This window comes from Microbacterium sp. (assembly GCF_035687345.1).
GTDB lineage: Bacteria > Actinomycetota > Actinomycetes > Actinomycetales > Microbacteriaceae > Microbacterium.
Map to the genome: position 1 here is coordinate 1 of NZ_DASRXZ010000124.1, position 57442 is coordinate 57442.

Consider the following 57442-nt stretch of genomic DNA (forward strand, 5'->3'; position numbering starts at 1 on the left):
GCGAGCTCGGCCGGGTACGGCTCGCCCTTCTCCCACCGCAGCTGCGCGGCGAGCGCCTCGTCGCCCCGCTGTGGTCCGGCGGTCCACCCCACGAGCGCGATGTCGCGCAGCGCGGGTCGCGAGAGGCACCACGCCGCCGTCGCGGCATCGAACGGGTCGAGCTCCGAGGCGTCCCACGCGAGCATCCCCTCGAAGAGCGCCGGCAGGTCATCGAGAGCCACGGCGGCCTCGAGCGCTCGCGGATCGACGCGCGTGGACTCGTCGAGCGCCGCGTCCGTGCACAGGACCGCCACCGCCTCGGCGAGCGCCGCGAGCGCGGACGCCACGGCCGAGGCATCCGTCTCATCGACCTCGGGAAGCTCGCTGCCCGACCACTGGTCGCCGTCGGGCTCGGCGAGCCGCTCGGCGCCGGACGGGTCGATCTCGAGCTCGTCGAGTGATCGCGGCGCGGGCTCGGGTCGCACGAACGAGTCCCAACCGTCGTCCGCGACGCACAGCGCGTCGACGATCCCCAGGCCGCACGCGTCGCCCTTCGACACGAGCGCACGTGCGAGCTCGTCACGGGGCGGTGTGCCGTCGGCGTCGAACGACGCGTCGTCGAACACGACGAGTGCGACGGAATCGGCGGATGCCACGCGGCACACCATGCCGATGCACGTCGCCGCGTACGCCTCGATGTCGGCGCCCTCGTCCGGAAGGTCGAGGCGCATCGCGCCGAGCGTCCGCGTGCGTGCGAACGGCACGAGCACGAGACTGCGCCGCGGACGGAAGCCGAGCATGCGGGGGAGCAGGGACAGGAACTCCGCGGCGCTGCCCGCGGTGATGATCGTCGTGGTCATACGGCGACGATCCCCGAGGCGGCGGTCGCGGCATCCGCGATCCCACGGTCGTGGGTGAAAGGCCGTGTCAGGCGCGGGGCTGTGCAGGAGGCGTCGCCGGTATCCTTGATCCGTGGACAACTACTGGCTCGCCGTGATCTGGTCGCTGCTGCCGACCGTCGTGGTCAGCGCCATCTTCTTCTTCGTCCTGCGCAGCGTGGTCCGCGCCGACCGCAACGAGCGACGCGAGTACGCGCGCATCGAGGCCGAGGAGCGCGCCAAGCGCGGACTTCCGCCCGTCGCCGACGCGAAGTGAGCCTCCCCGTCCCGTGACGGTCCCTCCCACTACGCTGGTGATCTCGGCTGGGGGAAGGGGGATCCGTGATCAGCATCACGTTCGACGCGAGCTGGTGGCTGATCATCGTCTTCGTCTTCGACCTCGCGATCCGCATCGCGGCGATCATCGTCGTGCCCCGCAACCGGCGTCCGACGGCGGCGATGGCGTGGCTGCTCGCGATCTACTTCATCCCGCTGATCGGCGTCTTCCTGTTCCTGCTGATCGGCAACCCGCGGCTGCCGCGCAAGCGCCGGCTCAAGCAGGAGCGCATCAACGCGTACATCCGCGACACGAGCGCCTCGCTCGAGCTCGGGTCGCTGCGGCCCGGTCAGCCCGACTGGTTCACGTCGATGGTGACCCTCAACCGCAAGCTCGGCGCGATGCCGATCACGGGTGACAACGCCGCGCACCTCATCTCCGACTACCAGTCGAGCCTCGACGCGATGGCGGAGGAGATCCGCACCGCCGAGAAGTACGTCCACGTCGAGTTCTACATCTTCCAGTCCGACGACTCGACCGACAACCTGTTCCGGGCGATGGAGGAGGCGTGCGCGCGCGGCGTGACCGTGCGGGTGCTGCTCGACCACTGGGCGAACCGCGGCAAGCCGTTCTACAAGGAGACGCTCAAGCGCCTCGACCGCATGGGCGCCCAGTGGCGGCTCATGCTCCCGGTGCAGCCGCTCAAGGGCAAGTACCAGCGCCCCGACCTGCGCAACCACCGCAAGCTCCTCGTGGTCGACGGCGCGGTCGCGTTCATGGGGTCGCAGAACGTCACGGACTCGACCTACAACCTCAAGAAGAACATCCGCCGCGGACTCCACTGGGTCGACCTCATGGTGCGCTTGGAGGGGCCGGTCGTGGCATCCGTCAATGCCGTGTTCCTGTCGGACTGGTACAGCGAGACCGACGAGGTGCTCACCGACGAGATCGACCTGTTCGACGTGAAGTCCGGGCCCGGCGACCTCGATTGCCAGATCGTGCCGTCAGGGCCCGGGTTCGAGTTCGAGAACAACCTGCGCCTGTTCGCGGGCCTCATGTACTACGCGCAGCGCAAGGTCATCATCGTGAGCCCGTACTTCGTCCCTGACGAGGCGCTGCTGCTTGCGATCACCACCGCGTGCCACCGCGGTCTGGACGTGCAGCTCTTCGTGTCGGAAGAGGGCGACCAGGCGATGGTCTACCACGCGCAGCGCAGCTACTACGAGACCCTGCTGCGCGCGGGGGTGCGCATCTGGATGTACCGCAAGCCGTTCATCCTGCACGCGAAGTCCATGACGATCGACGACGAGGTCGCGATCATCGGGTCGAGCAACATGGACATGCGCTCGTTCGGTCTCAACATGGAGATCTCGATGCTCGTGCGCGGCACCGAGTTCATCGACGAGATGCGCGAGGTCGAGCAGCGATACCGCGACCTCAGCCGAGAGCTGACGATCGAGGAGTGGGAGAAGCAGCCGCTGCGCTCGACCGTCCTCGACAACCTCGCGCGGCTCACGTCCGCTCTGCAGTGACGGATGCCGCGGCATCCGCGTTATCGAGCCGTGATCGGACTCCCTGGCGACGTTCGGCCGGCTCCGGGATGATCGAGGCATGTCTCCGACTCGCCGCGTGACCCTCGCCACCGCCGCCCTGATCTTCGCCGCGCTGCTCGGCGGGTGCGCCACGAATCCCGGCGCGGTGACCCCGTCGCCGGCCGATGAGACGGCGGGCGAGTCACCCGCGAACGGATCGGATGCCGACGTCGAGGCGGCGTGGCTCGACGGCGGACGGATGGTCGGCATCGTGACGCAGGGGTCGTCGACGTGTGTGCCGGTGGCCGACGACGTCGAATTGGCGGACGGCGTGCTGAGCGTGACGCTCGTCGTGCCCGGCGACCGCGCCCAGCCGTGCACGCGCGACCTCGTTCCGCGTGTGACGCTCGTCGGCCTGCCGGAGCCCGTCGACCCGTCGGCCGGCCTGCGCATCGTCGTGAAGGGGGACGGCGTCGAGGACGACACGGACCTCGACGGCGTCGACCTGCCGACGCCCGACGGACCGACCGACTACCAGCCGAGCGCCGGATGGACCGACGAGGACGGTCAGTTCGTCATCCTGACGTGGGGCTCGTCGTCGTGCCCACCCGTCATCGAGGACGTGCAGGCGACCGGCGAGGCCGAGATCACCGTCACGTTCCAGGAGCCGCCCGCCGACCAGGTGTGCACGATGGACATCGGGCCGCGCGGCAACGTCGCCCAGGTCGACGGTCTCGACGACGACTCCGACGTCGAGCTCGTGCTCACCGGAGGGGGAGCGGAGTTCGACGGCATCCGCATCCCGATCGTCGGCTGATTCAGCGTGGCTGCGGCGTATCGCCGATCATGACGATGACGGCGTTGGTGCCGCCCCACCAGAAGCCGAGTCGCTGCCCGGGCGTCATCTCCTGGGGCCGCTCGTCGGCCGGGATCCACGCGTAGGGGATGGGTACGACGAGCGCGCTCTCGCTGCGCAGCACGGCCGGCACGCAGCGCCCCCGCGCGCGCTCCTCGCGCGTCACGACGACGCAGTGCTCGCGCTGGAGCGCGCCATCGGCGCCGGCGATCCACAGGTCCCAGCCGTAGTACTCGCCGAGCGGCTCGACCCATTGGATCGTGCCGCTCGTGGGCACCTCGGGCGCATCGGAGTCGGGCAGGTCCACGAAGCTGCCGAACGATCCGTCGAGGGGGATCCGCAGCAGGATCTTCGACGTGAGGTCGCGCGTGAACGAGTACGCCTCGGGGGCTTCCACGTAGTCGACCTCGGTCGCGGGACCCGCGTCGCGAAGCAGGCTCTGCACGATGCTCGACCCGATCACGGCGGCGGCCACGACGGCGACCGCGATTCCGGCCACGATCAGCGTGCGGCGACGGGAGCGCGTCGACGTAGGTGCTTCGGCGGGAGGTTCGGTCGCCGAGCTGGGCGACGCGGGCGAACCGGATCCCCCGCCCCCGCCCTCGCGCGGACCGCTCGGCACCGCGGTTGCAGCCTCCGCGGGCCGCGCGAGCACCTGCACGCCCGCGGGCCCCGCGTCCTCCGAACCCGTGGTCTCACCCGCGGCGCGGACGTCGTACGCCGTGCCTCCGGTCGAGGCATCCGCCGCGGGACCGGCCTCACTCGCGGCGCGAGCGCTCTGCGCGTGCTCGGCGCGCACCCTGTCCTCGAGCTCGATGAGGCGTGCGAGCTCGTCCGCTCCGAGGGTTTCGGCCGCGGGGCCGTACGCCCGGCGCCTCAGCGCGTCGAGCTCGGCCCGCTCCGCGGCATCCATCTCACCGCTCCCCGCTCCGCCCGTTGAGCGGCTTGCGGAGGAAGACCTGCTCGACGCCGTCGTCGCCCGGCACGCGCTGCGACTCGCGGTAGCCCTCGCGAAGGTACAGCCGGAGGTTCGCCTCGCTGAGCGAGCCGGTGAACAGCTCGGCGACGGATGCGCCGGCATCCGCCCCTCTCCGTTCGACCGCGGCGAGCAGCCGCGACCCGATGCCGCGGCCCTGCACGTCGGGCGCGATGACGAGCCGCCCGATGAGCAGCAGCTCGCCGTCGCGCTGCGCCCGCACGGCGCCCACCATCCGCGGGCCGAGATGCGCGACGAACCCGAGGTTCTCCCGAAGCTCGGACTCGAGCGACTGGAGCGTCTGCGTGAGGGCGGGCAGCGACGGCGTGTTGTAGATCCGCGCCTCCTGCACGAAGGCGGCGCGCTGGAGCGTCAGCACCTCGCCCGCGTCATCGGCACTGATCTCGCGGATCGTCACGTCGGCCACCTTCTCACGGTAGACCCGGCGCGGCGCGCGCGGGAGAGCGCGATCGGGTCCACCAGGCTTCGCGCAGGCGCGTCGCCTACCCTGGAATCCATGACTTCGTCGCGCCCGCCTGCCCGTGAGACGCGTCCGGCGACCCCGCGGGTGCGCGAGACGGCCCAGGTTCGCCCGGCCACCGAGGGGTGGACGCAGAAGAAGGACGCCGAAGGCCGCCCGCTCCTGCAGTTCGCGAGCCCGAAGCGCGGCAAGCCTCCCGTGCACCTCGCCGACCTCACGCCCGCCGAGCGGGTCGCGAAGGTGACCGAGCTCGGCATGCCCGGGTTCCGCGCGAAGCAGCTCGAGAAGCACTACTTCACGCACTGGACCCATGACCCCGCGGAGATGACCGATCTTCCCGCGGCGGGCCGCGAGGAGTTCGTGCACGGCATGCTGCCACCGCTGCTCACCGAGGTGCGGCGCCTCGAGACCGACTGCGGCGACACGATCAAGTTCCTCTGGAAGCTGCACGACGGAGCACTCGTCGAGTCGGTGCTCATGCGGTATCCGGGGCGCATCACGCTGTGTGTGTCGTCGCAGGCCGGATGCGGCATGAACTGCCCGTTCTGCGCGACGGGCCAGGCCGGTCTCACGCGCAACATGTCGGCGGCCGAGATCATCGAGCAGGTCGTGCGCGCGAACCGTCTCATCGCCGACGGAGGACTGGGCGACCCGCGCCGCGTCGGCCACGAGGGAGAGCGCGTCACCAACATCGTGTTCATGGGCATGGGCGAGCCGCTCGCGAACTACGCGCGCGTCATGCAGGCCGTGCGGGTCATGGTCGACAAGGAGCACGGACTCGGCATGAGCGCGCGCGGGATAACGGTGTCGACCGTCGGTCTCGTGCCCGCGATCACGAAGCTCGCGAACGAGGACATCCCGGTGACGTTCGCGCTGTCGCTGCACGCGCCCGACGACGAGCTGCGCGACGAGCTCATCCCCGTGAACTCACGGTGGAAGGTCGACGAGGCGCTCGACGCCGCGCGCGCCTACTTCGACAGAACCGGCCGCCGCGTCTCGATCGAGTACGCCCTCATCAAGGACATGAACGACCACCCCTGGCGCGCCGACCTCCTCGCGGAGAAGCTCAACGCGCGCGGTCGCGGGTGGGTGCACGTCAATCCGATCCCGCTCAATCCGACGCCGGGATCGATCTGGACGGCATCCGAGCGCGACGTGCAGGACGAGTTCGTGCGCCGCCTCAACGACGCCGGCATCCCGACCACGCTCCGCGACACGCGCGGCAAGGAGATCGACGGGGCCTGCGGACAGCTCGTCGCCACCGAGGACGACCAACGGGTCGCCGCGGTGACGCCGCTCGAGGTGTGAGGCTGGCGTAACGCGATATATCGTGTTGCCGTGACGACGGATGCCGCGGCCGAGGCATCCGCTGCTGAATCGTTTCGCCCTCGGTGAACGCACCTGATGAATGTCTGTGGTGCGTGCCAGGGTTGAATCCGCATCCCTTCAACTCGTGGCCCCTTCGCGGGCCTCGTCGTCTTTCCCCTCGCCGCCCCCGGGAGTCATCGTGCTGGCCAAGCTCCTCGTCCGCTATCTCAAGCCCTCCGTGTGGCTGCTGCTGGGAGTGCTGCTGTTCCAGTTCGCCTCGGCACTCGCGATGCTGTACCTCCCGAGCCTCAACGCCGACATCATCGACAACGGCCTGTCGCGCGGCGACACCGAGTACATCTGGCGCACCGGCGTCCTCATGCTCACGGTCTCGCTCGGGCAGATCGTCGCGTCGATCATCGCGACCTACCTCGCGGCGAAAGCCGCCATGCGCGCCGGCCGCGACCTGCGAGACGACATCTTCGCGCGCGTCTCCGGCTTCTCCGAGCGCGAGGTGACCGGCTTCGGCGCAGGCTCGCTCATCACGCGCAACACGAACGACGTGCAGCAGGTGCAGATGCTCGCGATGATGGCGGCGACGTTCCTCGTCTCGGCGCCGCTGCTGGCGATCGGCGGCATCATCCTCGCGATCGAGCAGAGCGTGAGCCTCTCGTGGATCATCGCGGTCGCGGTGCCCGTGCTGCTGGTCGTCGCCGCGCTCATCATCAGCCGCATGGTGCCGCTGTTCCGCACCTACCAGCTGAAGCTCGACGCCGTGAACCGTGTGATGCGCGAGCAGCTCACCGGCATCCGCGTCATCCGCGCCTTCGTGCGCGAGCCCATCGAAGAAGAGCGGTTCCGCGAGGCGAACACCGACATCATGGTGGTCGGTCGCAAGGTCGGGTCGCTGTTCGTCGTGCTGTTCCCGGCCATCATGCTGATCCTCAACGTGACCGTCGTGGGCGTCATCTGGTTCGGCGGCATCCAGGTCGACGCGGGCGAGGTGCAGATCGGCACGCTCTTCGCGTTCATGCAGTACGTCATGATCATCCTGTCGGGTGTCATGATGGCGAGCTTCATGACGCTGATGATCCCGCGCGCTTCCGTGTCGGCCGAGCGCATCGGCGAGGTGCTCGAGTCGCAGAGCACGCTCGAGCGACCCGCGCACGGCGTGGTCGAGCAGCCCGAGCCCGGCACGGTCGAGTTCCGCGATGTGACGTTCACCTACCCGGGGGCCGAGCATCCGATCCTGTCGGGTGTGAGCTTCCGGGCCGAGCCCGGCCAGACCGTCGCGATCGTCGGCTCCACCGGCGCCGGCAAGACGACGCTCGTGTCGCTCATCCCGCGGCTGTTCGACGTCACGGGCGGCGCGGTGCTCGTCGGCGGCGTCGACGTGCGGCAAGCCGACCTCGACGCGCTCTGGAGCACGATCGGCCTCGTTCCGCAGCGGCCGTTCCTCTTCTCCGGGACGGTCGCGACGAACCTGCGGTTCGGCCGCGAGGAAGCGACGGATGCCGAGCTGTGGCGCGCGCTCGAGATCGCGCAGGCGAGCGACTTCGTGAGCCAGATGGAGGGCGGCCTCGACGCGCGCATCGCGCAGGGCGGCACCAACGTGTCGGGCGGCCAGCGGCAGCGGCTCGCGATCGCCCGGGCGATCGTGCACAACCCGCGCGTGCTCGTCTTCGACGATTCGTTCTCGGCACTCGACCTCTCGACCGATGCACGGTTGAGGCAGGCGCTGTGGAGGGAGCTGCCCGACGTCACGAAGATCGTCGTCGCGCAGCGCGTCTCGACGATCACCGACGCGGATCGCATCGTCGTGCTCGACGACGGCGGCGTCGTCGGCCTCGGCACGCACGACGAGCTGCTCGAGACGTGCCAGACCTACCAGGAGATCGTCGAATCCCAGCTCGGAGTGGAGGCGGCTCGATGAGCACCGACAAGACAGCCACCCGCCGCGGCCGCCGGGCCGAGCGCGAGCTCACCGAAGAGGAGAAGCTCGAGCTCGAGCTCGCCGAGCAGGCGCGCCTGGCCGCCGACGACTGGAGTGGCGGCGTCGCGCCCGGCAAGGCCGCCCACTTCTGGCCCTCGTTCCGCCGGCTCATCGGCCTGCTCAAGCCGCACGCGTGGGCGTTCGGGTTCGTGTCGCTCCTCGGCGCGATCGGCGTCGTGCTCGCCGTGCTGTCGCCGAAGGTGCTGGGCGAGGCGACGAACATCCTCTTCGAGGGCGTCGTCTCGTCGCTCGCTCCCGCGGGTGCCACGAAGGAGCAGGTCGTCCAGGGCCTCATCGACGCCGGTCAGCAGGACCTCGCGAACATCGTCGAGGCGATGCAGAACTTCGTGCCCGGCGCCGGCGTGAACTTCCTCGCGCTGAGCCGCGTGCTGCTGCTCGTGCTCGTGCTGTACTTCGCGTCGTCGCTCCTGATGTGGCTGCAGGGCTACGTCATCAACGTCATCATGGTGCGCACGATGTGGCGCCTGCGCGAGCAGGTCGAGGCGAAGATCAACAGCCTGCCGCTTCGCTACTTCGACCGTGTGCAGCGCGGCGAGGTCATCTCGCGCGTGACGAACGACATCGACAACATCACGCAGATGATGCAGCAGTCGCTCTCAGGCGCGCTCACGAGCGTGCTCACCGTGGTCGGCGTCCTCATCATGATGCTGTCGATCTCGTGGCAGCTCACGCTCGTGGTGCTCGTGAGCTTCCCGCTCATGGGCATCCTGTTCGGTGTGATCGGTCCGCGCTCGCAGAAGGCGTTCGGCATCCAGTGGCGCAAGGTCGGCCGCCTCAACGCGCGCGTCGAGGAGTCGTTCTCGGGCCACGCGCTCGTCAAGGTGTTCGGTCGCGAGCAGGCCGCCCGCGAGGCGTTCCGCGAAGAGAACGAGGAGCTCTACCAGGCCTCGTTCAAGGCGCAGTTCCTCGCGAACATCATGCAGCCCGCGATGATGTTCATCGGCAACCTCACGTACGTCGGCATCGCGGTGTTCGGTGCGCTCATGGTCGCCGCAGGCCAGCTGCGGCTCGGTGACGTGCAGGCGTTCATCCAGTACTCCCAGCAGTTCACGCAGCCGCTCGCGCAGCTGGGCGGGATGGCGGCGGTCGTCCAGTCCGGCACGGCGTCGGCCGAGCGCGTGTTCCAGTTCCTCGACGAGGATGAGCAGGAGCCGGATGCCGCCGACGCACCCGCGCCGGTGGAGGGCGACGGGACGATCGAGTTCCAGGACGTCGCGTTCTCGTACTCGCCCGAACGCCCGCTCATCCACGACCTGTCGTTCCGCGTCGAGCCGGGGCAGACCGTCGCGATCGTGGGGCCCACGGGTGCCGGCAAGACGACGCTCGTGAACCTCATCATGCGGTTCTACGAGCTCGACGGCGGCCGCATCCTCCTCAACGGGCAGAACATCGCCGAGCTCACCCGACGCGACATCCGCGCCAAGACCGGCATGGTGCTGCAGGACCCGTGGCTGTTCGCCGGCACGATCCGCGAGAACATCCGCTACGGGCGCGCCGACGCCACCGACGAGGAGATCCTCGAGGCTGCGCGCGCGACGTACGTCGACCGGTTCGTGCACTCGCTGCCCGACGGCTACGACACGCTCCTCGACGAGGACGCGTCGAACATCTCGGCGGGCGAGCGTCAGCTCATCACGATCGCGCGCGCGTTCGTCGCGCAGCCGTCCGTGCTGATCCTCGACGAGGCGACCAGCTCGGTCGACACGCGCACCGAGCTCCTGCTGCAGCACGCGATGGCGGCGCTGCGAAAGGGACGCACGTCGTTCGTGATCGCCCACCGTCTCTCCACGATCCGCGATGCCGACCTCATCCTCGTGATGGAGAACGGCGGGATCGTCGAGAAGGGCACGCACGACGAGCTCATCGCCGCCGAGGGCGCGTACTACCGGCTGTACAACTCGCAGTTCGAGCAGGCGGCGATCGACCTCGACGAGGAGTTCCGCGTCGAGGCCGAGGAGGCGACCGCCCGCGCCGAGGGCGAGCCGGCCGACGAGACCGCGCCCGTCAATTGACCCCGTCGGCGGTGGGTCTGCCGTGAGGCCCACCGCCGGCGTCGGCGCTCGACTCGAGGCCGCTCGAGGCCGGCGGTTCAGCGGCGGCGGTTCTCCCACTCCTCGACGAGTTCGGGCATCCGCTCGGCGAGGTACCGCAGGAACGCGGCCATGTCACGTGCGCGCGACACGGATGCCGGGGCATCCGTGTTCTCGTCCGCGATCGTGTCGAGGTACTCGCCGAGCTTCGCATAGAGCGGCGCGTTCGCGATGACCATCGAACGCCACCCGTCGTCCATCAGGTCGTAGCGCGCGAGGCGATCGCCGGGCTTCGAGAGCCTCTGGATGATGCGCATCGACTGCAGGTACCGCACGGCCCCCGAGACCGCGGCGGCCGACACCCCGAGTCGATCGGCGAGCTCCGCGGCGGTGTAGCCCTCGTCCGGGGATCCGACCAGCGCCATCATGACCCGCGCCGGCATCCGCGGCATACCGGCCGCGGCCAGCATGGCCGCGCCCTGCTCGGCGGCGTCGATCCCCGCGTGCTCGTCGCTCATGCTCCCCCCTCCCCGAATCTATCCTCCTGTCGCGAGCTCTCGACGACGCATGAGCCCGAGCGAGGCGACGGCTCCGACCGCGACGGCGCCCACGAGCCACCAGAGCCCGCGCACGTCGATCGTGTCGCCGTCGACGATCGGCGTCACGGCGACCGGTGACACCCTCACGAGCCACTCGGGGAACCCGAACAGCGGACCGAAGAGACCCAGCGTCATGCCGAGGACGACCAGCGACCACCCGAGCGGGATGGTGATGCGCGGCGCGAGCACGAAGGCGAGCGCGGTCGCGACGAGGAAGACGGATGCGCCGATCGCCTGCCCCGCGCCGGTGACGACGACGGTGAGCATGAGGTCCCAGTCGCCGCCGCGCGCGGCGATCCCGAGCGCGGCACCGCCGATGGCGGCCGCGACGACGAGCAGGATTCCGACCGCGGCCACGACGAGGTAGTCGGCGAGCCAGCGCACGCGCGCGACCGGCGCCGAGAGGACGATCTCCGCGGTTCCGTGCGCCTCCTCCTGACGTGCGCGGCACACGACCTGCACCGCGCAGCACGCGGCGAGCACTCCGAGCATCGTGAAGAACGTCGTGATCGTTCCCTGCTCGACGCTTCCGTCGCCGGAGATCTGGCGGACGATCTCCTCGATCGCGGGGTTCGACGCGCCCACCTCCTCGACGATCGATGCGAGCGACGTCGACATGACCCCGGCGATGAGTCCGCCGACGACCCAGCCGATGATGGCCCCCCGCGTGAGCCGCCACACGAGCGCGGTCGGCGATGACAGGGCGACGGATGCCTCGGTCCGCCCGCGCCGCGCGGGGATGAAGCTCTCGCCGAGGTCGCGCGCCGCAGCGAGGGCGATCGTCGACCCGGCGAGCACCAACCCCACGCCGACCCCCAGGAGCACCGGCCACCAGAGGTCCTCGTCGAAGGCGCGGGTGTTCTCTGCCCATCCGAACGGCGACGCCCATGCGAGCCCCGAGCTCTCCACGCGGGAGAGGTCGTCGCTCGGCGTGCCGATCGCGTTGCCGATGCCCGATACGAGGAAAGCCGCGAGCGTGATCCACACCGCGGTCGCGTTCGCGGCGCGCGACGTGCGCAGAAGCTGGGCGCACACGAGTCCGACGCCGAGGAAGCACGCCCCGACGCAGGCTGCGGCGGCGCCCGCGACGACGGCTCCGGCGGTGTCGAGGCCCACCGCGATGTAGGCGAGGGCGACGAGAGCACCCAGCACCACGTTCGCCCCGATGCCGTGGAGGGCGGTCGCGACGACGGGCATCATGCGTCCCGCCGGTGTCGCCGACACGAGCTCGGCCCGCCCGGCCTCCTCGTCGCCGCGCGTGTGCCGCACGGCGAGGAACGTGCTCATGAACGCGGCCAGCAGCGCGAGCCACGGCATGATGAGGAACACCATGAAGGCGCCCTCGTCGGGGCCGGACGGAAGCCCGCGGAAGAGCAGGATCACAGGGTTCGCGACCGCCGCCGCGAGCAGCGACGCGCGCTCCTGCTCCGAGCCGTAGGACTGGGAGACGCCGACGTACGACAGGTACGCGAGAAGGCCCGTGCCGGCCGTCCACATCAGCAGTTGGCGCCAGTCGCGCCGCACGCGCTGCGCCCACAGTATGCCGAGCGCCACGGTCATCGCCCCGCTGCCGCCGACGTCACGCGCTCGTGCTCGCCTTCGCCGTTCCGCTCGGCGGCGACGTCCTCGCCGTAGTGCCGCAGGAACAGCTCCTCGAGCGTGGGCGGCTGCACGCGCAGGCCGGCCACTCGCCTCCGGGCCAATTCGGGCAGCACGGATGCCAAGGCGTCGCTGTCGACCGTGAAGCGGGCGCGGCCGGCCTCGAACGCCGGATCGTGGGCGCCCACGATGCCGTCGAGCGCGGTCGAGTCGGCCGCCTCGAACGACACCTCGGTGCGGGTGAGATGGCGCAGGTCGGCGAGGGTTCCGGACTCGACGATGCGGCCCGCACGGATGATCGAGACCCGATCGCACAGCTGCTCGACCTCCGACAGGATGTGGCTCGAGAGCAGGACCGTCGCTCCCGCGTCCCGCACGCGGGCGACTTCGCGCCGGAAGACGACGTCCATGAGGGGGTCGAGGCCGCTCGTGGGCTCGTCGAGCACATAGAGGTCGGCCGGTACGGCGAGAGCCGCGATGAGGGCGATCTTCTGCCGGTTGCCCTTCGAGTACGCGCGGCCCTTCTTGCGCGGGTCGAACTGGAACGCCTCGAGCAGCCGCTGCTTCTCGGCGCGGTACACGGCATCGCGACGCGAGGCGCCGCGCAGCCGTGCGAGGAAGTCGATCGCCTCTCCGCCGGAGAGGTTCGGCCACACGCTCACGTCGCCCGGTACGTACGCGATGCGACGGTGGAGCGCGACGGCGTCGCGCCACGGATCGCGGTCGAACACGCGCGCCTCGCCGCTCGTCGCGCGTGCGAGGCCGAGGAGCACCCGGATGGTCGTCGACTTGCCGGCGCCGTTCGGTCCGAGGAAGCCGTGAATCTGTCCGGACGAGACCTCGAGGTCGAGTCCGTCGAGCGCGCGCACGCGCCCGTAGTGCTTGTGCAGTCCGCTCGTGCGGATGACTGTCGTCATGTCGGCTCACACTACGCGGATTTCACGAATTTGTGAATAGTGCGAAGCGAGTCCCGCAGAGTGGGCGTCGCACGACGTAAGGCGGCGATTCGGGCATCCGCTTCGCCATTACGTTTGTGCGCATGGTTCAGCATCGGTACCTCGGAAACAGCGGATTCAAGATCTCGGAGATCACGTACGGCAACTGGCTGACGCACGCGTCGCAGGTGGCGAACGAGGCCGCGATCGCGACCGTGCACAAGGCGCTGGACCTCGGCATCACGAGCTTCGACACGTCCGACAACTACGCGAACACCGCTGCCGAGTCCGTGCTCGGCGAGGCGCTCAAGGGGCAGCGGCGCGAGTCGCTCGAGATCTTCACGAAGGTGTACTGGCCGACGGGGCCCATGGGTCCGAACGACCACGGCCTGAGCCGCAAGCACATCCTCGAGTCGATCAACGGCTCGCTCAAGCGTCTCGGCACCGACTACGTCGACGTCTACCAGGCGCACCGCTACGACTACGAGACACCCCTCGAAGAGACGATCCAGGCCTTCGCCGACATCGTCCGTCAGGGCAAGGCGCTGTACATCGGAACGTCCGAGTGGACCGCCGAGCAGCTGCGCGAGGGTCACGCGCTCGCCAAGAGCTACGGCGTGCAGCTCATCTCGAACCAGCCGCAGTACTCGGCGCTGTGGCGCGTGATCGAGGGCAAGGTCATCCCCACGAGCGAGGAGCTCGGCATCTCGCAGATCGTATGGTCGCCGATGGCGCAGGGCGTGCTGAGCGGCAAGTACCTGCCCGGTCAGCCGCTGCCCGAAGGGTCGCGTGCGACCGACGAGTCGGGTGCGAACTTCATCAAGCGGTTCCTCGCCGACGACGTGCTCGAGGCCGTGCAGCGGCTCAAGCCCATCGCCGCCGATGCCGGCCTCACGATGCCGCAGCTCGCGATCGCGTGGGTGCTCGCGAATCCGAACGTGTCAGCGGCGATCGTCGGGGCGTCTCGCCCCGAGCAGCTCGAAGACACCGTCAAAGCGTCGGGCGTCGCGCTCGACCCCGCCGTCAAGGCCGCGATCGACGAGACTCTCGCCGGCGTCGCGATCACCGACCCGCAGAAGACGTACGAGTCCTCCCCGAAGGCGCGACTGACCTGACATCGTAGGAGCCATGGCCGTCACGAGCGCGGGGATCCTGCTGTACCGGCTGAATGACGGTGCCCCCGAGGTGCTCATCGCGCACATGGGCGGCCCGTACTGGGCGTCGAAGGACGAAGGCGCGTGGTCGGTGCCGAAGGGCGAGTACGACGAGGGCTCCGAGTCGGCGCTCGACGCGGCCAAGCGCGAGTTCGGTGAGGAGCTCGGCATCGACCCGCCCGAGGGTCCGTTCGCCGAGCTCGGGACGTTCCCGTACTCCTCGGGCAAGCGCGTCACGGTGTTCATCGCCGACGGGGCGGACTTCGAGCTCGAGGGCCTCGAATACGGCGAGTTCGAGCTGGAGTGGCCGCCGCGGTCGGGGCGCACGCAGACGTTCCCCGAGGTCGACCGCGTCGAATGGGTGGGCTTCGACGAGGCGCGGGAGAGGCTCGTGAAGGGACAGCGCCCGGCGATCGACCGGCTCGAGGAGCACCTCGCAGAGGCTTCATGACAAGGGGGCGGATGCCGCGGCATCCGCCCCCTTCTCCCGTTCACCGGGCGTCGTGTGACGTCACGCAGCGTCACACAGCACCTGCCGCCTGTCAGGCATTCGTACGATCGTCACCGGTTTGCCCGCCGGAGCCCTTCCCCAGGTTCCGCCCCATCCCCGCGGGCACGAACACGGAGAACCATGAGCAACCCCACCGCGTCCGCCGCAGCGGACACCGAATCCGCGTCGAAGCGCTTCTCGCCGCGCAGGCTGCTCGGCAGCTTCGGCTTCCAGATCCTCGTCGCCCTCGTGCTCGGCATCGTGCTGGGCCTGGTCGCCCGTGGAATCGGGCCCGACGCCGAGGGCGCGCCGAACGGCCTGGCCGCGACGCTCGACGTCATCGGCTCGTCGTACGTGACGCTGCTGAAGGCCGCCGTCGTGCCGCTCATCTTCACGGCGATCGTCGCGAGCATCTCGAACCTCCGCCGCGTCCGCAACGCCGCGCGCCTCGCGGGCCAGACGCTGCTGTGGTTCGCGATCACGGCGCTCATCGCCGTGACGATCGGCATCGTGCTGGGTCTGGTGATCCAGCCCGGCTCGCGCGCCGGCGCGGGTCTCGAGCCGAGCGACCCCTACACCGTCGGCTCGTGGTGGAACTTCCTCATCGGCCTCATCCCGCAGAACTTCCTCGGCCTCCAGGTGTCGTCGAGCTTCGACGCCGAGGCCGGAGCGGTCGCCTCGTCGGTCGGCTTCAACGTGCTGCAGGTCATCGTCGTGTCTGCCGTCATCGGTCTCGCGGCCCTGCGCGTCGGCAAGAAGGCCGAGCCGTTCCTGTCGTTCGTCGAGTCGACGCTCAAGGTCATCCAGCGCGTGCTGTGGTGGATCATCCGGATCGCCCCGATCGGCACGCTGGGACTCATCGGCAGCGCCGTCGTGAAGTACGGCTGGGAGAAGCTCGCATCGCTCGGCTGGTTCGCGATCGCGATCTACATCGGCCTCGCGCTCGTCCTGTTCGCGGTGTACCCGATCCTCGTGAAGTCGCACGGCCTCTCGATCCGTCAGTATTTCTCCGGCGCATGGCCGGCGATCCAGCTCGCGTTCGTGAGCCGCTCGTCGATCGGCACGCTTCCCGTGACCGAGCGCGTCACCGAGCGCAACCTCGGTGTGCCGAGCGCGTACGCCTCGTTCGCCGTGCCCTTCGGGGCGACGACCAAGATGGACGGCTGCGCCGCCATCTACCCGGCGATCGCCGCGATCTTCGTCGCGCAGTTCTTCAACATCGAGCTCTCGCCGCTGCACTACGTGCTCATCGCGGTCGTCTCGGTGTTCGGCTCCGCCGCGACCGCCGGCACGACGGGTGCGACCGTCATGCTGACGCTCACGCTGTCGACCCTCGGCCTCCCGCTCGAAGGCGTCGGCCTGCTGCTGGCGATCGACCCGATCCTCGACATGGGCCGCACCGCGGTCAACGTCGCGGGCCAGGCGCTCGTGCCGACGATCGTCGCCAAGCGCGAGGGCATCCTCGACGAGAAGCTCTACAACGCTCCGCGTCAGGGCCTTCCGTTCCTCGACGACTCCGCGGAGGACACCCCCGAGGTGGACCTCGACGCCGAGATCGCGGCGCACGACGACCAGGTGCACGCCGGACGCTGATCCGGCCCCGTCGCGCGGGCGCGGCATCCGTCTTCCACAGAGCGAGACGGATGCCGCGCCCGTCCCGTTTCCGGCAAGACTGAGAGCATGACCGAACTGCCGCATCCCCTCGGAGCGTTCGGCGTCTGGCGCCGCCGCGACGGCCTCACGCCCGAGTTCGCGAGCAACGTCGAACGCCTCGGCTACACGACCCTGTGGATCGGCGGATCGCCGGGCGCCGACCTCGCCGAGGCGGAGGCATGCCTCGACGCGACAGAGAGCCTCGTCGTGGCGACCGGCATCGTGAACATCTGGCGTGCCGCCCCGCGCGAGGCGGCCGCGTCGTTCCATCGGCTGGAGGCGCGGCATCCGGGTCGCTTCGTACTCGGCATCGGGTCGGGCCATTCCGAGGCCGACCCGCGCCGGGCCAAGCCGCTCACCGCGATGCGCGAGTACCTCGACGCGCTCGACGCCGAGGGGGTGCCCGCGGGGCGCCGCGTGCTCGCCGCGCTCGGACCCAAGACCCTGCGGCTCGCGGCCGAGCGCACGCTCGGCGCGCACCCGTACCTCACGCCGCCCCGCCACACGCGGTGGGCCCGCGAGATCCTCGGGCCGAACGCGCTGCTCGCGCCCGAGCAGATGGTGATCGCCGAGACGGATGCCGCAACCGCCCGCGCCGTCGGACGCCGGATCCTGCGCCGCTACCTGGCCCTCGAGAACTACGCCGGCACGCTGCGGAAGTCGGGCTACGGCGACGACGACCTCTCGGGCGACGGCAGCGACCGACTCGTCGACGAGCTGACGCCGTGGGGCGACGCGGCCGCGCTCGCCGCGGCGGTGCGCGCCCACCTCGATGCGGGCGCCGACCATGTGTGCGTGCAGGCGCTGCCCGCCGACGGCGACGTGGTGCCCGCGCTCGCTGAGCTGCGCAGGGCACTCGCGTAGGCTCGCAAGGGGTTGTCGCGCCCGGTTCGAGGCGCGAGACTGTGCGAGTTCCATCCACGAGAGGACGACCATGGCCCACGGCGACATCACTCACGTCGACATCCCCGTCACCGACTTCGCGAAGGCGACGGAGTTCTACTCGCGCCTGTTCGGGTGGCAGATCGCCGATGTCCCCGGCTTCGAGGGATACCCGATGTGGCAGGCGCCCAACAAGATCAGCGGAGGCGCCCTCGCGCAGCGAAGCGAGGGCTTCACGCAGCCCCGGTCGTACGTCGAGGTCGACTCGATCGACGAGGTCATCGCGATGGCCCGCGCCTCCGGCGGTTCGGTCGCGGTCGAGAAGTCCGAGATCACCCCGACGAGCTGGTGGGCCGCGATCGTCGACCCCGACGGCAACGTCATCGGGCTGTTCGAGGGCACGACCGAGGTCGAGGAGTCGTGACGCAGGGGCTCCACGACGGGGTCACCGCAGAGTCGGAGCGGAAGGGCGTGTGGTTCGGCGACATCTCGTCGGTCGACTTCGACGCGATGGCCGAGCAGACGCTCATCCGCAACCTCGGCATCGAGATCGTCGAGATCCGCGATGACGCCCTGGTGGGGCGGATGCCGGTCGACCACCGCACCGTGCAGCCCGCGGGCGTGCTGCACGGCGGGGCATCCGTCGCGCTCGCCGAGACCCTCGCGTCGTGGGCGGGGTTCCTCGCGATCGACCGCGAGCGATTCCACGTCGTCGGGCAGGAGATCAACGCGAACCACATCCGCCCCCTCACGAGCGGATGGGTCGTCGGCACGGCGAAGCCGGTCAACATCGGTCGGCGGGCCCACGTGTGGGAGATCCGCATCGTCGAGGAGGGCACCGGACGACTCGCGTGCATCTCGCGATGCACGCTCGCCGTGATCGAGCAGCGCAGCACGTACGGGCGGCCGGGGGAGCGGGGCGCGTAGCGCCGGGCGCCTGCGTGCACCGGCCCCTCGACGGCGTTCCCGCGCCGCTCTTTCGCCCGGATCAGGACATCTGGTGACCGCAGGACGATTCGCGCGGGATCGGCCTGTTCAGGCCGGATGTCCTGATCCGGTAAAGAGGCGCTGCACCCGCGACGTCCCGTGTCGACTGGTCGTGTATACGTTGCGCCCGCCAATAACCCCCTGATGAGGCATCCGAAGGCCTTTGTGTATACACTGAGGACCGGCCGACGAAGGGGGTGACCGATGCGCGCGAGCGACCGCGCCTACCGCACCCTGCTCGACGAGATCCAGACGGGTGCCCTCCCGCCCGGCGCCGTGCTCGCCGAGGTCGAGCAGGCGACGCGCCTCGGAGTGAGCCGCACGCCCCTGCGCGAAGCGCTCGGACGTCTCGCGGCGGACGGGCTCGTCGTCCAGCAGTCGCCTCGCGTCACGGTGGTCGCCGACGTCGACGCCGACGACATCCGCGCCCTGTTCGAGGTGCGTCGCGCGCTCGAGGAGTCCGCCGCCCGGACGGCCGCGCAGCGCGGCGACGGCGCGGAGTTCGCGACCCTCGCCGAGGAGTTCGCCGCGGCATCCGTCGACGGTCCTGACGCGACCGACGACTACTACGCCCTCATCGCCCGCTTCGACGCGGCCCTCGACGCCGCCGTCGCGAACGACTACCTCACCGCCGCGCTGCGGACCGTGCGCACGCACCTCGTGCGGGTGCGCCGGCTCGCGCGCGACAACCCCGAGCGGCTCGCGGCGTCGGTCGCCGAGCACCGGCTCATCGCGAGTGCGATCGCCGCAGGCGACGCCGAGCTCGCCGCGCACGCGACGCACGTGCACCTGCACAACGCGCTCGCGAGCATCCTCGCTTCGCTCGACCACACCGCTTCGACAGGCTCAGCGACCGGGGCGGGTGCTGGGTCCGGCGACGCTTCGACAGGCTCAGCGACCGGGGTCGGTGCTGGGTCCGGTGACGCTTCGACAGGCTCAGCGACCGGTGGGATGGCGGGCACAGGGCCGGTTCCCGAGCTTGCAACTTCGGTCCCTGAGCTCGTCGAAGGGCCGCGCCTCACGAAAGGAAGAGCATGACCGTCATGCATCACGTCCGTGTCCACCGCAGCGAAGAGAACCTCGCTCGGGAGGACCAGCTCGCGTGGAAGATCGCCGAAGTCGCCGCCGACCCGGTCGAGGTCGAGCCCGACGTCGTCGACATGATCATCAACCGCGTCATCGACAACGCGGCGGTCGCAGCGGCATCCCTCACCCGTGCACCCGTCAGCGCCGCCCGCCAGCAGGCCCTCGACCACGCCGTCTCGATCTCGGGTGACGGCGCGACCGTGTTCGGGTGCCCGCTCGAGCGCCGCACGTCGCCCGAGTGGGCGGCATGGGCGAACGGCGTCGCCGTGCGCGAGCTCGACTACCACGACACGTTCCTCGCGGCGGACTACTCGCACCCCGGCGACAACATCCCCCCGATCGTCGCGGTCGCGCAGCATGTCGGCTCCGACGGGGCGGCGCTCGTGCGCGGCCTCGCGACCGGATACGAGATCCAGATCGACCTCGTCCGCGCGATCAGCCTGCACAAGCACAAGATCGACCACGTCGCTCACCTCGGCCCGTCGGCCGCCGCCGGCATCGGCACGCTCCTCGGGCTGCCCGTCGAGACGATCTACCAGGCGATCGGGCAGGCCCTGCACACGACGACCGCGACCCGCCAGTCGCGCAAGGGCGAGATCTCGACGTGGAAGGCGCACGCCCCGGCGTTCGCGGGCAAGATGGCCGTCGAGGCGGTCGACCGCGCGATGCGCGGCGAGACGTCGCCCTCGCCGATCTACGAAGGCGAAGACGGTGTGATCGCGTGGTTGCTGGACGGGCCGGATGCCTCGTACGAGGTGCCCCTGCCCGCACCGGGCGAGCCCAAGCGCGGCATCCTCGACTCGTACACGAAGGAGCACTCCGCCGAGTACCAGGCGCAGGCGTGGATCGACCTCGCGCGAAAGCTCCACAACGAGCACCCCGAGCACGCGTTCGCGCCCGACAACATCGAGTCGATCGTGCTGCACACGAGCCACCACACGCATTACGTGATCGGGTCGGGCGCCAACGACCCGCAGAAGTACGACCCCACCGCGTCGCGCGAGACGCTCGACCACTCGATCCCGTACATCTTCACCGTCGCGTTGCAGGACGGCACGTGGCACCACGTCGACTCGTACCTTCCCGAGCGCGCCGCGCGGCCCGACACCGTCGCGCTGTGGCAGAAGGTCACGACCGAGGAAGACCCGGAGTGGACCCGCCGCTACCACTCGGAGGACCCGAACGAGAAGGCGTTCGGCGGCCGGGTCGTGATCCGCTTCGCCGACGGCGGCGAGATCGTCGAGGAGATCGCGGTCGCCGACGCGCACCCGCTCGGCGCCCGGCCGTTCGTGCGCGAGGACTACGTCCGCAAGTTCCGCCTGCTCGCCGAGCCCGTGCTCGACCCGGACGAGATCGAGCGGTTCCTCGAACTCGCCCAGCGCCTGCCCGAGCTCACGGCCGACGAGGTGCGTCAGCTCTCGATCGTCGCGAAGCCCGGCGTCCTCGCGAGCGCGCCGGCGCCGAAGGGCCTGTTCTGATGCGACGCTTCGACGAGCTCAGCGACCCGGGGAGGATCTGATGCTGTACTCGACCATCACGCCCGCCGAGAAGCGGCGCGCCTTCCGCGAGCGGCTCGCGACCGGGGAGCTGCTGCGGTTCCCGGGGGCGTTCAACCCGCTGTCCGCGCGCCTCATCGAGCGCAAGGGCTTCGAAGGCGTCTACATCTCGGGCGCCGTGCTGTCGGCCGACCTGGGCCTGCCCGATATCGGCCTCACGACCCTCACCGAGGTCGCGGGCCGCGGGCAGCAGATCGCGCGCATGACCGATCTCCCCGCGATCATCGACGCCGACACGGGCTTCGGCGAGCCCATGAACGTCGCCCGCACGATCCAGACACTCGAGGACGCGGGTCTTGCCGGCACGCACATCGAGGACCAGATCAACCCCAAGCGGTGCGGGCACCTCGACGGCAAGGCCGTCGTCGACGAGGACACCGCGGCCAAGCGCATCCGTGCCGCGGCCGACGCGCGTCGCGATCCGAACTTCCTCATCATGGCCCGCACCGACATCCGCGCCGTCGAGGGCCTCGACGCGGCGATCGACCGCGCGAAGGCGCTCGTCGAGGCGGGCGCCGACGCGATCTTCCCCGAGGCGATGCGCACGCTCGACGAGTTCGCCGCGGTGCGCGCCGCGGTCGACGTGCCGATCCTCGCGAACATGACGGAGTTCGGGAAGAGCGACCTCTTCTCGGTGGACCAGCTGCGCGACGTCGGCGTGAACATCGTGATCTGGCCGGTCTCGCTCCTGCGGATCGCGATGGGCGCGGCATCCGGCGCTCTGGATACGCTCATCGAAGAAGGACACCTCACGAGGAGGCTCGACCAGATGCAGCACCGCGCCGAGCTGTACGACCTCGTCGACTACGAGTCCTACAACCACTTCGACACGAACGTCTTCAACTTCCACGTCGAGCGTTGACCCGCGAAGGAGCACCATGACGACCGAACCGGACATCAAGAAGGGACTCGCGGGCGTCGTCGTCGACTACACCGCGATCTCGAAGGTGAACCCCGACACGAACTCCCTGCTGTACCGCGGCTACCCCGTGCAGGAGCTCGCGGCGACGCAGCCGTTCGAGGCGGTCGCGTACCTGCTGTGGCACGGCGAGCTCCCCGACGATGTGCAGCTCGCGCAGCTGCGCGCCGTCGAGCGCTCGTACCGCGCGCTCCCCGCCGACGTGCGCGCGGTCATCGACCGGGTCCCGATCGACGCCCACCCGATGGACGAGGTCCGCACCGCCGTGAGCCTCATCGGTGCGCGCGACCTCGCCGGTACCGGCTCGGTGCTCGACGCGAGCGGCTCCGCCGAGGAGAACCTGGCGCGCAGCATCCGCCTGTTCGCCGTTCTTCCCGCGATCGTCGCGTACGGTCAGCGCCGCCGGCGCGGACTCGATCCCGTCGAGCCGCGCGACGACCTCGACTACGCCGCCAACTTCCTGTGGATGACGTTCGGTGAGATGCCCGAGGACGTCGTAGTCGACGCGTTCAACCGGTCGATGATCCTGTACGCCGAGCACTCGTTCAACGCCTCGACGTTCACCGCGCGAGTCATCGCGTCGACGCTGAGCGACCTGTACTCCGCGGTCGTCGGCGCGATCGGCGCGCTCAAGGGACCCCTCCACGGAGGGGCGAACGAGGCCGTGCTGCACATCTTCGACGAGATCGGCGACGCGTCGAACGTCGCGCCGTGGCTCGACGAGGCGCTCGCGGAGAAGCGCAAGATCATGGGCTTCGGGCACCGCGTCTACAAGCGCGGCGACTCGCGCGTGCCCACGATGAAGGCCGCTCTCGACACGCTCGTCGAGCACTACGACCGGCCGGAGGTCGCGGAGCTGTACGAGAAGCTCGAGTCGGAGTTCGTGTCGCGCAAGGGCATCTACCCGAACCTCGACTACCCCTCGGGCCCCGCGTACAACCTCATGGGCTTCGACACGCCCACGTTCACGCCGCTGTTCGTCGCGGCGCGCGTGACGGGGTGGACGGCGCACATCATGGAGCAGCTCGCCTCGAACGCGCTCATCCGGCCGCTGTCGGCGTACAACGGCCCCGACGAGCGCCACGTCGACGGCTATGTTCCGGATGAGGCGACGGCGGCGGTCGCGGCGCGCGCCGAGGAGGCCGCCGACTGACGCACGCGTGCGCAACTCCGGAGATCCGGATGCGCCGCGGCCCGCGGCCGCGTGATTCCAGGGCCGCTCAGCGGCACTCCACCCGGATCTCCGGAGTTCCGCACGAAGATGCACGGCAACCGGCGGGCACATAGTCTGGCCGGAGCGCCCGGCGACGGGCGCTCGCCGTCGAAGGACGCCAGTGGGCGGACCTGAAGGGAGCAGTGTGGCTCGGATCGGAATCGTCCGCGAGGTGGGGGACGCGCGCGTCGCCGCGACGCCCGTGACCGTGACGGCACTCGTGTCGCTCGGCTACGAGGTGGTCGTGGAACGCGGGGCAGGTGAGGCGTCGTCATTCCCGGATGCCGCGTACGAGGCATCGGGCGCACGCGTGGTCGACCCGCCGGAGGCATGGGGCAGCGACCTCGTGCTCAAGATCAACCCGCCCACGCGCGACGAGATCGACCGGCTGGCCGACGGGGCGGCGATCGCGGCCCTGCTGTCTCCCGCGCTGCGCCCCGACCTGCTGGAGGCGCTCAGCACGCGCGGCCTCACGGCGATCGCCCTCGACGCGGTGCCTCGCATCTCGCGCGCGCAGTCGATGGATGTGCTGAGCTCGATGGCGAACATCGCCGGCTACCGCGCCGTCGTCGAGGCGGCGCACGAGTTCGGACGCTTCTTCACGGGCCAGGTGACGGCCGCCGGCAAGGTGCCGCCCGCGAAGGTGCTCGTGGCCGGTGCGGGTGTCGCGGGACTCGCCGCGATCGGAGCCGCGAGCAGCCTCGGCGCGATCGTGCGCGCGACCGACCCGCGTCCGGAGGTCGCCGACCAGGTGCGCTCGATCGGCGGCGAGTACCTCGCGGTCGAGGTCGACGAACGCATGGAGTCGACCGACGGCTACGCGAAGGCGACGTCCGAGGACTACGACCGCGCCGCCGCCGCGCTCTACGCCGAGCAGGTGCGCGACGTCGACATCGTCATCACGACCGCGCAGATCCCCGGCCGCCAGGCTCCGCGCCTCATCACCGCCGACATGGTCGCGACGATGAAACCCGGCAGCGTCATCGTCGACATGGCCGCCGCCCAGGGCGGCAACGTCGAGGGATCCGTCAACGGCGAGCGCGTGGTCACCGACAACGGCGTCGTGATCCTCGGGTACTCCGACCTCGCATCGCGACTGCCGGCGCAGGCGTCGCAGCTGTACGGCACGAACCTCGTCAACCTCCTCAAGCTCCTCACGCCGAACAAGGACGGCACGCTCGTCATCGACTTCGACGACGTCGTGCAGCGCGCGGTGACCGTCGTGCGCGACGGGGAGACGACATGGCCGCCGCCCCCGGTCGCGGTCTCGGCGCCGCCCGCTCCCGCGCGGGCTCCCGAGGTCGAGGCGGAACCGGCCGAGGCGAAGCGGATGCCGCTGTGGGGGAGGGCCCTGCTCATCGCGGCGGGCATCGTGGCGCTGTTCGCGGTCGCCGCGATCGCGCCGCCGCCCCTGCCGCAGCATCTCACGGTGCTCGTGCTCTCCGTCGTCGTGGGCTTCTACGTGATCGGCAAGGTGCACCATGCTCTGCACACGCCGCTCATGTCGGTGACGAACGCGATCTCGGGCATCATCGTCGTCGGCGCGATGCTGCAGGTCACGAGCGGTGACCCGGTCGTGCAGGCGCTCGCGTTCGCCGCGATCCTCGTCGCGAGCATCAACGTCTTCGGCGGCTTCGCGGTCACGCGCCGCATGCTCAAGATGTTCTTCCGAGAAGACACGCCCGCCCAGAGCGCGGGGGCCACCCGGTGACGGCCGAGTCCATCGCGGCGGCCGCCTACATCGTCGCCGCGCTGCTGTTCATCATGAGCCTCGCGGGGCTCAGCCGCCACGAGAGCGCCCGCAACGGCGTCGTCTACGGCATCGTCGGCATGACGATCGCGCTCGCCGCCACGATCGTGCTCACCGTGCTCGACGCGTGGACGACCGGCGCCACGTTCGGACTCGTGCTGCTCGTGGTCGCCGTGCTCATCGGTGCCGCGATCGGCCTGTGGCGCGCTCGCGTCGTCGAGATGACCGGCATGCCGCAGCTCATCGCGCTACTGCACAGCTTCGTGGGTCTCGCCGCTGTGCTCGTGGGGTGGAACGGATACCTCGACGAGCCCGAGCTGCCGGCCGAGCTCGTCGGCATCCACCACGCCGAGGTCTTCATCGGCGTGTTCATCGGCGCCGTGACGTTCACGGGCTCGATCGTCGCCTTCCTCAAGCTGTCGGCCCGCATGTCGTCGGCGCCGCTCGTGCTTCCGGGTCGCAACGCGATGAACCTCGGAGCGCTCGTCGTGTTCGTGGCGCTCACCGTGTGGTTCGTGATCGACCCGCAGCTGTGGCTGCTCATCGCCGTGACGGTGCTCGCGCTCGCGCTCGGGTGGCATCTGGTCGCGTCGATCGGCGGGGGCGACATGCCCGTCGTCGTGTCGATGCTCAACAGCTACTCCGGCTGGGCGGCGGCCGCGGCGGGCTTCCTGCTGAACAACGACCTGCTGATCGTGACGGGTGCGCTCGTCGGGTCATCCGGCGCTTACCTGTCGTACATCATGTGCAAAGCGATGAACCGGTCGTTCCTGTCGGTCATCGCGGGCGGTTTCGGCATCGAGGCGCCGACAGCATCGGATGCCGAGCACGGCGAGTACCGGGAGCTCGGGCCGGAGGACGTCGCGCAGCTGCTGCGCGACGCCGACAGCGTCATCATCACGCCCGGCTACGGCATGGCGGTCGCGCAGGCCCAGTACCCGGTCGCGGGGCTGACGAGCCGCCTGCGCGAGCTCGGCGTGAGCGTTCGCTTCGGCATCCACCCCGTCGCCGGGCGCCTGCCCGGGCACATGAACGTGCTGCTCGCCGAGGCCCGCGTGCCGTACGACATCGTGCTGGGGATGGACGAGATCAACGACGACTTCGCGACCACCGACGTCGTGCTCGTGATCGGCGCGAACGACACGGTGAACCCCGCCGCGGCCGAGGACCCCGGCTCGCCGATCGCCGGCATGCCGGTGCTGCGCGTGTGGGAGGCCCAGCAGGTCGTCGTGTTCAAGCGCTCGATGGCGTCGGGATACGCGGGGGTCGCGAACCCGCTGTTCTACCGCGAGAATGCCGCGATGCTGTTCGGCGACGCGAAGCAGCGGGTGGAGGAGATCCTGCGGGAGCTGTAGTCGCACGGAGCCGCTGTTCGGTTCGCCATTTACTTGGATGTCCAAGTATCATGGGAGTCGTGCCAACGACGGCACACGGGCCGCACGCCCCCACGAAGGGCCGGCCCGGGTTGTGAACCGAGGAGACCCCCATGGCGACCACCCTGAGCAACCCCGCGATGACGGCGGAGGAGCGAGCCGCGATCATCGAGGCGGTGCGCGAGTTCGCGCAGACCGAGCTCGAGCCCAACGCGATCGAGTGGGACGAGAAGTCCCATTTCCCGCGAGACGTCCTCCAACGAGCGGGTGAGCTCGGCATCGGCGGCATCACCGTCCGCGAGGAGTCGGGCGGCACCGGTCTCGCCCGGGTCGACGCGGCCGCTGTGTACGAGGAGCTTGCGAAGGGCGACCCCGCGATCGCGTCGTACATCTCGATCCACAACATGGTCGCGTGGATGATCGACACCTACGGCAGCGACGCCCAGCGCGCCGAGTGGCTCCCGACGCTCACGTCGATGCAGGGCTTCGGCGCGTACTGCCTCACCGAGCCGGGAGCGGGATCGGATGCCGCGGCGATCGCGACGTCCGCGATCCGCGACGGCGACGAGTACGTCATCACGGGCGTCAAGCAGTTCATCTCGGGTGGGGGCGAGGCATCCGTCTATGTCGTCATGGCCCGCACCGGTGACCCGGGCGCGCGCGGGATCACCGCGTTCGTCGTGCCCGACGGCACGCCGGGACTGTCGTTCGGCCAGCTCGAGAAGAAGATGGGCTGGCACGCGCAGCCGACCCGCCAGGTGATCCTCGACGAGGTGCGCGTGCCCGCCGACGCCGTGCTCGGCGAGCTCGGCCAGGGCTTCAAGATCGCGATGAACGGCCTCAACGGCGGCCGCATCAACATCGCCGCGTGCTCGATCGGCGGGGCGCAGTGGGCGCTCGACAAGGCGCGCCGCTACATGCACGAGCGCTTCACATTCGGCGAGCCGCTCGCCGAGAAGCAGTCCGTCGTCTTCACGCTCGCCGACATGACGACCGAACTGCACGCGGCGCGCCTCATGGTGCAGGACGCCGCGACGGCGCTCGACCGGAAGGAGCCGGATGCCGCGGTGCGCGCCGCGATGGCGAAGCGCTTCGCGACCGACGTCGGGTTCCGCGTCGCGAACGCGGCGCTTCAGCTTCACGGCGGCTACGGCTACCTGCAGGATTACGGCATCGAGAAGGTCGTGCGCGACCTCCGCGTGCACCAGATCCTGGAAGGGACGAACGAGATCATGCGCGTCATCATCGGCCGTGACCTGCTGGAGCGTGCGTCGTGACCGCCGTCGAGCAGGGCGCTCGCGTCGCGTTCCTCGGCCTCGGGCACATGGGCCTGCCCATGGCCAGGAATCTCAAGGCCGCCGGGTACGACGTCGTCGGCTTCGATGTGTCGCCGGCCGCGATGCAGGCGGCGAACGAAGCGGGCATCGAGACGGCCTCGTCAGGACCGGATGCCGCAGCCGGCGCCCGGGTCGTCATCACGATGTTCCAGACCGGAGCCCAGGTGCTCGCGGCGTACTCGGGCGGCGACGGCGTGGACGGGCTCGTCGACGTCGCCCCGCCCGGGACTCTGTTCATCGACTGCTCGACGATCTCGGTCGACGAGGCGCGCGAGGCGCACCGCCTCGCCGAGGCCGCCGGTCACCGCGCGCTCGACGCCCCCGTGTCGGGCGGAGTCGTCGGCGCCGAGAACGCGACGCTCGCATTCATGGTCGGTGGTGGCGAGGAGGACTTCGAGGCGGCGAAGCCGCTCCTCGAGGCGATGGGCCGCCGTGTCGTGCACTGCGGCGGAGACGGCCTCGGCCAGGCGGCGAAGGTGTGCAACAACATGATCCTCGCGGTGTCGCAGATCGCCGTCGCCGAGGCGTTCGTGCTGGGGGAGCGGCTGGGACTCACGCACCAGGCGCTCTTCGACGTCGCCTCGAACGCGTCGGGCCAGTGCTGGGCGCTCACGACGAACTGCCCCGTGCCGGGACCCGTGCCGACCTCGCCCGCGAACCGCGACTACCAGCCCGGGTTCGCCGGATCGCTCATGGCGAAGGACCTCGGCCTCGCCGAACGCGCGATCGAGTCGACCGGAGTCGACGCGAAGCTCGGGCTCATGGCACGCGAGATCTACAAGGAGTTCGCGGAGGGCCCGGGTGCGAACCAGGACTTCTCGGGAGTCATCAACACCATCCGGGCGCTGTCCGGCGATCGATGACAGGCGCCCGCTCAGTCCTCGAAGTCGCCCGCGTCGCGCCGGAGGCGCGTGATGAGCTCGACGAGCTGCTCGGTGTCCTCCCGCGAGAGGCCGGGCTGCTCGAACACGCTCTCGTTGAGCGCGGCGGTGGCCCGCTCGGACAGCTCGCGCCCGGCGTCGGTGAGCACGACGAGCGTCGCACGGCCGTCGTCGGGGTGCGGCTCGCGGCGCACGAGCCCGACGGCCTCGAGGCGGTCGACCGTGTTCGTGACGCTCGCCGGATGCACCTGCAGGCGCGAGCTCGCCGAGGCCATCGGCATCCGTCCCGACCGCGAGAAGCTCAAGAGTGTCAGCAGCTCGTATCGGGCGAACGTCAGCTGGAAGGGGCGCAGCGTCTCGTCGACGCGCGCGAGCATGAGCTGGTGCGCGCGCATGATCGACGTCACGAGCGACATGCCGGGCGCGGCATCCGTCCACCCGTGCGCGACCCATTGGCGCTGGGCTTCGGCGATCGGGTCGATCGGCAGGCGTCTGTTGCGGGCCACGGGCACCTCCGGCACTCAGACTAGCCAGCAGCACGACACGAGGAGGAAGACGCATGCCACGCATCGGCGAACTCGCCATCTCATCGCCCGACATCCGGCCGCTCGCGCGCATTCCCGATCACCACACCGGACGCGGCGCCGACCGCCCGCCTCGGCTCGAGATCACCGGCGTTCCGGAGGGGACGGTCGAGCTGACCGTCATCATGCACGACCCGGATGCCCCGAGCCCGCACGGCTTCACGCACTGGGTCGTCCACGGGCTGGCGCCCGCCGCGCGCGTCGAGGTCACTCCCGACGCCGAACGCCCCGGGCCGAACTCCACGGGGCGGCCGGGATGGGTCGGGCCGTACCCGCCGGCCGGGCACGGCGTTCACCACTACTACTTCTGGGCGTACGCGCTGAGCCGGCCGGTCGAGGGCGCGCCCTCTCGTGAGGAGTTCCTCGACCGATACGCGGACGCCGTCATCGAGCAGGCGCGGTTCGTGGCGACGTACAGCTCGTGACAGACAATGGACCTCGGCGCACCGCGCCGGAACGTGAGGAGGCTCGATGACCGAGTTCGAGACGATCCTGGTGCGGCAGGAAGGCCGCGTCGGCTGGATCACGATCAACCGACCCGACGCGCTCAACGCGCTCAACACCCAGGTGATGTGGGACATCCTCTCCGCCGCCGAGGCGTTCGACGCCGACGAGGGCGTGGGCTGCATCGTCGTGACCGGCTCCGAGCGTGCGTTCGCCGCCGGCGCCGACATCAAGGAGATGGAGTCGAAGTCCGGCCTCGAGATGCTCATGGGCGACCACTTCGGCGGATGGCCGCGCTTCGCCGCCCTCCGCACGCCGGTCGTCGCCGCCGTCGCCGGCTATGCGCTCGGCGGCGGGTGCGAGCTCGCCATGATGTGCGACATCATCCTCGCCGCCGACACCGCCAAGTTCGGGCAGCCCGAGATCAACCTCGGGGTCATGCCGGGCATGGGCGGCTCGCAGCGCCTCGTGCGCGCGGTCGGGTATTACAAGGCGGCCGAGCTCATCCTCACGGGGCGCATGATCGACGCGACCGAGGCCGAGCGCATCGGGCTGGTCTCACGCGTGGTCCCCGCGGACGATCTGCTCACCGAGGCAGGGCGCGTCGCCGAGACGATCGCATCGAAGTCGCTCCCGTCGCTGTACGCGACGAAGGCGGCGCTCGACGCGGCGATGGAGACACCGCTCGCCGAGGGTCTGCGATTCGAGCGGCACGTGTTCGCGTCGCTGTTCGACACGGCCGACCAGAAGGAAGGCATGGCCGCGTTCCGCGAGAAGCGGGAGCCGCGGTTCGAGCACCGCTGACAGGTCCGGGGCCAGGCGCGGATGCGGCCGCCGCGGCATCCGCAATGTATGCACAAACGGGCTGAACCGCCCACCCGCGCGGGGATACTCCCGCCGATTGGGTACATAAAACGGCCGCCGGTAGACTCGCCGGAGGCGTGAGGAGAGTCGATGAAGATCGTCGTGCTGGTGAAGGAGGTCCCCGACACGTATGGGGACCGCAAGCTGAACCTGGAGACCGGCTTGGCCGACCGCGCGGCGAGTGAGGCCGTCCTCGATGAGATCGGCGAGCGCTCCCTCGAGGTCGCGCTCAGCTATGCCGACAAGAACCCGGGCACCGAGGTCGTCGTGCTGTCGATGACGCCCGAGTCGGCCGCCGCGACGGTGCGCAAGGGCCTCGCGATGGGCGCCGCGTCGGCGGTGCAGGTCGTCGACGAGGCGCTGCTCGGCGCCGACATGGGTCTGACGGCCGAGGTGCTCGCGGCGGCGCTGCAGAAGATCGGCTTCGACCTCGTGATCGCGGGCAACCAGTCCACCGACGGGTCCGGCGGCATGATGGCGTCGATGGTCGCCGAACTGCTCGACGTACCGGCGGCGACGAGCCTCAACTCGGTCGAGATCACGGATGCTGCCGTGTCGGGCGAGCGCGCGACCGACGGCGGCACGGCCGAGGTCACGGCGCAGCTTCCCGCGGTGATCTCCATCACGGAGCGCCTGCCCGATGCGCGCTTCCCCAACTTCAAGGGGATCATGGCGGCGAAGAAGAAGCCGTTCGAGACCATGTCGCTCGCCGATCTCGCGATCGACCCGCACGATGCGGATGCCTCGCGCTCGATCGTGATCGCGATCAGCGAGAAGCCCCCGCGCGCGGCGGGAGTCAAGATCGTCGACGAGGGCGATGCGGGCGAGAAGCTCGCCGACTTCCTCATCGAGAACCGGCTGGTGTGAAGGGCGCATGGTGATGGCTGAGTTCGCAGAAGACTCGATCCTCGTCCTCCTCGACACGACGCCCGACGGGCAGCTCGCGAAGTCGGCGGCGGGGCTCCTCGGCGCCGCGGCGGGCGTCGGCACGCCGGTCGCGCTCCTGGTCGCACCGTCGGCGAACCACGATGCGCTCGCCGCCGCGGCCGCTGAGCTCGGTGCCGCGACGGTGCTCGTGGCCGAGCCGGAGGCGCTCGGCGAGCAGCTCACGGTTCCGGTCGTGGACGCGCTCGTGGCGGCATCCGATCTCGTCCGCCCCGACGCCGTGCTCATCTCGCATTCGATCGAGGGGCGCGATGTCGCGGGCCGGTTCGCGGCGCGCACGCGCTCCGGGGTCGCGGTCGACGCGGTCGGCGTCTCGCGCGACGCCGAAGGTGTGGTCGCGCACCACTCCGTGTACGGCGGCGCCTACAGTGTCGACTCGGCCGTCACGTGGGGTGCCCCCGTCATCACGGTGCGCATCGGCGCGGTCGACGCTCGGGCCGAGGCGAAGCCGCTCGCGACCGAGACGCTCACGGTGCAGGCATCCGGCCGCCGCGCCGCGTCGGTCGGCGAGGTGAAGCAGGCGGAGGCGACGTCGTCGCGTCCGGAGCTGCGCGGTGCCGCGAGGGTCGTCTCCGGCGGACGCGGCCTCGGCTCGGCCGAGAAGTTCGCGCTGGTCGAGCAGCTCGCCGACGCGCTCGGCGCAGCCGTGGGCGCGTCGCGCGCCGCGGTCGACGCGGGCTACGTGCCTCAGTCGTACCAGGTCGGGCAGACGGGTGTCTCGGTGTCGCCGCAGCTGTATGTCGCCCTCGGCATCTCGGGTGCGATCCAGCACAAGGCGGGCATGCAGACGGCGAAGACGATCGTCGCGATCAACAAGGACGCGGATGCCCCGATCTTCGAGATCGCGGACTTCGGCGTCGTGGGCGATGTGTTCCAGGTCGTGCCCCAGCTGATCGCGGCCCTCGAGGCGAAGAAGGCGTAACCGGATGGCAACGTACGGCCGAACGCTGCGTCGCGGGCTCCCGCGCGTGGCCGGGGGAGAACCCTGGCCGCCGAACGGCGAGGTGCCCGAGGGCGTGCTGAGCGCCGCTCCCGCCGCTGAGGCGTCGGTCGTTGCGGAGTCGGTCGTTGCGGTGCCGGCGGTGGCGGAGCCGGCCGTGGCGGAGCCCGCGGAGGCCGCGGAGGCCGCGCAGGCGGGTGCGGATGCCGCACCTGCGGTGCCGGCGGCGCCCGCTCCTGCGGCTGCCGCGGTCGGCGCGCGCCGCGTGCGTCGCGGACTGCCGCGCACGCCGGGCGGAGAGCCGTGGCCGCCGGAGTCGCTCGTGCCGTCGGCTCCCGCGGCGGTCGCCGAGAGCGGACAGGCGACTCCCGCCCCGGCCGCGGGCATCGCGGATGCCCCGACCCCGGCCGCGGACATCGCGGATGCCCCGACCCCGGTCGCCGAGCGAGCGCAGCGAGACGAGGCGCCCGCAGCCGCCGCAGCGCCCGCCGGCACCCGCCCCTTGCGCCGTGGACTCCCGCGCACGCCGGGCGGAGAGCCCTGGCCGCCTGCCGGCTTCGCACCGGATCGCACCACCGCGGAGGCTGCCGCTTCGTCTCGCTCCGCTCGCTCAGCGACCGAGGGCGAAGCACCCGCCGCCACCGCGGAGGCGCCGGCGCCGGCTGCGGCAGCAGCCGAAGCACCCGCGTCCACGCAGGGGCGCGCCGTGCGCACGGGGCTCCCGCGTCCGGGCGCGGCACCGGCCGCGGCAACGGCGCCCGCGGCATCCGCCACCCCCGCCGCCACCGCGACAGCGCCCGCCGCCGCAACAGCGCCCGCCGCCGAAGTGGCGCCCGTCGCCGAAGTGGCGTCCGCCGGCCCGCGCCCGCCGCTGCCGTTCACACAGACGGTGTGGCCCGGGGCCGCGGCATCCGTTCGTCCTGAGCCTCGACCCGAGCCCACGCGCATCGGACCCTTCACGCGCGGGCAGTGGGCCGGCGCCGCGATCGTCGGCGGGCTCGGACTGCTGTTCGCCGCAGGCATGGCCGTCCTGTTCGTGCGCTGGTTCCTGAGCCTCGAGTTCATGCAGGACTTCCTCGCGACGTACCCGGGCGAGTACCACCTGCCCGAGGGAGCGCCCGTAGGCCTTCCGCCGTGGCTCGGGTGGCAGCACTTCTTCAACGTCTTCCTGATCGTGCTGATCATCCGCTCGGGCCTGCGGGTGCGCACCGAGAAGCGGCCGACCGCATTCTGGTCGCCGCGTTGGAACAGCAAGCGCAAGATCAGCCTCGCGCTGTGGTTCCACCAGTCGCTCGACATCCTGTGGTTCGCGAACGGACTGATCTTCGTCGTCCTGCTGTTCGCGACCGGACAGTGGATGCGGATCGTGCCGACGAGCTGGGAGGTCTTCCCGAACGCGATCTCGGCCGCCCTGCAGTACGTGTCGCTCGACTGGCCGACGGAGAACGGCTGGGTGAACTACAACTCGCTCCAGCAGCTCGCGTACTTCACGACCGTGTTCATCGCCGCCCCGCTCGCGGCCGTCACGGGTGTGCGCATGAGCGGCGTGTGGCCCAAGAACGCCGCCGGACTCAACAAGGCGTACCCGGTCGAGTGGGCGCGGGCGATCCACTTCCCCGTGATGATCTACTTCGTGCTGTTCATCTTCGTGCACGTGGTGCTCGTGTTCGCGACCGGCGCCCTGCGCAACCTGAACCACATGTACGCGTCGCAGGACGCCGTGAACTGGGTGGGCTTCTGGATCTTCGTCGCCTCGATGGTCGTCATCGCGGCCGCGTGGGTCGCGGCCCGGCCCATGGTGCTCGCGCCGATCGCGCGCCTGTTCGGCAAGGTCAGCGCCCGGTGATCCGCCCGGTGCTCGCGGCCGAGCGGTGGACGGATCAGGTCACCCGCCTCCTCGCGCCGAACGCCGGGCCGATGACCCTCGACGGCACGAACTCGTTCATCATCCGCGCGCCGGGTCACACCGGTGCGATCGTCGTCGATCCCGGTCCCGACGACGACGAGCACCTCGATCGGCTGCAGGCCGAGGGCCCGGTCGAGCTGATCCTGCTGACGCACCACCACCGCGATCACGTGGAGGGGGCGCCGAGATTCGCCGAGCAGACCGGGGCTCCGGTGCGCGCGTTCGATCCGCGCCTCTGCCACGACGGCGCACCGCTCACCGCGGGCGAGCTCATCGAGGCCGGGGGCGTGCGGCTCGAAGTGGTCGCGACCCCGGGTCACACGGCCGACTCCGTGAGCTTCCACCTCCCCGACGACACCGCCGTCGAGGACGGGAGCCGCGAGGCGCCCGCATGGCGCGGAGACGCCGCGGCGGGCGGGACGATGATCACGGGCGACACGATCCTCGGCCGCGGCTCGACGATCATCGCGCACCCGGGCGGGTCGCTGGGCGCATACCTGCGCAGCCTCGACCGGCTCGCGGAGTTCGGCGCGATCCCCGCGCTTCCCGCACACGGACCGGGGCTTCCCGACCTGGCCGACGTGTGCGCGCGCTACGCCGCGCACCGTGCCTCGCGCCTCGACGAGGTGCGCGCCGCGCTCGAGAAGCTCGGCCGCGAGCCGTCGGGGGATCCGGAGCTCGTGACCACCGTCGTCTACCTCGTGTACGCACGCGTCGACCCGGCCGTGCGCTTCGCGGCGGAGGCATCGACGCGCGCCCAGCTCGAGTACCTCGCGCAGACGGATTGAGGCCGGGGCGGGCCCGACCCGCACGAGATTGCGCGAACTGCGATCGGATGCGGCATCCGCCCGTCATTCGCGCAATCTCGGCGCCCACGACCGGGGGTTAACCCGACAAAAGTTCTCCGGATGCCTCTGGCGCGCGGCGCGACGCCCGCCCCTACCGTGGGGGTATGTCCTCCGAACGTCCTGACACTCTTCGCCGCGTCTCGTCGCCGGCGCGCGTCGCGGGTGCGATCGCACAGCTCGCGGCCCTCGGCGTCATCGGCCCTGCGCTGTTCGCGGTGCTCTTCGCCCTGCTCGGACTGAGCATCGGCCTGCTGCCGGTGCTCGGCATCGGGCTCATCTTCTTCCTCGGCCTCGTGTACGCGCTCTTCGCAGTCGGCTGGCTCGAGACCGCCCGCGTCGACGGGCTCTACGGCTTCGGACTCCCCGTCGGCCGGCCGCGCACGAGCGGCCGCCCCGGGTTCGCCGGGTTCATGCGCACGATCGGGCTGCAGATCATCGACCCGACGACGTGGCGCGCGATCGCGAACTTCGCCATCTCGACGATCCTCGGCTGGATCGTGCTGTTCCTCGTGGGCGTCTTCGCCTCGGGCGTCGTGCTCGCGTTCTCGCCCCTGTTCGCCGACGCGAGCGCCGTGCGGCTCGCCCGCACCGCGATCGACGTGCCGATCGCGTGGGCGGTGCCGATCGGCATCCTCTCCGCCATCGTCGCTCTCGCCGCGATCGTCGGCCTGGCGCTCCTGCATGGGGTGATCGCCCGTGCGATCGTCGTCCCCTCACGAGAGGCCCAGCTCGCCGAGGCAGCGCGCACATCGAGCGTCCAGCACGCGGGGGCCGTCCGCGCCGCCGACGTCGAGCGCACGCGCATCGAGCGCGACCTGCACGACGGCGTCCAGCCGCGGCTCGTCTCGGTCGGCATGACCCTGGGCCTCGCGCAGCAGAAGATCGACAGCGACCCGGATGCTGCGAAGGAGCTCATCTCGGAGGCGCACACCTCGACGAAGGCCGCCATCACCGAGCTGCGCCAGCTCGCGCGCGGCATCCACACCGCCGTGCTCGACGACCGCGGTCTCGACGCGGCGCTCTCCGCCCTGGCGGCGCGGTCCGTCATCCCCGTGCACCTCGACGTGCGACTGGACGGGCGCTGCAGCCGCGACGCCGAGGCCGCCGCGTACTTCGCGATCGCCGAGGCGCTCACGAACGCGACGAAGCACTCCCGCGGCACCGAGGTGCGCGTCGTCGTGCGGCTGCGCGACGGCGCGACCCCCGAAGCAGGGCGCACGCTGTGGGCCCGCGTCGAGGACAACGGCGTGGGCGGTGCCCGTGTCATGCCCGGCGGCGGTCTCGACGGCATCGTCAACCGCGTGGTCGCCGCTCGCGGCGAAGCCCGAATCGACAGCCCGGTCGGCGGGCCGACGAGCGTGGAGGTGAGCATCCCGTGCGCATCCTGATCTGCGAGGACTCCGCCCTCCTGCGCGAAGGTCTCGTGCGCGTCCTCGAAGACGCGGGTCACGACGTGGTCGCCGCCGTCGCCGACGCCACCCACCTCGACGAGACCGTCGACGAGACGAACCCCGACCTCACGATCATCGATGTGCGGCTCCCGCCCACGTGGACCGACGAGGGCGTGCGCGCGGCGATCGCGCTGCGCGCACGGCTCCCGCGGCTCGCTGTGCTCGTGCTGTCGCAGTACGTCGAGGAGCGCTACGCGTCCGACCTCATCGCGTCGAGCGACGGTGCGCTCGGCTACCTCCTCAAGGACCGCGTCGCCGACGTCTCCGACTTCCTCGAGGCGATCGACCGCATCGCCGGCGGCGCGACCGTGCTCGACCCAGAGGTGGTCGCGCAGCTTCTCAACAGGCGCAGGAAGGACGAGCGGATGCAGCGCCTCACCGACCGTGAGGCATCCGTTCTCGCCCTGATCGCCGAGGGCCGGTCGAACCAGGCGATCGCGAAGACGCTGCATGTCACCGAGGGAAGCGTCGAGAAGCACATCACCGCGGTCTTCCAGAAGCTCGGTCTCGAGCCGGACGAGTCCGGCAACCGGCGGGTGCTCGCAGCGCTCGCCCACCTCGAACACGGCGGGTCCCGACCCGCGACGCCAGGCGGCACGACGCCGCAGATGGGAACGAACCGATGAGCACGACGCTGAACCCGCCCCCGCCCGCGACCCCCGCGGGTCCGCCCCCCGTACCGGGTCAGACGCCGCCCGGCGGCTCGCCGCAGCGCCCGCCGTCGAGCGCCGCCCGCGTGGTAACGATCCTCGCGATCGTGTTCGGAAGCCTCGTGATCGTCGGTGCGATCGTCTCGGCGGTCGTCGGCACGATCGTGTCGGCATCCGTGCACACGACGAACCGCTCCGTCGAGGTCGCGGGCGTCGATCGCCTCGACATCGACGCGGCGGCCGGATCGCTGCGCGTGGAGTTCGGATCGGTGCGCGAGGCCGAGCTCGAGGTCACGAGCTCGTGGGGCGCCGACCGCTGGGTGCTCGAGCGCGAGGGCGGAAGCCTTGTCGTGGGCTCTCCCCGCATGTGGGGGCCGTGGTGGATCTTCGGCGGCTGGTTCGGCGGCCCCGGCGACGCCGTGCTGCGCCTGCCCCAGTCGCTCGAGGGCCTCGACGCCGACATCACGTTCTCGGCAGGGACCCTCGACGTCGACGGCGAGTTCGCCGAGCTCGACCTCACGATGAACGCGGGCCGCGCCGACATCTCGGGCTCGGCCGAGTCGTTGACGGCCGACATGAACGCGGGTCGCGCCGATCTCGAGCTCGCGGATGTCGCGACGGCGACGCTCACCGTCAACGCGGGCTCCCTCGACGCGGCCCTCACGGGTTCACAGCCCGATGAGATCGCGGTCGACCTGAGCGCCGGATCCCTCGACCTCTCCGTGCCCGAGGGGGACTACGTGGTGACGTCGGACGTCTCGGCCGGCGGCTTCGACAACCGCATCGGGTCGGACCCGAGCGCGTCCAGCACGATCCACGTGGAGGTGTCGGCCGGTCAGGTCACGCTGCGCTCGCGCTGAGCGGGCGAGGAGGGGTTCGCGGCCGCTCGGCCGGCTGCGAACCCCTCTGCGTACGCCTCGTCGGTGCCGAGGCGGAACATGTCGCGGTCGAGCGACCGCACGATCGAACGGGCGCCGGGCAGATCGAGGTCGCCCACGAGGTCGGCACGGCCGCGCACGACGGCGACCGGCAGTCGGGAGGCCTTGCCCTTCACCAGGTCTGCTGCGGCGGCGAGCTCGTCGGCGACGCACGGCATCGTGACGATGAGGGGGCGGCCCTCGGCATCCGTCCCGCCCCGCAGATCCTCGAACACGCGGACCCCGCCTGCGCCGATCGCGTGGTCGATCTGGCCGTCGCGCCATGCGCGGCCGAGCGTGTCGGACACGATGACCCCGACGCGCACGCCGAGGCGCGTTCGGAGGCCCGCCGCGAGGGCGCGGGCCGACGCATCCGGATCCTCCGGCAGCAGCAGCACGGTGCCGTGAGCCGTGTTCGACGCGTCGACGCCGGCGGCGGCCGACACGATGCCGAGGCGGTTCTGCACGATGCGGGTCACGTGTCCGGTCTCGGACGTTCGCGTGGCGACGACGCGCACCGTCTCGGCCGTGATCGCATCCTCGCGGTCGTCGGCCGTCACGATGCGGCCCTCGGCCTTCGACACGATCTTCGACGTCACGACGAGGATGTCGCCGTCTTCGACGGTGTCGCCCGCGGCATCCGCGATCACGTCGACGAGGTCGGTGCCGGGCGTCACCTCGGGGATGCCCGGCAGTGCCCACACCTGCAGCACGTCAGGCGCTCAGCGGACGAACCGCACCTCGGTCAGCGTCTCACCGAGGAAGGGCTCGGTGTGTGAGGCGCCGTCGAGCGTGAACCCGTTGCGGGTGTAGAAGCGGTGGGCGCGGGGATTGTCTTCGGCGACCCACAGGTAGAGCGGCTCGCCCTCGCGCACGACCGAGTCGAACAGCTTCTGGCCGATGCCGGTGCCGTGCCACGCATCGAGCAGGTAGATGAAGTACAGCTCGCGGTTGCGCGGCGCGTCCTTGTCGCGGGCGGGGCCCGAGCCGGCGAAGCCGACGATCTCGCCGTCGACGAGGGCGGCGCACATGGTGAACTCGGGGCCCTGTACGGCCCAGTGGGTCCACAGTTCGGCGAGGCGCTTCGGCGAGATGCGCTCGAGCGCGGCCTTGCTGATGAGGTGGTCGTAGGTCTCGTGCCAGCAGGTGGCGTGCACGCGGCCGAGGGCCTCGGCGTCGACGTCGCGCACAGGGCGGACGACGATGTCAGTCTGCAGTTCGGCGTTCATGGCCAGACTCTACGCGCGGGCTCGCGCGGAGTGAAATCGGCGGTTCCCGACGGCGTCAGAGCACAGGAAAGCCGGGCATTTCTGTCGGAGAGCGACAACCGAGTCGTCGAAAGACACATCGATCACTACGATCGCTCCCCGTGAATGTGATCTGGCGCACCCTCCTCACGATCTGGCGCGCGCGGCGGATGCTGCGCCGGAACGGCCCCGTCGCCCCCGACTCCGTCGGGCGCGTGCGTCTTCACACGCTGCCCACCGACCTCGACCTGCTCGGCCACATGAACAACGGGCGTTACGCGTCGCTCTTCGATCTCGGACGCTTCGACCTCATGATCCGCACAGGCCTGTGGGACCTCCTCAAGGAGAAGCGCTGGTACGCCGTGGTCGCGAGCGAGACGATCACCTTCCGCAAGTCGCTCGAGCTGTGGCAGGCGTTCACGGTCGAGTCCCGCCTCATCGGGCACGACGACAAGGCGACGTACATGATGCACCGCGCGGTGGTCGACGGAGAGGTCTACGCGCAGATGGTCGTGCGCGCCCGGTTCCTGCGCCGCGGGGGAGGGGTCATCCCGCTAGAGGAGCTCTTCGAGGCTCTGCACCGGCCCGACAACCTCCCCGAGCTCGAGCCCTGGGTCCGTGAATGGGCGGCTTCGGCGGCCCTTCCGTCGACGAAGGCGCCCGCGCCGAGCGTGTGGGCATGACTCCGCGCTAGCGGACCGCCGCGCCCGGCGCAAGGGCGTTGTCGCGTGCGGCGCACTCCGGTTCGGTTGATGCGGAGCGCCGGTTACCCGCGGCGCCAACGGAAGGAGTGAGCCGTGGACACGACCACCCTCATCTGGATCATCGTCGCGATCGTCGTGGTCATCATCGTCGTCGCCGTCGTCATCGCGGTGACGGCGCGCGGACGCCGCGAAGCCCGAGAGCGGGCCCAGCACGAGAAAGCGGAGAAGCTGCGCGCGGAGGCCCGCGAGAAGGAGCTCGCAGCCCGTGAGCGCGAAGCCGAAGTGACCCGCACACGGGCCGACGCGGCCGCTGCCGCCGCGGCGGCCCAGCAGGCGCAGGCGCGTGCGGCCGAGGCATCCGTCGAGGCGGAACGCCGCATGGGGTCGATCGACGACCTGCAGGCGGATGCCGCGAAGGCCCGCGCCGAGCACGAGGAGACGCTGCGCAAGGCCGACGACGTCGACCCGTTCGTGGGCGACGACGGACGCCGTACCGCGGACGCCGGGGCGACCCGGACCGATGCCGACGACACGCGCCGTGCGGATGCCGACGCGATCCGCCGCACGGACGCGGACGACGCGGGTGCAGCGCCGACGGCGGCCGGCTACGCGGCGCCCGCGACCACCACTCCCGCGGCCTCGACGGGCGAGACGTATCCCGGCGAGACGTACTCGGGCGAGACGTCTGCGAGCGACCGGCGCACCGACCTCGAGGGCGAGCAGCCCGCGCAGACGGACGCCGATGCGGCCGCGATGACGGACGAGGACCTCCGTCGCCCGCGCACCGACCGCACGTGAGGACGGCGGGCCTCCTCGCGCACTCGGGGGCCCGCTCCTACGGCGTCCACAGGCGGGAATCCACCCGCGGTGGGCGTCGTAGGCTTGACGCATGGTGACCAACCCCATCCAGGGGGACACCGACCTTGCGGCGCCGGGCGACGATCTCGCCTCGCGGGCCGTGGGACTGGCGCAGAGGTGGATCGCCGAAAGCGCCCAGGTCGACGTGGACCCCTCAGCCGAGCGACTCGCCGGCGTACTCAAAGACCCCAACGGACTGCCCTTCACGATCGGCTTCGTCGACGGCGTGATGCGGCCCGAGAGCCTGTTGGCGGCGGCGTCGAATCTGCAGCGGGTGGCCCCGCTCGCGCCGCGCTTCCTGCCGTGGTACCTGAGGGCCGCGGTGCGCACCGGCGGCGTCGTGGCTCCCGTGCTCCCGTGGCCTACCGTCCCGATCGCACGCCGCGTCCTGCGCCGGATGGTCGGACACCTCGTCGTGGACGCACGGCCCGAGAAGCTCGGCCCCGCGATCGCGAAGATCCGCGAATCCGGTGCGAGGCTCAACCTCAACCTCCTCGGTGAGGCGGTGCTGGGCGAGCAGGAGGCGCTGCGACGGCTCGACGGCATCCACGAGCTCATCCGGCGCCGCGATGTGGACTACGTGTCGGTGAAGGTCTCGGCGATCGCGAGCCACATCTCGATGTGGGCGTTCGACGAGGTGGTCGACAAGGTCGTCGAGCGCCTCATGCCGCTGTACCTCACCGCGGCGACCGACGGCACCTTCATCAATCTCGACATGGAGGAGTACCGCGACCTCGATCTCACGATCGCGGTGTTCACGCGCATCCTCGAAGACCCGCGTCTGCGCGGCCTGGAGGCCGGCATCGTGCTGCAGGCCTACCTCCCCGACGCGCTGCCCGCTCTGACCGAGCTCACCGCGTGGGCGCAGCAGCGTGTCGCGAACGGAGGCTCGCGCGTCAAGATCCGGCTCGTCAAGGGTGCGAACCTCGCGATGGAGCGCGTCGACGCCATCATGCACGGGTGGCCGCTCGCGACCTACGGCAGCAAGCTCGACTCGGACGCGAACTACATCCGGTGCCTCGACTTCGCGCTGCGCGCCGAGAACACGGCCGCCGTGCGCATCGGGGTCGCAGGCCACAACCTCTTCGACATCGCCTACGCGTGGCTGCTCGCGGGTCGACGCGGCGTCCGCCCGCACGTCGAGTTCGAGATGCTCCTCGGCATGGCGCAGGGCCAGGTGGCCGCGGTCTCGCGCGAGGTGGGCCACGTGCTTCTTTATGTGCCCGTCGTGCGTCCCGACGAGTTCGACGTCGCGATCAGCTACCTCGTGCGCCGCCTCGAGGAGAACGCGTCGAGCGAGAACTTCCTCTCCGCCGCGTTCGATCTCGCCGACGATCCGTCGATGTTCGCGCGCGAACGCGACCGGTTCCTCGCGTCGATCCAGCGCGCAGCGGATCCCACGCTGCCGACCGGGCCGAACCGCACGCAGGACCGCACCGCTCCGACGGATGCCGCCCCGGCGGCTCCGGGTCTTCGCGCGCGTGTGCGCCGACCGGCCGACGACGCCGGCCTCACGAAGGCGGTGCTCGACATCGCGCGGCCGGGCGAACCGGGCGACACCGCGCCCATGGAGCCCGACCGCGGATCGCAGCTGTTCGGCGGAGAGTCGTTCGTCGAGACGGCGGTGTACTCCTCGCGCGAGACCGAGGTGCCCGCATCCGGCGCCCCCGGCTTCGAGAACGCGGCCGACACCGATCCCGCGCTCGCGGCGAACCGCTCGTGGAGTCGCTCGATCCTCGGTCGCGTCGAGTACTCGACCGCCGGCGACGCGACGATCCAGGCCGCGCGCATCGAAGACGCCGACGCGCTCGAGGGCGTCGTCGCGCGCGTGCGGGAAGCCGCCGCGGCGTGGGGCGCTCTGCCCGCCGCCGAGCGGTCGGCCGTGCTGCAGGCCGCGGGTCGCGCGCTCGAAGCGCGTCGGGCGGAGCTCATCGAGGTGGCCGCGTCCGAGACGGGCAAGGTGCTCGCCGAGGCCGACGTCGAGGTGAGCGAGGCCGTCGACTTCGCGAACTACTACGCCGCGACCGCCCGCGAGCTCGACCGCGTGAGCGGCGCCGTGTTCATGCCGTCGCGCCTCACAGTCGTGACGCCGCCGTGGAACTTCCCGATCGCGATCCCCGCAGGCGGCGTGCTCGCCGCGCTCGCGGCGGGCTCCGGCGTCGTGTTCAAGCCCGCACCGCAGGCGCGTCGCTGCGCAGCGGTCGTCGCCGAGGCGCTGTGGGAGGCCGGCGTCCCGCGCGACGTGCTCGCCCTGGCCGACATCGACGAAGGGGCGCTCGGCCAGAAGCTCGTGTCGCATCCGGACGTCGACCGCGTCATCCTCACGGGCTCCTGGGAGACCGCGGCGCTCTTCCGCTCGTGGCGCCCCGACCTGCGGCTGCTCGCCGAGACGAGCGGCAAGAACGCGATGATCATCACCCCGTCGGCCGACCTCGACCTCGCGGCATCCGATCTCGTCAAGAGCGCGTTCGGGCACGCGGGCCAGAAGTGCTCGGCCGCGTCGCTCGCGATCCTCATCGGGCCCGTCGGCCACTCGAAGCGCTTCGCCCGCCAGCTGTACGACTCGGCGACCTCTCTTCGCATCGGCCCTCCGACCGACCCGCTGTCGGAGATGGGCCCTGTCATCGAGCAGCCGCACGGCAAGCTCGAGTGGGCGCTCACAACGCTCGACGAAGGCGAGAAGTGGCTCATCGAGCCGACGCTTCACCGGGCTCAAGGACCGGATCAACTGCCGGAGTACGCCGGGAGACTGTGGACGCCGGGCATCCGCACCGGCGTGCAGCCCGGTTCGCGCTTCCACATGGAGGAGTTCTTCGGGCCGGTGCTCGGCATCATGCACGCTCAGTCGCTGTCGCACGCGATCCAGCTGCAGAACGCCGTCTCGTACGGGCTCACGGCGGGCCTCTACACGCAGGACCCGCACGAGCTCGCGTTCTGGCTCGAGCGCGTCGAAGCGGGAAATCTCTACGTCAACCGCGGCATCACGGGCGCCATCGTGCAGCGGCAGCCGTTCGGCGGGTGGAAGCGCTCGTCGGTCGGCGCGGGTGCGAAGGCCGGTGGGCCGAACTACCTCATCGGGCTCGGGAAGTGGCGCGCGTCGGCGGGCGCGACCGTGTCGAAGACCCTCCACTTGCGCGGGCTCGACACCCGCATCGCCGAGGTCATCGAGTCGGCGCAGCCCTCGCTCGGGTTCGAGGAGTTCGAGTGGGTGCGCCGCGCCGCGCTGTCGGACGCCCTCGCGTGGGACCGGGAGTTCGGCCAGGTGAAGGACGTCTCGCGCCTCGGCATCGAGCGGAACCTGTTCCGGTATCGACCCGTTCCGGGCCTCGCGGTGCGGGCGACGGCGGATGCCCCGTGGCACCACACTCTGCGCGTCGCGCTCGCGGGCGTCCGCGCCGGCACGCCGCTCACAGTGAGTGCTCCGGCGGGCTTCCCGCCCGCGGTGCGCCGCGCGCTCAGTGAGCAGGGCGTCGCGGTGTACGTCGAGACGGACGAGCAGTGGATCGAGCGGGTATCCGGTGCGTCGGGCGCGGATCAGGTCGAGGGAGCGGATGCGCTGCAACCCGGCACCCGGCCCGAGCGGCCGCCCCGCGTCCGGCTGGTCGGCTCCGCCGCATCCGTCTCGGCTCTTCACCGGGCCCTCGCGGAGGCGACGGGCGGCGATCCCGATGTCGCGGTCTACGACAACGAGGTGACGACGGCCGGGCGGATCGAGCTGCTTCCGTTCCTGCGCGAGCAATCCATCACGATCACCGCGCACCGCTTCGGCAACCCCGACCCCTGGTCGGAGTCGGTCATTTGAGCTCCACTCTTGCCTGCCGGATCAGGACATCTGGCGGGAGCAGGACACTCCCCGTCGAGTGCTCCTGCTCCCGCCAGATGTCCTGATCCCGGCGGGTGGCGGGGCGGCCGATCCTGCCATCGTGCGGCAGGATGACCCTGTGCACATCGCCCGCCCCGAGACCTTCATCAGCATCGACGTCGAGACGGCGGGCCCGAACCCGGAAGAGTACTCCCTGCTGTCGATCGGCGCCTGCGTCGTCGACGACCCTGACATGGCGTTCTACGTCGAGCTGAAGCCGGTGTCGGAAGCGGTCGACGCCGAGGCGATCGCCGTGAGTGGTCTGTCGATCGAGCGACTGAGCGTCGAGGGCGTCGAGCCGGCCGAGGCGATGCGCCGGTTCGACGAATGGATCGCAGATGCGACGCCCCCGGGGCGCACGCCCGTGTTCACCGCGTTCAACGCGCCGTTCGACTGGATGTTCGTCGACACGTACTTCCGCCGGCACCTCGGGCGCAACCCGTTCGGGCACTCGGCGCTCGACATCAAGGCGTACTACATGGGCCTGGCGGGCAGCTCGTGGGCCGACACGAGCATGCGCGTGCTGTCGCCGCTCTACCTGGACGGGCGTGATCTGTCGCACAATGCCCTTGGGGACGCGCGCGATCAAGCCGAGATGTTTCGGCGGATGCGGGGGACCGCGCGCCGCGGATCCGAGTGACGCCGCCGTCAGAGGAGCACGCCATGGCCGTCGTGGACCACACCGCCGAGCTGCAGAGGATCATCGAGTCCGCGAGGCGCCTCGGCGTCGAGATGGACGAGGAGGAGAGCATCCGGTGGCTCGCGGCGATCGCCGCGGATGCGACGGACAACGCGCTCGAAGTCGACCTTGACAGCGGCACGTACGGCTACCGTCCGACGATGCTCGACTTCAGCCCGAAGGACATCGCGCGCTTCCGCCGCATCGGCGAGATCGTCGAGGTGAGGGGCGAAGGCGCCGAGAGCGCGCTCGCGCTGTCGGGCTCGGCGGCGCAGTCGAAGATCCAGACCTACCCGGGCGATGCCGACTACTTCCAGCGCCTCAACATCAAGGCGGACACGCGCGAAGAGGCGTGCGCGATCATGGCGCGACTGCTCCGCGAGCACGTGGTCGAGCGCCATCAGGGGCCGTCCTTCCAGTTCCTCGAGGCCAAGTTCGGCACGCATCAGGTCGAGGGCACGGTACGCGGCGCGCCCGTTCGCAGGGGCAGCCCGGTCTCGTGGACGTTCGCCGAGGTCGAGGCCGGCGTGCAGGTCGTCGAGCGCGCGGATGCCGAGCCCCTCGAGCTGCGATGGGAGGAGGTCGCCCTCGATCCCGGCTGGTGCAAGCTCGACTGGGTCGTCACCGACCCGGAGCGCGGCGGGCTCTCGAACGCGAGCAACGTCATCGACGTCACGTGGGAGGCGCCGGACGGAAGCATCGTCGCGCTCGACGGCTACCTGGACGCGTACTTCCAGGAGATCTACCTCGACGCGGCATCCGTTCCCACCTTCGCGAAGGTGGCGCAGTTCGTCAGCGCCGATGCGCTCGACGAGTACGTCGCGGCGCTCGAGGGCGAGGTGCGCAAGTACCTCACGTACGACCTGAACTACGGCAAGGCCGCGAAGCGCATGTACAACGTGTTCCGGCTGTCGGGGCGCCACATGGACGCGGCGTTCGTGCGCGAGCTGTTCGACGAGCCCGCGACGACGCTGTATCAGGTGTGGTCGCTCATCCGCACGCTCGACAACGCGACGCAGGAGGGGTCGTCGATTCCGATCGAGCAGGTTCAGGACCAGGCCGACGCCCTCGTGCTGCAGATCGTGGAGACGCTCGAGGGAGATGCCGAATCGGAGCTCGTCGCGGCGATGCTGCGCCTTCGCCGCACCCTCGAGGGGCAGAAGAGCGGCGAGGCGCGGTCTGCGGAGGTCGCTGCCGCCCAGGCGCTCGTCGTGAATCTCGTGAACACGTTCTACCGTGAGCGCCTCATGCTCATGCCGACCATCGCGGAGTACATCGAGCGCATCCAGGCGGAAGCGGCGCCGGGCGACGAGCACTGAGGCCGCTGGTTGCCGCCCTCGCGCATCACTCGGTGCTGACGAACCCCGTCGACTCCCGACGCACGATGCGGAAGTCGGGCTTGATCGTCTCGGGCGGACGCCGATCGCCCTTCTCGTTGATGCGCTCGATGAGCCGGTCGACGGCGATGCGGGCGATCTCATCGCGCCCCGTGTCGACGGTCGACATCGAGGGGATCGAGTACTTGCCTTCGTCGATGTTGTCGAAACCGATCACGGCCACGTCGTCGGGGACGCGCACCTTCTCTTCGACGAGGGCGCGCAGCACACCGAGTCCCAGCGTGTCGTTGAGCGCGAAGACGGCGTCGAAGTCGACGCCCTCTGCGACCAGGCGATGGGTCGCGGCGGCGCCTCCTGCGCGGTTCCACTGCGACATCGACGTCGGTCGCACGAGGGTCGGGTCGAGTTCGATGCCGGCCTGCTCGAGCGCGCGCAGGTAGCCCTTCAGGCGCAGGCTCGCCGAGCTCGCCTCGTCGTCTCCGTCGAGCTCGGCGCCGATGATCGCGATGCGGCGGCGGCCGATCTCGATGAGGTGCTCGACGGCGGCCTGCGCCGACGACATGTTGTGCATCGTGACGTGGTCGGTCGGGCCGTCGAAGATGCGCTCGCCGAGCAGAACGAGCGGCGCATCCGTCACGAGCGCCTCGGCGTCGCCCTGCCCGAGGCTCACCGGGCTGAAGAGGAGCCCGTCGAGGAAGCGCGGGCGGCTGGACGACACGGCGAGCAGCTCGGCGTCGCGGCTGCCGCTGGTCTGTTCGACCATCACGCCGAGGCCCCGCTTCTCGGCGGCGCGGATCACCGCGTCGGCGAGCTCGGCGAAGTAGTTCTCGCGAAGCGAGGGGACCGCGAGTCCGATCACGCCGGTACGGCCGGAGCGGAGGCCGCGCGCGGAGAGGTTCGGTCGGTAGTCGAGCTGTTCGATGGCCGCGTTCACGCGGTCACGGGTGCCCGGGCGCACGTGCGGGTAGTGGTTGATGACGTTCGACACCGTCTTGATAGAGACGCCGGCCACCCGTGCGACGTCGTGCATCGTCGGTCCCATCGATGCTCCCCCGTCTGACTTCCGAACCAATCTACTGCGCTCCGGGCCTCCTCGCGGACGCCCGGACCCTCGGTGCCTCCCATGATTTTCAACGTGAGAAATGCAACGTTGTAAAGTAGTGTAGCCCGCGGTGGTGAACGTCAGGGAGGACGGACCATGCTGAGCGCGACCGACTGGCCGATCGCCGCTGCGATGCTTTCTCTGGGCGATGCCCATCCGAGCGCGGAGGGCCCGTCGTCGGCCGGGGTCGATCGCTGGCTCGAGGATCTGACTGAAGTGAGCGATGCCGGCTTCACCGACGTCGACCTCACGGACTCGTGGGTCCGCTACGGAGACCTCGACCAGCACGGCCTGACCGCGCTCCGGGAATGCCTCGCCTCGTCGGGCCTCCGCGCCGCATCGCTGTCCGCCATCCGTCGCAGCGTGATCGACGAGCGGCACGGCGACGAGCACCTCGCGTACGCGCACCGCACGATCGACGTCGCCGCGGAGCTCGGAGTCTCGGTCGTGTCGGTGGGCCTGCATCGCGCGCTGACACCGCGTCAGCGCGAAGCGCTCTGGTTCTGGACGGTCGAAGGCCATCGCGATCCGCTCCTCGACGAGAGCGCGTGGCAGCTCGCCGTGACGCGTTTCCGCGAGCTCGGGCGTCACGCCGGCGAAGTCGGTCTCCTGCTGTCGCTCGAGCTGTACGAGCACACGTTCCTCGGCACCGCGGCGTCGGCCGTGCACCTCGTGGAGGACATCGGACTCGACGTCGTCGGTCTCAACCCCGACATCGGCAACCTGATCCGCCTGCACCAGGCCGTCGAGGACTGGCGGGCGATCGTCGAAGCGACCATGCCGTACGCGAACTTCTGGCACGTCAAGAACTACACGCGCGACGAGGATCCCGCGGCCGGGCTCTACTCGACCGTGCCGACGTCGCTCGAGCTCGGCCTCATCGACTACCGCACCGCCGTGAAGATCGCGCTCCGCAGCGGCTTCCAGGGCGTCATCTGCGTCGAGCACTACGGCGGCGACGGGCTGTCGGTGAGCGCGACGAATCGCGACTACCTGCGCCAACGGGTTCTTCCGCGCCGCGAGTACACCCTCGGCCGGAGCCGAGTCCGCCAGTCGCACGCAGCAGAGGTGACCGCATGACCCGAATCTTCGCCGACCCGGATGCCTTCGTCGCCGACGCCCTCCGCGGGTTCGCGCGCGCACACCGTGACGAGGTCGCCCTCGTCGACGGGGGAGTCGTGCGGGCGGATCCGCTCGATCGGGGCAAGGTCGCCGTGCTCATCGGCGGCGGCTCCGGGCACTATCCCGCATTCGCCGGATACGTCGGACCGGGGCTCGCGGCAGGCGCGATCTGCGGGAACATCTTCACCTCCCCGTCGACGGCCCAGGCGATGCGCGTCGCCCACGCGGCCGACGCGGGCGGAGGCATCCTCTTCACGTACGGGCGCTACGCCGGCGACATCCTCCACCTCGGCGAGGCCGAGCGGCGACTGCGCGCCGAAGGCGTCGACGCACGGACCGTGCTCATCACCGACGACGTCGCCAGCGCTCCGCCCGAGGGGCTCGATGAACGTCGCGGCATCGCGGGCATCGTATGCGTGTTCCACGTGGCCGGTGCCGCGGCCGAGCGGGGCGACTCGATCGAGGAGGTCGAACGGCTCGCAACGCTGGCGAACAGCCGCACGCGCAGCCACGGCGTGGCGTTCGCGGGCTGCACGCTTCCCGGTGCCGACCACCCGCTGTTCGAGGTGCCCGAGGGGCAGATGTCGATCGGCCTCGGCATCCACGGCGAGCCCGGCGTGCGCGATGTGCCCCTCCAGTCGGCACCCGAGCTCGCGGTGACCCTCGCCGCCCCGCTCCTGGCCGAACGCCCGGCCGAAGCGCGACGCGCAGCCGTGATCCTCAACGGTCTGGGCTCAGTCAAGTACGAGGAGCTGTACGTGCTCTTCGGCTACGTGGTCGACCATCTCGAGGCTCAGGGCATCGAGGTCGTCGATCCCGAGTGCGGCGAGTTCGTCACGAGCCTCGACATGGCCGGAGTCTCGCTCACGATCATGTGGCTCGACGACGAGCTCGAGGAGCTGTGGAAGGCGCCGGCGTCATCACCGGCGTTCCGCAAGGGTCATGTCGCGACCCGATCCGGCGCGCAGCGGACGATCGAGCAGGTGGCAGCAGCAGACGCGGCCCGGGCCGCCGCGGTCGAGGCGACTCCCGCGTCGCGCGCGGCCGCGCAGGTCGCCCGCCGACTGCTCCGCGCGGCCCGCGACACGGTCGCCGCCCACGTCGACCAGCTCGGCGAGCTCGACGCGGTCGCCGGTGACGGCGACCACGGCATCGGGATGCTGCGCGGCCTCACGGCGGCGGTGGAGGCATCCGCCGGAGCCGACGACGCGACAGGCGTGCGTGAGCTGCTCCAAGCCGCCGGCGACGCGTGGTCGGAGGTCGCCGGAGGTACGTCCGGCGCGCTGTGGGGCGCCGCGCTCGCGCAGCTCGGCTCGTCGCTCGGCTCTCCCGACGCGTTCACGGCGAGCGATGTCGCGGATGCCGTCACCGCCGCCCGCGCGCGGATCGCCGAGCTCGGCGGCGCGGACCTCGGCGACAAGACCATGCTCGACGCGGTCGCGCCGTACGCCGACACCCTGACCGAGCGCGTGCGAGCGGGTGCGGACCTGCGGTCGGCGCTGACGGATGCCGCCGCCGCCTCCCGCACCGCCGCGGAGGCGACCGCGCCGATGACGCCCCGCCGCGGGCGCGCGAGACCGCTCGCCGAGCGGAGCATCGGACACCCCGATCCCGGAGCGACGTCGTTCGCGCTCATCGCCGAGGCGCTGGCCGCGGCGGCGGCATCCGAGGATCCCGAAGAAGCGGAGTGACCCATGGGATGGAAGATCGTCGTCGGCGCGGATGACGCCGGCTTCGCGTACAAGGAGGCCCTCCGCGAGCTGCTCGAGGCGGACCCGCGCGTGGACGACGTCGTGGACGTCGGCGTCTCGAGCACCGAGACCACGCCCTATCCGAACGTCGCCGTGAGCGCGGCGACCATCGTCGCGCGGGGTGAGGCCGACCGCGCGCTGCTCGTGTGCGGCACGGGGCTGGGCGTCGCCATCGCGGCGAACAAGGTGCGCGGCATCCGTGCCGTCACGGCCCACGACAGCTACTCGGTCGAGCGCTCGGTCAAGAGCAACAACGCTCAGGTCCTCACGCTCGGCGCACGCGTGATCGGGCTCGAGCTCGCGAAGAAGCTCGTGGGCGAGTGGCTCGAGCACCGATTCGACCCCGCTTCCGCGTCGGCCGCCAAGGTCAGTCTCATCGAGCGCTACGAAGGAGAAGCACAGTGATCCGCAGGGCGGCGGTCGTGGGCTCGGGATACATGGGCGGCGGGATCGCGCAGGTCCTCGCGCTCGCCGGTCGGGACGTCGTCCTCGCCGACGCGAGCGCAGAGCTCGCGGCGACCAATCGCGAGCGCCTCATCCGTGAGGCGGGTGAGTACGCCGAGCGCGGGATCTTCCCCGCCGACGCCGAGGAGCGCATCGCCACGCGACTGACGGCCGCCGCCTCGCTCGAGGAAGCCGTGGCCGACGTCGACTTCGTCGAGGAGGCGGTCCCGGAGATCCTCGAGCTCAAGCACGAGACGCTGCGACGCATCAGCGCCGGATGCCGCCCCGACACACTCATCGGCAGCAACACGTCGACCATCTCGATATCCGCCCTCGCCGAGGCGGTCGAGCGTCCCGAGCGGTTCCTCGGCGTCCACTTCAGCAACCCGGCGACGTTCGTGCCCGGCGTCGAGGTGATACCGCACGCCGGCACCGATCCCGATGCGGTCACCCGCGTCGTCGACCTCCTCGCCGAGTGCGGCAAGGTCGGGGTGCCCATCAAGGACGTGACCGGGTTCGTCCTCAACCGGCTGCAGTACGCGCTGTTCGGCGAGGCAGCCCGCCTGGTGGAGGAGGGCGTCGCGACGCCCGAGGCGATCGACCTCATCGTGCGCACGACGTTCGGGTTCCGGCTGCCGTTCTTCGGCCCGTTCGCGATCGCCGACATCGCGGGTCTCGACGTGTACGAGTTCTGCTATCGCTCGCTGAGCGCCGCGTACCCGGATCGCTTCGCCGAGCCCGAGGTCCTCCGCGAGAAGGTGGAGCGCGGCGACAAGGGAGTCAAGTCCGGTCGCGGGTTCCTCGCGACCTCCGCCGAGAAGGCTCCGGAGCTCGCGGCGTACCGCGACGACGCCTATGCGGCGCTGTCCGCGCTTCTGCGTCGACTCGGGCCGGCCCCCGTCGACTACTGAGAGTTTCGGGCCGCAGCGGGAAATTTGCGACGGCCTCTTGACAGCGTGGAGCGCCGGTGCCATGGTATCTACAACGTTGCTCTACAACGTTGTAGACCAGTCGGAAATCGAGACGTCCACCCGGCGGCTCGGAGTACTCCTCCCACGGTCACGCACCGACGAAGAAGTCCAGCAACCGAAAGGAACTCCAGTGAAGACAAGGCGTGTTTTTGCTGTGGTCACGGCGCTCGCTTTCGCGGGCGCGCTCGTCGCCTGCTCCGGCGGTGGCGGCGGCGGTGACAACAACGGCGGAGGCGGAGGCGACTCCGCATCGAACTGCGAGAACGAGATCAAGAACCCGGATGCCCCGGTGGTCACGCTCTGGGCGTGGTACCCGAACTCCGAGCTCGTGGTCGACAACTTCAACGAGGCGAACGACGACGTCCAGGTCTGCTGGACCAACGTCGGCGCCGGCGGTGAGGCATACGACAAGTTCCAGACGGCGATCTCGGCCGGCAGCGGCGCACCCGACGTCATGATGGTCGAGGCCGACCGCATCGCGACCTTCCAGGCTCAGGGCGCCCTGGTCGACCTGAAGGACCTCGGCTACGAGGACGTGAAGGACAACTTCAGCGAAGGCGCCTGGAAGGACGTGTCGGTCGGCGACGGCATCTACGGCGCTCCGATCGACGGTGGCCCGATGGGCATGATCTACCGCACCGACATCTTCGAGGAGTACGGCATCACGCCGCCCACCACGTGGGAGGAGTTCGAGGCCACGGCGCAGAAGGTGAAGGACGCGGGCGGTCCGTGGTTCGCGAGCTTCGCCGCGAACCAGCCGGCGTACGTGACGGCGCTCTTCTACGGGAACGGCGCGGAGCCGTTCGAGTACGACCCCGCGAACGAGGGCGAGATCGGGATCAACCTGAACAGCCCCGAGATCAAGGAGGTGCTCGAGTACTGGAGCGGCCTCGTCGAGAAGGACCTCGTCGGCACGGAGGACCAGTTCACCCCCGAGTACATCGCGGGTGTGATCAACGGGAACTACGCGACGTACCTGTCCGCCGCATGGGCGCCCGGCTACCTCCAGGGTGCCGGCGTCGGTGAAGGCGCGGATGCGGGCGTCTGGGCGACCGCGCCGATGCCGCAGTGGGATCCGAACAACCCCATCGCGATCAACTGGGGCGGCTCGGCCTTCTCGGTCTCGAGCCAGGCGAGCAACCCTGAGCTCGCAGCCAAGGTCGCGTTCGGCGTGTACGCCGACCAGGCGTCGCTCGATGACGGGTGGCAGAACCAGATCATCTTCCCGCTCAACGTGAACGTGCTGGACTCCGATGAGTTCCTCAACTACGAGGTGCCCTTCTTCAGCGGCCAGCAGGCGAACAAGGAGGTGTACGTGCCCGCGGCCAACGCGTACAAGGGCATGACGTACACGCCGCTCGGGCAGTACTACTACTCCGCGTTGACGAAGCAGATCGCCGCGATCAACGACGGACAGATCACCGGTTCCGAAGCAGCCGACGCACTCCAGGAGGACGTGGTGTCGTACGCGGAGGAGCAAGGGTTCACCGTCAACTGACGCGTCACGTCACGGAGGGCCGGTCCGTGCACGCGGACCGGCCCTCGGTCATCCCTCATACCCGGAGAAATCATGACCGCCTCAACAGCAAGCCCGATGACGAAGAAGGGGCATCGCCGCTCCACCACCGCCAGACAGAACCTGTTCGGGTGGCTCTTCGTCGGACCGTTCGGGATCATCTTCCTCGCCCTGCTCGTGCTGCCGATCGGCTTCGCGCTCTACTTGAGCCTCTTCCAGAAGTCGCTCATCGGCGGCACGCGATTCGTCCTCTTCGGCAACTATGCGAAGGCCTTCACCGACCCGTCGTTCCTCGACGGCGTGTGGTTCGTCATCAGCTTCTCGCTCGTCCTCATCCCGCTCCAGATGGCGGTCTCGCTCGCGATCGCGCTGATCCTCGACATCCTGATCACGCGGTTCGCGCGGTTCTCGCGGCTCATGATCTTCATGCCGTACGCGATCCCGACTGTCATCGGCGCCCTCATGTGGGGGTTCCTGTACAGCGACAACTTCGGTCCGCTCGCGGAGCTCTTCGGAATTTTCGGAGCTCAAGCCCCTGATTTCCTGAGTCGCAGCCTGATCTTCTGGGGTCTGCTCAACATCGTGACCTGGCAGTGGGCCGGCTACTACATGATCATCCTGTACGCCGCTCTGCAGGGCATCGACCCGACGCTGTACGAGGCGGCTCGCATCGACGGTGCGTCGCAGTGGCAGATCGTTCTGCGCATCAAGATCCCGCTCCTCACGCCGGCGCTGCTCCTCATCCTCGTGTTCGCGCTCATCGGGACCCTGCAGTTCTTCAATGAGCCGAAGATCCTGCAGCAACTCGCCGCGGGCGCGATCCCCGACGACTTCACGCCGAACATGTACGCGTACCAGCAGGCCTTCTCCCTGGCGAACCAGAACTACGGCGCGGCGATCTCGTTCGCACTCGGTGCCGTCGTGTTCGTGTGCGTCTACATCTTCCTGTTCGCCACTCGCAAGCGAGGGAGCTTCCTGTCATGACCATCACTCCCACGGAGCTCACCGGCGCACCCGCCGCCGAACCAGGCGCCGTCGAGCGGCGAAAGACTCCTCGAACCCCCGGACGCATCCCGCTGAGCATCGTGCTCGGCGTGCTGATGGTGTACTTCCTCGTTCCGTTCTGGTGGCTGATCGTCAACAGCTCGAAGACCGCGTCGGGCCTGTTCGGCGGTGACAGCGCACTGTGGTTCAGCGACGACATCAACTACATCGGCAACATCGTCGACCTCTTCACCTACAGCGGCGGCATCTACGCGCGCTGGCTCGGGAACTCCGCGCTGTACGCGATCGTCGGCGGAGTCGGCGCGACGGCCCTCGCGGTCCTCGCGGGGTACGGCTTCGCGAAGTACCGGTTCTTCGGCCGGCGCGCCTCGTTCGCGATCCTGCTCGGCGCGGTCATGGTGCCGACCACCGCCCTCGTGATCCCGACGTTCGTGCTCTTCGCGCAGATGGGGTGGACGAACACGATCTGGGCGGTCATCTTCCCGACGCTGCTCAACCCGTTCGGCGTGTACCTCATGCACGTGTACGCCCGTGACGCGGTGCCGGACGAGCTGCTGGATGCGGCGCGCGTCGACGGCGCGGGCGAGTTCCGCACCTTCTTCCAGGTCGCGCTGCCGATGCTGCGCCCTGCGATCGTGACGGTGCTCCTGCTGTCGGTCGTCGCGTCGTGGAACAACTACTTCCTGCCGCTCGTGATGCTCTCCGACAACCGTCTGTTCCCCGTGACCGTCGGCATCGGCCTGTGGCAGTCGACCGCGTCGACGTACGGTGCCGCAGGCGGGCAGACGCTGTGGAGCATCATCATCCTCGGTTCGCTCGTCTCGGTGATCCCGCTGATCATCGCGTTCCTGACGCTCCAGAAGTACTGGCGCGGCGGCCTGTCGATCGGGAGCCTCAAGTGACCCGCCGCCGGGAAGATCGCCGCCACCGCTCCTGCTCGGGAAGAGAAGAATGATCCGCGCACACCTCACCATCGATCCGCACTTCACGGTCGGTCGCATCAATCGCAGGCTCTTCGGATCCTTCGTCGAGCACCTGGGCCGGTGCGTGTACGACGGCATCTACGAGCCGGGGCATCCGTCGGCCGATGAGAACGGCTTCCGCCGTGACGTCATCGACCTCGTCAAGGAGCTCGGCGTCTCGACGATCCGCTACCCGGGCGGCAACTTCGTCTCGGGCTACCGCTGGGAGGACGGCATCGGACCGCGCGATCAGCGTCCGCGCCGCCTCGACCTCGCGTGGCACTCGACCGAGACGAACCAGATCGGGCTCGACGAGTTCGCGACGTGGCTCGAGAGCGTCGGAAGCGAGCTCATGTACGCGGTGAACCTCGGCACGCGCGGCGTGCTCGAGGCGCTCGACGTGCTCGAGTACGCGAACCTCAAGCCGGGCACGTACTGGGCCGACCAGCGCGTCGCCAACGGGCGACCCGAGCCCCACAACATCCGCATGTGGTGCCTGGGCAACGAGATGGACGGCCCCTGGCAGCTCGGCCACAGCACCCCGGAGGCGTACGCGCAGCTCGCGGCGACCACGGCTGCGGCGATGCGCCAGATCGATCCCGACCTCGAGCTCGTCGTGTGCGGCAGCTCGAGCGCCCACATGGAGACCTTCGGCGAGTGGGAGCGCATCGTCCTCGAGAAGACCTACGACTGCGTCGACTACATCTCGTGCCACGCGTACTACGAGCCGGAAGGCGACGACTACGGGAGCTTCCTCGCCTCGGGTGTCAACATGGACCGCTTCATCGATGCCGTCATCGCGACGGCGGACTCGGTCAAGGCGGTGCTGCGCAGCGACAAGACGATGAACATCTCGTTCGACGAGTGGAACGTCTGGTACCAGTCGCGGTACCAGGAGGTCGAGCGGATCACGGATGTGCAGACGTGGCCCGTCGCGCCGCGCCTGCTCGAGGACTCCTACTCCGTGCTCGACGCGGTCGTCTTCGGAAGCCTGCTGATCTCGCTCATCCGCCACGCCGACCGCGTCACGGCCGCGAGCCTCGCGCAGCTCGTCAACGTGATCGCTCCGATCATGACCGAGCCGGGCGGGCCGGCGTGGCGGCAGACCACGTTCTACCCGTTCTCGCTCACGTCGAAGCTCGCGCGCGCGACCGCGCTCGAGCTCAAGCTCGACAGTCCGACGTACGACACCGCCCTCCACGGTGAGGTGCCCCTCGTCGACGCGGTCGCGACGCACGACGACGGCGGCACGACGATCTTCGCCGTGAACCGCAGCCTCACTGACGAGGTGACCCTCGAGATCGACACGCGCGCGCTCGGCGCGGTCGGGAGCGCCGAGGCGACGTCGCTGTTCGACGACGACATCCACGCCGCGAACACGCTCGACCAGCAGGACCGCGTCGTGCCGAAGCCGAACGCGTCCGCGCAGGTGGGAGACGGGCTCGTGACCGTCACGCTCCCTCCCGTGTCGTGGACGGTGCTGACCCTGGGCTGATGACGGAGAGGAGGAGCGGATGACGCAGCCGAGCGTGCTCCGCGTCGACGGCACCCGCATCGCGGCGGGCGACACACCGGTGATCCTCCGGGG

Annotated in this window: 52 protein-coding genes and 1 pseudogene (1 of these 53 cut by a window edge); 43 read left to right on the plus strand and 10 right to left on the minus strand. The window is 70.3% G+C overall.

Going from position 1 to position 57442, the window contains the following annotated elements:
- On the minus strand, positions 1 to 839 hold an 839-nt coding region (locus VFF97_RS13965; RefSeq protein ID WP_325034103.1), incomplete at its 3' end, for a DUF4192 family protein.
- A 112-nt stretch (positions 840 to 951) separates the two neighbouring features.
- Here VFF97_RS13965 and VFF97_RS13970 point away from each other — a divergent pair.
- The 3 genes from VFF97_RS13970 to VFF97_RS13980 all read left to right on the plus strand — a co-directional run bounded on the left by VFF97_RS13970 (position 952) and on the right by VFF97_RS13980 (position 3483).
- A complete protein-coding gene (locus tag VFF97_RS13970; RefSeq protein WP_325034104.1) occupies positions 952 to 1134 on the plus strand; it encodes a hypothetical protein in 183 nt (60 codons plus the stop codon).
- A gap of 65 nt (positions 1135 to 1199) precedes the next feature.
- A complete protein-coding gene (gene cls / locus VFF97_RS13975) occupies positions 1200 to 2666 on the plus strand; it encodes a cardiolipin synthase (RefSeq protein WP_325034105.1) in 1467 nt (488 codons plus the stop codon).
- A 79-nt stretch (positions 2667 to 2745) separates the two neighbouring features.
- Positions 2746 to 3483: a hypothetical protein gene (locus VFF97_RS13980; protein ID WP_325034106.1), complete on the plus strand. Its 738-nt coding sequence runs from the start codon at positions 2746 to 2748 to the stop codon at positions 3481 to 3483.
- 1 nt (position 3484) lies between these two features.
- On the opposite strand, the gene VFF97_RS13985 is transcribed toward VFF97_RS13980, so the two are convergent.
- A complete protein-coding gene (locus VFF97_RS13985; protein ID WP_325034107.1) occupies positions 3485 to 4435 on the minus strand; it encodes a hypothetical protein in 951 nt (316 codons plus the stop codon).
- A gap of 1 nt (position 4436) precedes the next feature.
- Entirely contained in the window at positions 4437 to 4925 is a 489-nt protein-coding gene (locus VFF97_RS13990; protein WP_325034108.1) for a GNAT family N-acetyltransferase, read from the minus strand.
- Between the two features lie 90 nt (positions 4926 to 5015).
- Here VFF97_RS13990 and rlmN point away from each other — a divergent pair, with 90 nt between their 5' ends.
- From rlmN to VFF97_RS14005, 3 genes are all read left to right on the plus strand, one after another.
- A complete protein-coding gene (gene rlmN, locus VFF97_RS13995) occupies positions 5016 to 6287 on the plus strand; it encodes a 23S rRNA (adenine(2503)-C(2))-methyltransferase RlmN (protein WP_325034109.1) in 1272 nt (423 codons plus the stop codon).
- A gap of 199 nt (positions 6288 to 6486) precedes the next feature.
- Complete coding sequence (locus VFF97_RS14000; protein ID WP_325034110.1) at positions 6487 to 8220, plus strand: ABC transporter ATP-binding protein; 1734 nt, start codon at positions 6487 to 6489, stop codon at positions 8218 to 8220.
- Positions 8217 to 10313, plus strand: coding sequence for an ABC transporter ATP-binding protein (locus VFF97_RS14005; RefSeq protein ID WP_325034111.1), 2097 nt, complete (start codon positions 8217 to 8219; stop codon positions 10311 to 10313). Before VFF97_RS14000 ends, VFF97_RS14005 begins: the two co-directional genes overlap by 4 nt.
- 77 nt (positions 10314 to 10390) lie before the next feature.
- On the opposite strand, the gene VFF97_RS14010 is transcribed toward VFF97_RS14005, so the two are convergent.
- The 3 genes from VFF97_RS14010 to VFF97_RS14020 are packed head-to-tail and all read right to left on the minus strand — an operon-like array spanning position 10391 to position 13446.
- Positions 10391 to 10849 (minus strand): helix-turn-helix domain-containing protein, encoded by a 459-nt coding sequence (locus tag VFF97_RS14010; RefSeq protein WP_325034112.1) that lies wholly within the window; start codon positions 10847 to 10849, stop codon positions 10391 to 10393.
- A gap of 18 nt (positions 10850 to 10867) precedes the next feature.
- The gene (locus VFF97_RS14015) at positions 10868 to 12490 is read right to left on the minus strand and encodes a polyketide antibiotic transporter (protein WP_325034113.1); all 1623 of its coding nucleotides are present in this window, start codon (positions 12488 to 12490) and stop codon (positions 10868 to 10870) included.
- Positions 12487 to 13446 (minus strand): ABC transporter ATP-binding protein, encoded by a 960-nt coding sequence (locus VFF97_RS14020; protein WP_325034114.1) that lies wholly within the window; start codon positions 13444 to 13446, stop codon positions 12487 to 12489. The genes VFF97_RS14015 and VFF97_RS14020 overlap by 4 nt, the downstream gene beginning before the upstream one ends.
- Before the next feature lie 122 nt (positions 13447 to 13568).
- Between VFF97_RS14020 and VFF97_RS14025 the strand changes: the two genes are divergently transcribed.
- The 14 genes and pseudogenes from VFF97_RS14025 (at position 13569) to mmsB (ending at position 28727) form a co-directional block, all read left to right on the plus strand.
- Positions 13569 to 14579 (plus strand): aldo/keto reductase family protein, encoded by a 1011-nt coding sequence (locus tag VFF97_RS14025; protein ID WP_325034115.1) that lies wholly within the window; start codon positions 13569 to 13571, stop codon positions 14577 to 14579.
- 13 nt (positions 14580 to 14592) lie between these two features.
- Positions 14593 to 15069: an NUDIX domain-containing protein gene (locus tag VFF97_RS14030; RefSeq protein WP_325034116.1), complete on the plus strand. Its 477-nt coding sequence runs from the start codon at positions 14593 to 14595 to the stop codon at positions 15067 to 15069.
- Positions 15070 to 15249: 180 nt separating this feature from the next.
- A complete protein-coding gene (locus VFF97_RS14035; RefSeq protein WP_325034117.1) occupies positions 15250 to 16701 on the plus strand; it encodes a dicarboxylate/amino acid:cation symporter in 1452 nt (483 codons plus the stop codon).
- Positions 16702 to 16788: 87 nt separating this feature from the next.
- On the plus strand, positions 16789 to 17625 hold the full coding sequence (locus tag VFF97_RS14040; protein WP_325034118.1) for a TIGR03620 family F420-dependent LLM class oxidoreductase: 837 nt from the start codon (positions 16789 to 16791) through the stop codon (positions 17623 to 17625).
- 70 nt (positions 17626 to 17695) lie between these two features.
- Complete coding sequence (locus VFF97_RS14045) at positions 17696 to 18067, plus strand: VOC family protein (protein ID WP_325034119.1); 372 nt, start codon at positions 17696 to 17698, stop codon at positions 18065 to 18067.
- Complete coding sequence (locus VFF97_RS14050) at positions 18064 to 18570, plus strand: hotdog fold thioesterase (protein ID WP_325034120.1); 507 nt, start codon at positions 18064 to 18066, stop codon at positions 18568 to 18570. The genes VFF97_RS14045 and VFF97_RS14050 overlap by 4 nt, the downstream gene beginning before the upstream one ends.
- A 264-nt stretch (positions 18571 to 18834) precedes the next feature.
- A pseudogene (locus VFF97_RS14055) lies at positions 18835 to 19464 on the plus strand (GntR family transcriptional regulator); the annotation flags it as partial.
- A 200-nt stretch (positions 19465 to 19664) separates the two neighbouring features.
- Positions 19665 to 21194 carry an MmgE/PrpD family protein gene (locus tag VFF97_RS14060; RefSeq protein ID WP_325034121.1) on the plus strand — a complete coding sequence of 510 codons (1530 nt, stop codon included), beginning with the start codon at positions 19665 to 19667 and terminating at the stop codon, positions 21192 to 21194.
- Between the two features lie 40 nt (positions 21195 to 21234).
- Positions 21235 to 22134: a methylisocitrate lyase gene (prpB, locus tag VFF97_RS14065; protein ID WP_325034122.1), complete on the plus strand. Its 900-nt coding sequence runs from the start codon at positions 21235 to 21237 to the stop codon at positions 22132 to 22134.
- A 16-nt stretch (positions 22135 to 22150) separates the two neighbouring features.
- The gene (locus VFF97_RS14070; RefSeq protein ID WP_325034123.1) at positions 22151 to 23344 is read left to right on the plus strand and encodes a bifunctional 2-methylcitrate synthase/citrate synthase; all 1194 of its coding nucleotides are present in this window, start codon (positions 22151 to 22153) and stop codon (positions 23342 to 23344) included.
- 205 nt (positions 23345 to 23549) lie between these two features.
- Positions 23550 to 25115 (plus strand): Re/Si-specific NAD(P)(+) transhydrogenase subunit alpha, encoded by a 1566-nt coding sequence (locus tag VFF97_RS14075; RefSeq protein ID WP_325034124.1) that lies wholly within the window; start codon positions 23550 to 23552, stop codon positions 25113 to 25115.
- Positions 25112 to 26509 (plus strand): Re/Si-specific NAD(P)(+) transhydrogenase subunit beta, encoded by a 1398-nt coding sequence (gene pntB, locus VFF97_RS14080; RefSeq protein ID WP_325034125.1) that lies wholly within the window; start codon positions 25112 to 25114, stop codon positions 26507 to 26509. Before VFF97_RS14075 ends, pntB begins: the two co-directional genes overlap by 4 nt.
- Before the next feature lie 131 nt (positions 26510 to 26640).
- Positions 26641 to 27804: an acyl-CoA dehydrogenase family protein gene (locus VFF97_RS14085; RefSeq protein WP_325034126.1), complete on the plus strand. Its 1164-nt coding sequence runs from the start codon at positions 26641 to 26643 to the stop codon at positions 27802 to 27804.
- Positions 27801 to 28727, plus strand: coding sequence for a 3-hydroxyisobutyrate dehydrogenase (mmsB, locus tag VFF97_RS14090; protein ID WP_325034127.1), 927 nt, complete (start codon positions 27801 to 27803; stop codon positions 28725 to 28727). The genes VFF97_RS14085 and mmsB overlap by 4 nt, the downstream gene beginning before the upstream one ends.
- 11 nt (positions 28728 to 28738) lie before the next feature.
- Here the strand turns inward: mmsB and VFF97_RS14095 are convergent, their stop codons facing one another.
- Positions 28739 to 29251, minus strand: a complete 513-nt coding sequence (locus tag VFF97_RS14095) for a MarR family transcriptional regulator (RefSeq protein ID WP_325034128.1) — start codon at positions 29249 to 29251, stop codon at positions 28739 to 28741.
- 53 nt (positions 29252 to 29304) lie between these two features.
- On the opposite strand from VFF97_RS14095, the gene VFF97_RS14100 reads away from it, so the two are divergent.
- The 9 genes from VFF97_RS14100 to VFF97_RS14140 all read left to right on the plus strand — a co-directional run bounded on the left by VFF97_RS14100 (position 29305) and on the right by VFF97_RS14140 (position 38237).
- Complete coding sequence (locus VFF97_RS14100; protein ID WP_325034129.1) at positions 29305 to 29754, plus strand: YbhB/YbcL family Raf kinase inhibitor-like protein; 450 nt, start codon at positions 29305 to 29307, stop codon at positions 29752 to 29754.
- A 46-nt stretch (positions 29755 to 29800) separates the two neighbouring features.
- Complete coding sequence (locus tag VFF97_RS14105; protein WP_325034130.1) at positions 29801 to 30577, plus strand: enoyl-CoA hydratase; 777 nt, start codon at positions 29801 to 29803, stop codon at positions 30575 to 30577.
- 150 nt (positions 30578 to 30727) lie between these two features.
- A complete protein-coding gene (locus VFF97_RS14110) occupies positions 30728 to 31504 on the plus strand; it encodes an electron transfer flavoprotein subunit beta/FixA family protein (RefSeq protein ID WP_325034131.1) in 777 nt (258 codons plus the stop codon).
- 13 nt (positions 31505 to 31517) lie between these two features.
- Positions 31518 to 32504: an electron transfer flavoprotein subunit alpha/FixB family protein gene (locus tag VFF97_RS14115; RefSeq protein WP_325034132.1), complete on the plus strand. Its 987-nt coding sequence runs from the start codon at positions 31518 to 31520 to the stop codon at positions 32502 to 32504.
- A gap of 4 nt (positions 32505 to 32508) precedes the next feature.
- On the plus strand, positions 32509 to 34368 hold the full coding sequence (locus VFF97_RS14120) for a cytochrome b/b6 domain-containing protein (RefSeq protein ID WP_325034133.1): 1860 nt from the start codon (positions 32509 to 32511) through the stop codon (positions 34366 to 34368).
- Positions 34365 to 35216: an MBL fold metallo-hydrolase gene (locus tag VFF97_RS14125; RefSeq protein ID WP_325034134.1), complete on the plus strand. Its 852-nt coding sequence runs from the start codon at positions 34365 to 34367 to the stop codon at positions 35214 to 35216. The genes VFF97_RS14120 and VFF97_RS14125 overlap by 4 nt, the downstream gene beginning before the upstream one ends.
- A 164-nt stretch (positions 35217 to 35380) precedes the next feature.
- On the plus strand, positions 35381 to 36664 hold the full coding sequence (locus VFF97_RS14130) for a sensor histidine kinase (protein WP_325034135.1): 1284 nt from the start codon (positions 35381 to 35383) through the stop codon (positions 36662 to 36664).
- The gene (locus VFF97_RS14135) at positions 36652 to 37353 is read left to right on the plus strand and encodes a response regulator transcription factor (RefSeq protein WP_325034136.1); all 702 of its coding nucleotides are present in this window, start codon (positions 36652 to 36654) and stop codon (positions 37351 to 37353) included. Before VFF97_RS14130 ends, VFF97_RS14135 begins: the two co-directional genes overlap by 13 nt.
- Complete coding sequence (locus tag VFF97_RS14140; protein ID WP_325034137.1) at positions 37350 to 38237, plus strand: DUF4097 family beta strand repeat-containing protein; 888 nt, start codon at positions 37350 to 37352, stop codon at positions 38235 to 38237. Before VFF97_RS14135 ends, VFF97_RS14140 begins: the two co-directional genes overlap by 4 nt.
- Here VFF97_RS14140 and cofE read toward each other — a convergent pair.
- Positions 38213 to 39007, minus strand: a complete 795-nt coding sequence (cofE, locus tag VFF97_RS14145; RefSeq protein WP_325034138.1) for a coenzyme F420-0:L-glutamate ligase — start codon at positions 39005 to 39007, stop codon at positions 38213 to 38215. The two genes, VFF97_RS14140 and cofE, sit on opposite strands and share 25 nt — an antisense overlap.
- 9 nt (positions 39008 to 39016) lie before the next feature.
- Complete coding sequence (locus VFF97_RS14150; protein ID WP_325034139.1) at positions 39017 to 39523, minus strand: GNAT family N-acetyltransferase; 507 nt, start codon at positions 39521 to 39523, stop codon at positions 39017 to 39019.
- A gap of 140 nt (positions 39524 to 39663) precedes the next feature.
- On the opposite strand from VFF97_RS14150, the gene VFF97_RS14155 reads away from it, so the two are divergent.
- The 5 genes from VFF97_RS14155 to VFF97_RS14175 all read left to right on the plus strand — a co-directional run bounded on the left by VFF97_RS14155 (position 39664) and on the right by VFF97_RS14175 (position 46963).
- Entirely contained in the window at positions 39664 to 40224 is a 561-nt protein-coding gene (locus VFF97_RS14155; RefSeq protein ID WP_325034140.1) for a thioesterase family protein, read from the plus strand.
- A gap of 114 nt (positions 40225 to 40338) precedes the next feature.
- Positions 40339 to 41043, plus strand: a complete 705-nt coding sequence (locus VFF97_RS14160; RefSeq protein ID WP_325034141.1) for a hypothetical protein — start codon at positions 40339 to 40341, stop codon at positions 41041 to 41043.
- Positions 41044 to 41134: 91 nt separating this feature from the next.
- The gene (locus VFF97_RS14165; RefSeq protein ID WP_325034142.1) at positions 41135 to 44905 is read left to right on the plus strand and encodes a bifunctional proline dehydrogenase/L-glutamate gamma-semialdehyde dehydrogenase; all 3771 of its coding nucleotides are present in this window, start codon (positions 41135 to 41137) and stop codon (positions 44903 to 44905) included.
- A 121-nt stretch (positions 44906 to 45026) separates the two neighbouring features.
- The gene (locus VFF97_RS14170) at positions 45027 to 45605 is read left to right on the plus strand and encodes a 3'-5' exonuclease (RefSeq protein ID WP_325034143.1); all 579 of its coding nucleotides are present in this window, start codon (positions 45027 to 45029) and stop codon (positions 45603 to 45605) included.
- A 23-nt stretch (positions 45606 to 45628) separates the two neighbouring features.
- Positions 45629 to 46963, plus strand: coding sequence for a hypothetical protein (locus tag VFF97_RS14175; RefSeq protein ID WP_325034144.1), 1335 nt, complete (start codon positions 45629 to 45631; stop codon positions 46961 to 46963).
- 25 nt (positions 46964 to 46988) lie between these two features.
- Here the strand turns inward: VFF97_RS14175 and VFF97_RS14180 are convergent, their stop codons facing one another.
- Positions 46989 to 48023, minus strand: coding sequence for a LacI family DNA-binding transcriptional regulator (locus tag VFF97_RS14180; protein ID WP_325034145.1), 1035 nt, complete (start codon positions 48021 to 48023; stop codon positions 46989 to 46991).
- A gap of 156 nt (positions 48024 to 48179) precedes the next feature.
- Between VFF97_RS14180 and VFF97_RS14185 the strand changes: the two genes are divergently transcribed.
- The 9 genes from VFF97_RS14185 to VFF97_RS14225 all read left to right on the plus strand — a co-directional run.
- Entirely contained in the window at positions 48180 to 49163 is a 984-nt protein-coding gene (locus VFF97_RS14185) for a sugar phosphate isomerase/epimerase family protein (protein ID WP_325034146.1), read from the plus strand.
- Positions 49160 to 50896, plus strand: a complete 1737-nt coding sequence (locus tag VFF97_RS14190) for a dihydroxyacetone kinase family protein (protein WP_325034147.1) — start codon at positions 49160 to 49162, stop codon at positions 50894 to 50896. Before VFF97_RS14185 ends, VFF97_RS14190 begins: the two co-directional genes overlap by 4 nt.
- A 3-nt stretch (positions 50897 to 50899) precedes the next feature.
- Complete coding sequence (locus VFF97_RS14195; RefSeq protein WP_325034148.1) at positions 50900 to 51361, plus strand: ribose-5-phosphate isomerase; 462 nt, start codon at positions 50900 to 50902, stop codon at positions 51359 to 51361.
- A complete protein-coding gene (locus VFF97_RS14200; protein ID WP_325034160.1) occupies positions 51361 to 52311 on the plus strand; it encodes a 3-hydroxyacyl-CoA dehydrogenase family protein in 951 nt (316 codons plus the stop codon). Before VFF97_RS14195 ends, VFF97_RS14200 begins: the two co-directional genes overlap by 1 nt.
- A 190-nt stretch (positions 52312 to 52501) precedes the next feature.
- Positions 52502 to 53869: an ABC transporter substrate-binding protein gene (locus tag VFF97_RS14205; protein WP_325034149.1), complete on the plus strand. Its 1368-nt coding sequence runs from the start codon at positions 52502 to 52504 to the stop codon at positions 53867 to 53869.
- A 96-nt stretch (positions 53870 to 53965) separates the two neighbouring features.
- On the plus strand, positions 53966 to 54871 hold the full coding sequence (locus VFF97_RS14210) for a sugar ABC transporter permease (RefSeq protein WP_325034150.1): 906 nt from the start codon (positions 53966 to 53968) through the stop codon (positions 54869 to 54871).
- A complete protein-coding gene (locus tag VFF97_RS14215) occupies positions 54868 to 55794 on the plus strand; it encodes a carbohydrate ABC transporter permease (RefSeq protein ID WP_325034151.1) in 927 nt (308 codons plus the stop codon). Before VFF97_RS14210 ends, VFF97_RS14215 begins: the two co-directional genes overlap by 4 nt.
- A gap of 49 nt (positions 55795 to 55843) precedes the next feature.
- Complete coding sequence (locus VFF97_RS14220) at positions 55844 to 57349, plus strand: alpha-N-arabinofuranosidase (protein ID WP_325034152.1); 1506 nt, start codon at positions 55844 to 55846, stop codon at positions 57347 to 57349.
- Positions 57350 to 57368: 19 nt separating this feature from the next.
- Positions 57369 to 57442: the 5' end (the start) of a glycoside hydrolase family 5 protein gene (locus tag VFF97_RS14225; RefSeq protein WP_325034153.1), read on the plus strand. It continues 1309 nt past the right edge of the window; the window shows 74 of its 1383 coding nt (coding positions 1–74); its start codon is at positions 57369 to 57371; its stop codon lies off the right edge, out of view.

What these genes read in the sequence shown, in the direction of transcription:
- VFF97_RS13980 (WP_325034106.1), top strand. Translation starts at nt 2,746, where the DNA reads ATGTCTCCGACTCGCCGCGTGACCCTCGCCACCGCCGCCCTGATCTTC.
- VFF97_RS13985 (WP_325034107.1), bottom strand. Translation starts at nt 4,435, where the DNA reads ATGGATGCCGCGGAGCGGGCCGAGCTCGACGCGCTGAGGCGCCGGGCG.
- rlmN (WP_325034109.1), top strand. Translation starts at nt 5,016, where the DNA reads ATGACTTCGTCGCGCCCGCCTGCCCGTGAGACGCGTCCGGCGACCCCG.
- VFF97_RS14005 (WP_325034111.1), top strand. Translation starts at nt 8,217, where the DNA reads ATGAGCACCGACAAGACAGCCACCCGCCGCGGCCGCCGGGCCGAGCGC.
- VFF97_RS14010 (WP_325034112.1), bottom strand. Translation starts at nt 10,849, where the DNA reads ATGAGCGACGAGCACGCGGGGATCGACGCCGCCGAGCAGGGCGCGGCC.
- VFF97_RS14015 (WP_325034113.1), bottom strand. Translation starts at nt 12,490, where the DNA reads ATGACCGTGGCGCTCGGCATACTGTGGGCGCAGCGCGTGCGGCGCGAC.
- VFF97_RS14020 (WP_325034114.1), bottom strand. Translation starts at nt 13,446, where the DNA reads ATGACGACAGTCATCCGCACGAGCGGACTGCACAAGCACTACGGGCGC.
- VFF97_RS14025 (WP_325034115.1), top strand. Translation starts at nt 13,569, where the DNA reads ATGGTTCAGCATCGGTACCTCGGAAACAGCGGATTCAAGATCTCGGAG.
- VFF97_RS14030 (WP_325034116.1), top strand. Translation starts at nt 14,593, where the DNA reads ATGGCCGTCACGAGCGCGGGGATCCTGCTGTACCGGCTGAATGACGGT.
- VFF97_RS14035 (WP_325034117.1), top strand. Translation starts at nt 15,250, where the DNA reads ATGAGCAACCCCACCGCGTCCGCCGCAGCGGACACCGAATCCGCGTCG.
- VFF97_RS14040 (WP_325034118.1), top strand. Translation starts at nt 16,789, where the DNA reads ATGACCGAACTGCCGCATCCCCTCGGAGCGTTCGGCGTCTGGCGCCGC.
- VFF97_RS14045 (WP_325034119.1), top strand. Translation starts at nt 17,696, where the DNA reads ATGGCCCACGGCGACATCACTCACGTCGACATCCCCGTCACCGACTTC.
- VFF97_RS14060 (WP_325034121.1), top strand. Translation starts at nt 19,665, where the DNA reads ATGACCGTCATGCATCACGTCCGTGTCCACCGCAGCGAAGAGAACCTC.
- prpB (WP_325034122.1), top strand. Translation starts at nt 21,235, where the DNA reads ATGCTGTACTCGACCATCACGCCCGCCGAGAAGCGGCGCGCCTTCCGC.
- VFF97_RS14070 (WP_325034123.1), top strand. Translation starts at nt 22,151, where the DNA reads ATGACGACCGAACCGGACATCAAGAAGGGACTCGCGGGCGTCGTCGTC.
- VFF97_RS14085 (WP_325034126.1), top strand. Translation starts at nt 26,641, where the DNA reads ATGGCGACCACCCTGAGCAACCCCGCGATGACGGCGGAGGAGCGAGCC.
- VFF97_RS14100 (WP_325034129.1), top strand. Translation starts at nt 29,305, where the DNA reads ATGCCACGCATCGGCGAACTCGCCATCTCATCGCCCGACATCCGGCCG.
- VFF97_RS14105 (WP_325034130.1), top strand. Translation starts at nt 29,801, where the DNA reads ATGACCGAGTTCGAGACGATCCTGGTGCGGCAGGAAGGCCGCGTCGGC.
- VFF97_RS14110 (WP_325034131.1), top strand. Translation starts at nt 30,728, where the DNA reads ATGAAGATCGTCGTGCTGGTGAAGGAGGTCCCCGACACGTATGGGGAC.
- VFF97_RS14115 (WP_325034132.1), top strand. Translation starts at nt 31,518, where the DNA reads ATGGCTGAGTTCGCAGAAGACTCGATCCTCGTCCTCCTCGACACGACG.
- VFF97_RS14120 (WP_325034133.1), top strand. Translation starts at nt 32,509, where the DNA reads ATGGCAACGTACGGCCGAACGCTGCGTCGCGGGCTCCCGCGCGTGGCC.
- VFF97_RS14130 (WP_325034135.1), top strand. Translation starts at nt 35,381, where the DNA reads ATGTCCTCCGAACGTCCTGACACTCTTCGCCGCGTCTCGTCGCCGGCG.
- VFF97_RS14140 (WP_325034137.1), top strand. Translation starts at nt 37,350, where the DNA reads ATGAGCACGACGCTGAACCCGCCCCCGCCCGCGACCCCCGCGGGTCCG.
- VFF97_RS14150 (WP_325034139.1), bottom strand. Translation starts at nt 39,523, where the DNA reads ATGAACGCCGAACTGCAGACTGACATCGTCGTCCGCCCTGTGCGCGAC.
- VFF97_RS14165 (WP_325034142.1), top strand. Translation starts at nt 41,135, where the DNA reads ATGGTGACCAACCCCATCCAGGGGGACACCGACCTTGCGGCGCCGGGC.
- VFF97_RS14175 (WP_325034144.1), top strand. Translation starts at nt 45,629, where the DNA reads ATGGCCGTCGTGGACCACACCGCCGAGCTGCAGAGGATCATCGAGTCC.
- VFF97_RS14180 (WP_325034145.1), bottom strand. Translation starts at nt 48,023, where the DNA reads ATGGGACCGACGATGCACGACGTCGCACGGGTGGCCGGCGTCTCTATC.
- VFF97_RS14185 (WP_325034146.1), top strand. Translation starts at nt 48,180, where the DNA reads ATGCTGAGCGCGACCGACTGGCCGATCGCCGCTGCGATGCTTTCTCTG.
- VFF97_RS14190 (WP_325034147.1), top strand. Translation starts at nt 49,160, where the DNA reads ATGACCCGAATCTTCGCCGACCCGGATGCCTTCGTCGCCGACGCCCTC.
- VFF97_RS14195 (WP_325034148.1), top strand. Translation starts at nt 50,900, where the DNA reads ATGGGATGGAAGATCGTCGTCGGCGCGGATGACGCCGGCTTCGCGTAC.
- VFF97_RS14210 (WP_325034150.1), top strand. Translation starts at nt 53,966, where the DNA reads ATGACGAAGAAGGGGCATCGCCGCTCCACCACCGCCAGACAGAACCTG.
- VFF97_RS14215 (WP_325034151.1), top strand. Translation starts at nt 54,868, where the DNA reads ATGACCATCACTCCCACGGAGCTCACCGGCGCACCCGCCGCCGAACCA.
- VFF97_RS14220 (WP_325034152.1), top strand. Translation starts at nt 55,844, where the DNA reads ATGATCCGCGCACACCTCACCATCGATCCGCACTTCACGGTCGGTCGC.